Raw genomic sequence first — 57,671 nt, forward strand, 5'->3', positions numbered from 1 at the left:
TTTATCGTTACGACCATGGCCATTTTTAATAAAGTTGTAGGAGATAGCCATTTCCTTTGGTTGCCGGAAAGAAAAGATTGTTTGAATGATTTTTTAAAACACGATTTACCATGGCAAACCATACCTTATATGGAGAAAGAATTTGTAGAGCGACTTGGTGGCTTCGATTATTATTTGATCAGTTGCAAGATGTTGAATTGCACACCAGGGCATTGTTTGTAAAAGGTGTTCGCTATGTCTGTGTGAATACAGCTGCAGATTGTTATTTCAGAATTGATGAGGAACGCCTAAATTTTGATACGGAACGTTTTTTGGACAAATGGATAACCTCTTCAATCAAGTATTGCTTAAAATTTTATGAGTTTATATAGCTGAAAACCGTTCAAATTTGTTGATGGGAACCATTTTTTAAGGCATATTTACTATTCTTGTTCAATTTCGATTAAAAAGCATCAATAAAGAGCAATTTGATTCTTTAGAATCCAAATTATTTCAATCTCCCATTTTTTCTGATTATGCAAAGTCAAAAAAAGTGTACTTTTATATCACAAGATGGTTTAATTTGTTGCCTTTTAGAATTAAGGGAATTAATTGGTTTATAAATAAAGCACTTTTGTTTGCACTGAACTAAGAAATGACAATTAATACCACATCTTCTTTAAATAGAAATTTTGGCTTGGATTTAATTCGAGTCGTTGCAATTTCATTAGTTCTAATTGCACACGCAGGAATAACTTCTGTTTATGGTTTGAAAATTGGCGGACTAGGAGTCGAAATATTTTTTGTATTAAGTGGATTTCTAATTGGTCAGATTTTAATTCGTGATTTTTCAGGAGGAGTTAATTCAAGGTATCATGAACTTTTGGGTAAGAAGATGGTTTAGAACACTTCCGCTTTATTATGCTGTTATTATTCTCAAATTTATTTTTTTAGATTCTTCTTTAGGACCTAAAGTCTTAGTTTACTTCGTTTTCTGCAGAATAATTTTGTTTAGGCTTGACTTTTTGCCTGTATCATGGAGTTTGGTGATAGAAGAATGGTTTTATCTGACGATTCCAATATTGATGTTTTTGTTCTTACGAAAGAATATAACGAAAGAAAAGTTTCTGTTTTTTTTGATTGCGTTTATTCTCTTAGAGAATATAATAAAGTCTTTATACCTACTCAATTTATTTGATACATCCTGTTTTTCATGCAATTATTGAGTCAAAGGAAAGTTAACTTTTATGGGTTTTTCGAAGCCCTGTTGGCTGTTTTATTAACCATTATTTTTTCGGCTATTATTTATAAGTTTTACGAAAAACCGATGATGGATCTTCGTGACAAAATAAATTTTATTAATTATGAAATTTAGTAGAACGATTCCTAAAAATATCCCGGTAATTAATTCTTACAGGGCTATTGGTATTTTGATTGTTTGTTTTGCACATTACATCTGTAATATTACAGGTTTTTTTGAAAGTCCCATTCTTCCATATCTTCACAGTTTTGGATATGCTGCAGTAATTGTGTTTTTTACGATTTCGGGATTTGTAATCCCTTGGTGGTTGCATAATTGTAATTATAAAATCAACGATTACGGACGATTTGTTGCAAGGCGAATGCTGCGTATTGAGCCACCTTTTATTGTTGCTTTGGCTTTAGCAATTCTCTACACCTATGTTCGAACTACCAGTCCGTATTATAATGGGGTAGATACAATTCCTTCTATTAAAAGAATTTTGTTGCATTTGGGCTATTTAATTCCGTTTGTTGAAAACGAACGATGGATTCGAGATTCATATTGGACATTAGCGATAGAATGTCAATGGTATTTAGTAATGGGATTGGTTTATCCATTGTTTTTTAATAAAAATCAGATTGTGCGTTTCGCCTCTTATTTTGTAGCCCTGATTCCTTGTTATTTTATTAATAATTATTTATTTCAATACTTTCCAGTTCTACTTATGGGTTCTCTTTTGTGTTCATATGCTACCAACACAATTGAAAAACGCGAGTATTTAATCATTGCGATCGCTTATTTTATTTTTATATTTTTTAGGGCGAATCCTTTAACTGCAATCAGTGCATTGGTAATTATTCCATTGTTGTTATTGTTTGCAGGGTATAACAATCCAAAGTTGAATGTTATCGGAAATATGTCCTATTCGATTTATTTGATGCATAGTTTATCAGGCACCGCCTTGATTAATTATTTTTCACATACAGTTCATCATCCTTTTATGAAAATTATAGTGGTGATTGCCGGTGTTGTTTTTACACTTATAACGTCTTATATTTTTTATAGGTTAGTGGAAAAACCTGCTCATAAAATATCACTGAAAGTTGCAGTGAATGAGTATGAATTTAAGCAGAAACAAAAATAAAAAATGAAAATTGCATTACTTACCGATGGAATCAGTCCATATGTGATAGGTGGAATGCAAAAGCATTCATTTTATCTGGCAAAGTATCTTTCCAAAAACAAAATTTATGTGGATCTCTACCACATGAATCAAAGTAATTTGAATATTCATGATTTGGCTGTTTTTACTGAAGAGGAAAAGAAATTCATCACTTCCATCGTACTTCCATTTCCAAAGCTGGATCAATTTCCCGGTCATTATGTTCGTGAATCCTACCGTTATTCCGAGCTAATTTTTAATGAAATAAAGAAAAAGTTAAATACCTATGATTTTATCTATACAAAAGGGTTTAGTGGTTGGAAGTTAATTGAAGAAAAGCAGAAAGGTTTAGCATGTCCATCTATCGGGGTTAAATTTCACGGATATGAAATGTTTCAAGATGCTCCAGATTTTAAAACCAAGTTGCAGCATCTGTTATTGAGAAGATCTGTTAAATGGATAAATCAACATGCAGATTTTGTTTTTTCCTATGGTGGAAAAATTACGGAGATTATTAAAAGCTTGAATGTTTCTGTGGATAGAATTATTGAAATTCCTACAGGTATTGAACCCAGCTGGATGACAAACAATCCGGTTATCACCAATCCGGTAAAAAGATTTGTTTTTATTGGCCGGCAAGAGCGCAGAAAGGGTATTGAAGAGTTAACAACGGTACTTAGTAAGATTTTGAATACTCATAATTTTGTTTTTGAGTTTATCGGGCCTATTGATGCAAAAAAACGAATTGTAGCTTCCAACATTGTTTATCATGGTGAGTTAAGAGATATTCAACAGATAAAAAACATTTTGCAACATGCTGATGTTTTGGTTTGTCCGAGTCATTCCGAAGGAATGCCGAATGTAATTATGGAAGGAATGGCAAGCGGTTTGGCTGTTTTGGCAACAGATGTTGGTGCTGTTCGTGAAGAGCTTAAAGCAGGAAATGGTATTTTGATTCGTCCTTCCTCAATTGAAGCGCTTGAAAAGGCGATTGTAACGTTTATTGATATGTCACAAGAGGACCTTACCAAAATGAAAAGGTCTTCCATTGATAGTATAAAACTTAATTTTTTGTGGGATGACATTATTTTGGAGACAATTGACCGCATTAAAACAGCTATAAAATCCTAAAAAATCATTATTTTTGTGTTGAAACAACAATTCAACATATGAATGAAATAAAAGCATTTTTAGCAGATAATCTATCCGGATTTTCACCCAAGGCCATTCCCGGTTTTATTTTCAGTTTTTTAGTTTGTGCCTTATTATCCTTTTTGTTAGGAAGATTATACGTTAAGTATGGAAATTCACTGTCGAATAGGAAATCATTTTCCCGAAATTTTATTGTTTTAGCGATTACAACCATGTTTATTATATCGGTTGTAAAGTCGTCCTTGGCTTTGTCACTCGGTTTGGTGGGTGCCCTTTCAATTGTTCGTTTCCGTTCAGCTATAAAAGAACCTGAAGAGTTAACCTATTTGTTTTTAACAATTGCTATTGGGTTAGGTTGTGGTGCCGGTTTGACCATATTAACGTTAATTGCGTTTATTGGTTTTGTTATCGTTATCTGGTTTAATAACCGCTTTCAAAAGGAAACTGAAAATCAGAGTTTATACTTAACTGTTAACAGCAATAACCCTGCTTCAGTTGATTTATCAAAGATTGTTGCAGAGCTGAAAAAAACATGTTCTTCAATTAAGTTGAAACGAAGCGATGAAAATACGAATGCTGTTGAGGCTTCATTTTATGTTGAGTTTGATGATATTGAACAATTGGAAAAAACCAAGCAAGCATTAAAAAGTATCCATCCATCTGTTTCTGTTACTTTTATGGATAATACACGTGATTTTTAGTCGTACATGTCGCAATTAACCTCTAACCAAACAGAAGAGCTTCGTCATGAGCGGAAATTTTCCATCTCTGATTATTCGGCATTAGAAGTAGAACAAATTATAAAATATAATCCAGCTTGTTTTTCTGAAATTTATCATCCGCGGCAAATAAATAATATTTATTTTGATTCACTCGGCTATACCAGTTATTACGAGAATGTTGATGGAGAGCGGGATAGAGTGAAGGCACGCATTCGTTGGTATGGCGAATTGTTCGGACGCGTAGAAAAACCAATTTTAGAATTTAAAATTAAGAAAGGCTTATTGGGTAAAAAGGATTTTTTTGAACTAGCTCCTTTTCAGTTAGATGATTCATTTTCTAAACAAACGATTGTAGATGCATTAAAAAATGAGCGAGTTCCCCTTGATATTCGAAATACTTTGTTGGCAATGCAGCCATCCTTGTTGAATTCCTATTCTCGCAAGTATTTTATTTCAGCGGATAAAAACTTTAGATTAACAATCGATACTCAACTTCAGTTTTATCGCATTTCGTATCAGCAAAATCTTTTTGTGAATACCGTTGTTGATCACAAATCGGTTGTACTTGAACTAAAATATGATTCACAGTATGAAAATGAGGCTAAAGAAATTGGTAGTCGTTTCCCTTTTTCTTTAACGAAAAATTCAAAATATTTACAAGGTGTTGAAAAGGTGCTGTTTTAATACTACTCCAATTGAAATACATAAAAAAAATAAAGAACAGGTATTCAAATAAACTCAAATTAGTGACACTAATTTTTGTTTTAACGCTGATTTTTTCATTTTGGTATAGCTTAAAATATTCTGGTTCGAAAAAGAATGATAGCCCGGAGTTGATCTTCTCCAATGCTTTAATTGTGCCGGATTGCTCGGCACAAGGTGGGTTTTACAATGAGCCAATTACTTTAAGTTTATCCGCGGGTATTCCTAATTTAAAAATATATTTTACCACAGATGGATCTGAACCCACGTTGAAAAGTGAGGTTTATGATCGCCCGATTGTAATTCAAGATATTACAAGCAATAGGAATAATTTATCAGCCATTCCGACTTCTCCTAGATGGAAGCCACCGCTAGGTGATGTATTTAAAGGAACTATCATACGAGCTATAACGGTTGATGCCCTGAATCATAAAAGTGCAGAATTGAAAAGAAGCTTTTTTGTAATGTCCAACAAAAGTAATTATTCATTGCCGGTTATCTCAATGATCATTAATCAGAAAGATTTTTTTGGATACAACAAAGGGATTTATGTGCTAGGAAAAACCTATCTGGATAAAGATAATTATATCCGAAAACAGCTTCGTTTGGATTTGCCATGGTGGGAATATCCAGCAAATTATATGCTTCGAGGATCGGATGCTGAGCGAGATGCTTTTATAGAGCTATATGAACCAAATGGTAAATTAGGTTTTCAGTCCAATGTTGGTATTCGTATCAATGGAAATGCTACCCGAGGTTTTCCGCAAAAATCATTACGTGTTTGTTATAGAAGTAAATACGGACAGCCTGTTTTAGACTATAATTTGTTTTCGTCAAATCCTGTAAAACGCTTCAATTCATTTGTTTTAAGAAATTCTGGTAACGATGGTAATAAAACGATGTTTCGAGATGCGTTTATGCAATCCTTAATGAAAAATACACATGTGGATATTCAAGACAATCGTCAAGCAGTGGTTTTTATTAATGGTGAATATTGGGGTATTCATAATATTCGTGAACGTTTTGATGAGAATTACCTGGTAAATAAATATCATTTGACGGTTGATTCACTTTCAATTCTTGAGTTGAATGGGACAGTTGTTTATGGTGAGAAACATTCGGCAACACATTTTGAAGAGTTGATTGATTTTGTTAAAAAAAATGACCTCTCAAAACCTGAAAATTATCAATTTATCTCTGATCGAATAGATGTACAAAGCTTTCAAGATTTTATTATTTCCAATGTTTTCTTTTGTAATAGCGATTGGCCAAATAATAATGTTAAATTTTGGAGATATACAGGTGGGGATGATTCAGATACTATCTCGGTTCGTGATGGTCGATGGCGATGGATATTGTTTGATACCGATTGGGGATTTGGATATAATGAATCCGGGCAAGCAAATGCGAATTTATTAAAAAGAGCAACCCATATCGGGAATGTAGGCGTTTTGTTTGATGGCTTATTAAAAAATGAGACATTTAAAGCGCAATTTTTACAGCGGTTTCAAGAGCTTTTAAATACAACTTTTGAGTCAAACCATATGTTGGAAGTGATAAACGAATTTGAAACGACTTTGAAGCCTGAAATCCAAGAGCATATTAATCGTTGGAGAGCCATTGAGAGCCTCGATCAATGGAAGTTGAATGTTGCTGTAATGAAGGATTTTGCTCAAAAAAGGCCTAGATTTCAAGCCGAACAGTTAAATACGTTTTTTGAACTTCAAGGAAAACAACAAATTACGATAAAAAGCAGCTCAAAAGCCCATTAAAACGTATATTTGAAATTAAATTATACATTTAAGTGTTAACCTATTATAAAGAAAATATTCAACTTTTTGTTATCCTATTTATTTGGCTGGCAGTAGGGATGTATGGTGGTCCGATTATTTATCTTGTTTTGCCGTTAACACTCATCTTGATGAAGCAAAAGGAGATGTATGAGGAACTGCTTCTCGGATATCTTTTCATACTCATTCTTTCAGATAGTTTAGATTTTCATTTGGATTTTGCTAAAAATGTAAAAAACATTTACATCGTTCTTTTATCTGTCTTTGTTCTTTTCGATAAAGAAAATTTTAGACCTCTAAATGAATTGTATAAAATTTTTATTCCATTCTTTCTTTTTTCATCGTTTACAATGCTTTTTAGTGTCACAGATTCCTTCTTTTTTACGAGTGTCCAAAAAACATTATCCTATTTTCTTACTTTTCTAATCATTCCAACTCTAATTTCGAAATTGTACAGGCAACATGGTGAACAATTTTTGAGGCGATTTCTGTTTTTTTCGTTAACCTTTCTTTTTGCAGGCTTTATTTTGAAATTCTTGGCCCACGATGTTGCCTATTTGATCACAGGAAGATATAGAGGGGTATTAGGCAGTCCGAATGGACTTGGAACCTTTAGTTTTTTACTTTTTGTGGTGTTTTTTGTAGTGGACAATTTTTGGCCATTATTATTTTCAAAACGAGAAAAAATAATTGCTTATGCTGCGATATTACTTTCTGTATATATGGCCGGATCTAGAAACTCTATTCTATCGGTATTAATCTTCTTTATTTTTCAGCGCTTTTTCAGCATCTCTCCTTTTATTGGATTTTTGGTCTTTTCTGTTACCTTAGTCGTTTCTGAATTGATAACAACCAACATTACAGCGGTGGTTGTTTCATTAGGACTTGAAAATCTGTTCCGGATAAACACACTGGAAGATGGAAGTGGTAGATACATCGCATGGGATTTCGCCTGGAAACAGATTCAACATCATTTTTTTATTGGAAAAGGTTTTGCGTACAACGAATTTTATATGCGCCAATATTATCATGAATTGCAACGAATGGGACATCAAGGTGGTATCCATAATTCATTCCTTACATTTTGGATGGATCAAGGCTTGATCGGATTGCTAATTTATTTAAGGTCATACATTTTAATCTTCATGAAGGCCTCTAAGATTTCGAAATTTGCTTTTCCTATCATGTTTGCGATTGTTTTTTCTGCCATGTTTGAATCTTGGCTAGTCGGCTCTTTAAGTGCTTTTGCCTTTTTGGGCATCTTTATTTTTACAATTATATCAGAAGATTATCATAAAGTATCTACACCAGCTGTCGAACCAGCGTTAGAACTGAATTAAAAGTGGAATAAATTAATGGAAATTGAAAGTTCAAATAAACGGAGTAATTATTTTAAAAGGTTAACGATAAAAAAGTATTTCCTTTTGTTTACGTTGGTTGTTATTTTAGTTGGTGGCTATTTCGCTTCAAAAAAAGTACAAACGAAAGGTTATTCCGGTATTCTGGATTTTGTATCTACAGTAACATCAAATTATTTTGATGGCTTAAATGCGCATCCTGAAGAAATTTCCATTGAGATAAAAGAAGATGATTATAAGAAGCTAGAAAAAAACAGGAAACGAGCACTGGAGCGAGGCGTTATCATTAATGATATGGATGGTGAATATGTGTCAGCAACCATTTTTTATAATGGAAAGAAAATCGATGTGAAGCTTAGGCTAAAAGGACATATGACGGATCATTTGCAAAATGACAAATGGTCTTTCAGAATAAAAACAAAAGGGAATGATGATTTTATGGGAATGAAACGATTCTCCATTCAACATCCAGGTACACGTGGTTATATTTATGAATGGATTTATCATGAATTAATGAAGCAAGAAGATATCATTGCTTTGCGTTATAAATTTATAAATGTAAAAGTGAATGGTAACGATTGGGGCGTGTATGCAGTAGAAGAGAATTTTGAAAGTGAACTTGTTGAAAATAACAATCGTAAGACGGGCCCGATTTTACGATTTAATCCCGATTTGTATTGGATTAACAGATACAATATGATGATTAAGGAATCGGCAAGCGATGAATATGCCTCCTACTACTCCGCAAATCCGGAAGCGTATCGTGAGAATAAAGTGTTGGGGGACAGTATTCAGTATCGCTATTATTTGAAAGCTATTGGCTTGATAGAAGGGTTGCGAAGCAGAACCATTGCGGTTGAAGATGCGTTCGATATTCCTCGTTTAGCAAAGTTTCATGCTATTATAGATTTAGTGGGAGGGACACACAGTATCGATTGGAGTGACATAAAATATTATTATAATCCTGTTACATCACGACTTGAACCTGTTGCCTACGAAAGTTTCACAAATCTCGATTCACGAAATCTTTCGTGTTTGTATAAGTATAGCCAAATTGATAGCGGAGCTTATTATTCAGATTGGCATACGATGATTTTTAGCAATCCGATATTTTTTAAGGAATATTTGAAACAGCTGGAGCGTATTTCAACTTCGGAATATTTAGATTCTTTTTTTAATAAATCTAACATTACCTTGAACGAAAATTTAGCAATTATTCATAAAGAATTTCCTTATAAAAAATTTGAAAGTAGTGCTTATTACAAACGTCAAAAAATGATTTCCAAAATCATTGATTCTCCGAAACCATTACATGCGTATCTTAAGAAGATTGAAGGGAACACACTAAAGATCCAAATTGCTGCAATTGATGCACTTCCAGTGATCATTAAGTCGGTGTACATTCATCCGAATATTCTGGTAAATCTGAGAAGTCAATAATTCTTCCTGCTAAACAAGCGAAAACCTATGTAGATTATGTAGATTATACATTCGTTTTTCCTGCGGATTATACTTTGGATATCCAACTGATTGATTCACTGAAAATAGAATATTCGATTTTAGGTTCAGAGAAAATAAAGGTTTCAACTGTTTTCTCGTTTCCTCATACTGATAGTGAATTTATTGCAGAGGATTTACTTGTGAAAGAAAATACGTTGATTCGCTTTCCAATGTTGCACGTGGATGAGGAAAATAAATTAATCCACCTCGATGGAGAGAAATTAATCATTGATTCGGATTTGATTATTCCTTCCGGTTATAAATTACTTGTGAAAGCAGGATCCACAATTGATATTGTTAAAAATGCGAAAGTCATTTCTTATTCATCTTTTGTATTTAGTGGAGAGGAGGATAATCCAATTGTAGTGCAGTCCAGTGATTCTACTTCCCAAGGATTTCAGTTGATTGGTGCTTCTAAATCAATATTTAAAAATGTTGTATTTAAAAAAATGGTTAAAATAAATGATTCGAGATGGAAGCGAACGGGGGCAATTACATTTTATGAATCTCCTGTAGAATTTAATGGGTGTAATTTTTATGGCTGTCAATCTGAGGATGCCATTCATTTAATTAGATCTGAATTTATTTTTAATACTTGCATGTTTCAAAACATGAAAAATGATGCATTGGATGTCGATTATTCAAGCGGCACAATAACTGATTGCGTATTTGAAAAATGTGATGAAAATGCAATTGACATTACCATGAGTAAAGTTCAATTGACAAATGTTTCGATGAGCGAAATCGGTAATAAAGCACTGAATGTGAAAGAGGGAGGGCAGCTAACAGGAATGGATGTAAAAATCGAAAAATCTTACATTGCCATTTCTGCTGAAGATTTTTCATCGATAGATTTACAATCTGTTTCAGTTAAAGATTCTAAGAAAGGTGTTGTTGGATATAAAAATAAAAACGGTGCTGGTTATCCAGTAATTAAAATTAATAAGTTACATCAAACACATGTTGAGTCCTCTTATCTAAAAGAGAAAAAGGCAACCATTGTTATAAATGGAAAACAAATGGAAGAAGAGACCAAAGACGTTGAATTAATTTTGAAAAATGATAAAAAAGCAAAAAAATAAGCGATTACTGTTTTTTGTTTATCTGCTGATACCTTTTCAAATTGTATCGGCTCAAATCGTTTCGCCTTTTAACAAACAGGTGCTTTCTGACTCAAGTGAAAATTATTCTTTTATAGTTAGTGGTCATTTTCATGGTCAATCCAACAGCCGATCTACTTTCCCGGCATCCACTATTTTAGCCGGAATCGATACATTAAATTCGTTACACCCATTATTTTTAATGAGTTTGGGGGATGTTTTTTTGGATGTAAATGATACCTATTTTAATCACTACCACACGAGTTTGTTTGCTAAATTGAAAATGCCACTTTTTAATGCAGTTGGTAATCACGACTTATCAAATGGAAATATTTATGAAAAAGTGTATGGGAAAACCTTTTTTACTTTTACGGTTCATTCTGAATTGTATGTTGTTCTAAATACAGAAATAGCTGACGGAAGTATAAAAGATGAACAATTGGTTCTTTTGAAAAAGGCCCTCGCTGATGCTAAGTCCGATAAAATTAAAAATATATTTATTTTTTCTCATCGTCCAATTTGGTCTGAAAATAATGCTGTTTACGAGCATTTATTTAAAGGTAATACCAGAACTGCATTAGGTAGCAACAATTATGAAAGTGAATTAAAGCCGATCTTGAAGGATTTGTCTAAGTCTAAATCAGTCTTTTGGTTGTCTGGTTCAATGGCAGATGCTCCTGTTTCTTTTTTTTATCAGAAAGATGATGAAACAGGAATCGTTTATATTCAAACCGCAATAAGAGATTTGCCAAGAGATGCTGTGCTTCAAGTAAAGGTGGAAAGCGGAAAGGTGGAGTTGAAGGGAATATCACTTACAGGTCAAACGCTTGAGCCAATTGAGAAGTATAATTTGGAATATTGGAAAAACTCAAATTCACCGGAGGAATCGTTTTCATTAAGGTTGTTACCGTATTTATTCAAAAAGATAATCCTGCATACTTACTTTTGGATTGGTTTCATTTCAAGCCTTGCACTTATTTTTCTTTTTAGATTAGTTATTCAATGGAGAAGAAGAAAATAGTTTTTCTATATACAGAAATTGCAGAATACTTTTTGGCATCTTGCAAAGCTTTGATTTCATTGGGTGTTGAAGTTTATGTTGTTCGTTTTCCTTTAAATAAAGAAGCGCCTTTTCAGTTTTCTTTTCCGGAAGGCATGCAAGTATACGAGCGTTCCGATTTTGATAATCAGCAGCTTATTAATCTTATTTCAGAATTAAAACCAAGTATAATTATTTGTAGTGGTTGGACGGACAAAGGATATTTGAAAGTTTGTAAGGTTTTTAAAAGTAAAATTCCTACAGTTTTAACACTTGATAATCACTGGCGTGGTGATCTGAAGCAACAAATTTTAAAATTATTGAGCCCGTTTTATTTGCATACACGTTTCTCACATTGTTGGGTGCCGGGTAGTTTACAAGAAAAGTATGCACAGCAACTTGGATTTAAAAAGAATCAAATTTTATCTGGATTTTATAGTTGTGACTTTCATTTCTTTTACAATCAATTTCTCATTAATAAAGAAAAAAAGAGCCAGTCTTTTCCTAAACGTTTTATATATGTTGGCAGATACTATGAGTTTAAGGGAATTCGCAATCTTTGGAAAGCATTTGCAGAACTTCAGGAGGAAGCGCCTAATGAATGGGAGTTGTGGTGCTTGGGTACAGGAGATGTAGAGCCAATAGAACATCCTAAAATCAAACATTTTGGATTTGTGCAGCCTTCGGATTTGCATGAATACATTGAAAAAACAGGTGTTTTTGTGCTTCCAAGTTTTTTTGAACCATGGGGAGTGGTGGTGCATGAATACGCTGCTGCAGGCTTTCCTATTGTTTGTTCAGGTGAAGTGGGTGCCGCTACTGCGTTTGTTGAAAATGATTATAATGGTTATATTTACGAGTCGAAAGATTTATCAGCCCTAAAGGTGGTTCTGAAGAAAATTATGCTCACAGAAAGCAAGGGTTTGTTTACGCTGTCGGAAAATAGTGTTAAAAAGCAATGATGATTACTCCCGATATATGGGCAAGACAACTAATATCTTTAATACAATGAACAAAATTTTAGTAACTGGAGGTGCCGGAAACGTTGGAAGCGCCTTAATAGAAAAATTAGTTTTAAACACAAACAATTACATAGTTATTGTTGATGATCTTTCCACCGGTTTTTTATCAAAATTACCTAAGGAAGTCAATGGCAGATGGGAGTTTATTAAGGCTGATGTGAACAATTATTCGGATATATCGTCTATCATGAACTCTCATAAATTTGATTATGTGTTCCATTTTGCTGCTGTTGTTGGTGTTATTCGGACTCAAGAAAATCCAATTAAGGTATTAAATGATATTGACGGGATTCGTAATGTTTTAAATCTTTCTAAGAATACTTCCGTTAAGAGAGTGTTTTTCTCTTCGTCTTCTGAAGTGTATGGTGAGCCGGTTGTTTTGCCACAGCATGAACATACCACTCCTTTAAACTCACGTGTTCCGTATGCTGTAGTAAAAAATGTTGGAGAATCGTTTTGTAAGAGTTATTACCAAGAGTATAAATTGAATTACACCATTTTCAGATTTTTTAATACATATGGTCCAAATCAAAGTACAGACTTTGTTGTTGCACGATTTTTAGCAGCCGCATTAAAAAATCAAGATATCACTATTTATGGCGATGGATTGCAAACCCGCACATTCACCTATGTTGATGATACAGTTGATACCTGCTTAAATTGCTTTTATCATGATAAGCAAGTGAACGATGTTATTAATATTGGCAATGATAAACTTTGTACAGTATTAGAATTGGCTCAACTTATTATTAAAATGACAAAGTCGAAATCTAAGATTATTCACTTGCCTCCTTTGAAAGAAGGGGATATGACCAGAAGACAACCTGATAATTCAAAAATGATAGAAATACTAGGACGCCCATTGGTTAGTCTTGAAGATGGCATCTCAAAAATGATTGCATCAAAACACTTTTTATCTTCAATCGGATTATAAATGATTCCGTTTAATAAGCCATATTATTCCGGAAAGGAGAAACGTTACATTTCCAAAGCAATGGAAACAAAAACGCTTACCGGTGATATGAAAATGATTCGCGATTGTGAAGAATTGCTTGAAAATCAATATGGTTTCGAAAAAGTTTTTTTAACGAATTCCTGCACAATGGCACTTGAAATGGCAGCACTGATTGCTGACATTCAACCCGGTGATGAAGTTATTTTACCCTCTTATACGTTCGTATCAACAGCAAATGCTTTTGCCTTAAGAGGTGCAAAGCTTTTGTTTTTAGATAGTAAGCAGAATCATCCCAATATGGATGAAACAGAATTGGAAAGTTTGATTTCTGATAAAACGAAAGCCATTGTTGTTGTTCATTATGCAGGTGTAGCGAATGATTTTGAAGTGATTCAGAAAATCGCTCAAAAACATAACTTAACGATTATAGAAGATGCAGCTCAGTGCATTGATTCCTTTTATAAGGATAAGCCTTTAGGAACATTGGGTGATATTTCTTGCTTTTCATTTCATGAAACAAAAAATATTCATTGCGGAGAAGGTGGTTTTATTGCCATTAATAATCCAAAATTAATCACGAAAGCTGAAGTTGTTCGAAATAAAGGGACGAATAGGGCTGCTTTTACAAAAGGTGAAATTGCGAAGTATGAATGGGTGGATTTAGGTTATTCTTCCATACCAAGTTCAATTACAGCAGCCTTTCTGTTTTCGCAATTAGAAAAAATTGACAAAGTCCAAAAGAGGCGATTGAAACTTTGGAAAAATTATTTTAAAAAGTTAAAGCATCTGCAGAAGTCCAAACAGATTGAGTTGCCAGTAATTCCAAAATATGCTTCAAATAATGCTCACATTTTTTATTTTGTTTGTGCATCAAACGATGAACGGAATAGATTGATTTCATTTTTAAATCAGGAAGGGGTTCAAGCCGTTTTTCATTACCAATCATTACATTCAAGTCCTTTTTACAAATTAAAGCATGATGGTAGAAGCTTAAGAAATTCTGATAAATACAGCGAAAGGCTTGTCCGATTGCCACTTTTTTTTGATTTAATGACAGAAGAACAGGAATTGATTATTTCTAAAGTTATAGAGTTTTATTCGAAATAAATATGTGTGGGATTAATGGCATCCTTGGTTTAAATGATTCTAATCTTGCAAAACAAAAAGTGCAAGAGATGAACAATGCTATGAAGCATCGTGGCCCAGATGATGAAGGGATTTTTGTTGATGAACATATTGCTCTAGGACACCGTAGACTTTCGATTATTGATTTGTCGCCTGCGGGACATCAGCCCATGGCATCACACGATGGTAGATATCAAATTGTTTATAATGGTGAATTATATAATTACAAAGAGCTGAAGTTCGAACTTCAGCGTGTTGTAAGTGGCTCAAAAGAAGGAGCTTATTTTTTTCAAACGAATACGGATACAGAAGTTATTATTGCTGCTTACGCTCGTTGGGGAGAAGAGTGTGTCAATCACTTTAATGGGATGTATGCTTTTGCCATCTGGGATAGTTTAAAGCAAGAATTGTTTATCGCTCGTGACCGACTTGGAATTAAACCGTTGTATTATATATACACTAAAGGCGTTTTAGCATTTTCTTCAGAAATACGCTCGTTGTTGTCGAGTAATCTGATTCCTCGTCAGTTGGATGAAAATAGTTTAGTCGATTATTTGAGGTATCAAATTGTGCATGCTCCTAATACCATTGCCAAAGGCGTAAAAATGTTAATGCCTGGTCATTTCATAAAAAATAGTTCTGGCAAAATTACAATTCACAGTTATTGGAATCTCAACAAAAATAGAAGCAAAGCATCCGATGGAAAATCTTATGGAGAAGTTTGTAAGGATGTAAATACATTGTTGACCAAATCGGTAGAAAGACGATTGGTTGCAGATGTTCCTTTTGGTGCTTTTCTTTCAGGTGGAATTGATTCTAGCGCAATTGTTGGATTGATGAGCAAGGTATCTTCTGAAAAAGTGAAAACATTCTCTGTAACATTTGATGAAAGTGAGTTTTCAGAAGCAAGATATGCACATCAAATCGCCAAAAAATTCAATACAGATCATCATGAAATAAAATTAAAGCCGACAGATTTTTTGGAACAACTTCCAAATGCCTTAAAAGCAATGGATCATCCCAGCGGTGATGGGCCCAATACATACATTGTTTCAAAGGCTACTAAGGAAGCCGGAATAACAATGGCATTGTCAGGATTAGGCGGGGATGAGTTGTTTGCAGGATATGATGTTTTTAAACGTTCGTTGGCATTGAATAAAAAGGCTTGGCTGAATGCTGTTCCTCAGATGATGAGGAGTGCCGGTGGTTCAGTTCTTACAAAAGTAAAACCGGGGGTTGCCTCCGAAAAAATTGCAGCCTTTTTAAAACAAGATGCAATCAACTTTAAGAATTTTTATCCTTTATCTCGTCAAGTATTGATGGATAAAGAAATTATATCAATTCTGAATAAATCAGAATTGGCTGGGAATCGTGTTGCTGAAATAATAAGTGAATCTTTACTGCTCGATTCTAAATTTCAAGTTTCTCAAACGTCTATTGCGGAAATTTCAACCTATATGCAAAATGTATTGCTGGGTGATGCCGATCAAATGAGCATGGCGCTGGCGCTTGAAATTCGTGTTCCTTTTATTGATTACACCCTAGTGGAATACGTATTAGGTATTCCGGATAAATACAAAAGCACTAGTTCACCAAAGAAATTACTAGTTGACTCACTGGGAGATTTGCTTCCATCAGAAATTGTTAATCGTCCGAAAATGGGCTTTACCTTTCCTTGGAAAGATTGGATGAAAAATGAGTTAAAATTGTTTTGTGAGCAACAGATGGTTTCTTTATCAAAACGAAAGTTGTTTCGCGAGGAAGCAGTAATGAAATTATGGAACGATTTCTTAAGAAATAATCCTGCCGTAACATGGTCGCGGATTTGGTATTTAGTTGTTCTTGAAAATTGGTTGAATGAGAATAATATTGAAGATTGATGCAAAAAAAACGAATCCTCATATTCATTGACTGGTATCTTCCGGGATATAAAGCAGGTGGACCCATTCAATCTGTTGCTAATATCGTGGCACATTTGAGAGAGGAGTTTGATTTTTATATTGTTACGAGTGATACTGATTATTGTGAGACAATGCCGTATTCATCCATAAAAAGCGATGAATGGAATGTCCTTCCTTCCGGAGAAAACGTTTATTATATTTCTAAAAATGCATTGAACCGTTCCACAATTAAAAAGCTCATCCGGAAAACAGAGGCAGACGTTGTATATTTGAATAGTGTATTTTCGATTTACTTTACGTTGTATCCATTGTATTACCTGCGTAAAAAAAAGAATCGAAAGATTGTTATTGCTTCCAGAGGAATGTTAGCTAAAAGCGCATTAGGAGTGAAGAAAACAAAAAAACAAATTTTTTTATTATCTGTTAAAGTTTTGAAGTTGTTTGATAAAGTTGTTTTTCATGCTTCAACAGAAAATGAACGCAAAGATATCCATTTGGCCTTAGGTAGCACTTTTCAAGTTGTTGTTGCCGGCAATCTGCCGCAAAAGGTGGATATAGCATTACTCCCTAAGCGGACAAAAAATGAAGGTGAAGTAAAGTTTATAAATGTTGCAAGGGTTGCACCCGAAAAAAATTTACTTTTTGCGCTGCGAATTTTGAAAGAAGTAAAAGCGAATGTTGTTTTTGATTTTTACGGACCCATTTATGATAATGCATATTGGGAAGAATGTAAGAAAGAGCTTTCTGAATTACCTCCGAATATCACTGCTGAATACAAAGGAAGCTTAGAGCCAGAAAATGTTTTGAAAGAATTAGCGCTTTGTCATTTTATGTTCATGCCAACACAAGGAGAAAATTTCGGACATATTATTTTACAATCATTTTCAGTAGGTTGCCCCGTAATTATCAGTAATCAAACACCATGGAAAGAATTGAATAAAAAAGGCATTGGTTGGGATATTGAATTGTCTAGCAGTTTAAAGTTTGTTCGAGCCATTGAAGATGCCGCAAAAATGAATCAGTCGGAATTTCAAGCCTATTCTGCAGCAGCATTTAATTTTTCAAAAGCATACATTAATAATGCTGAAATTGTTCAGCAAAACAAAGAATTGTTTATAGTTTAATATCTTTGCCTAAATGAACAAAACGAATTTAGCTCAATTTAACAATACTTGGTATACTCCAGGTGGAAATCCTTTGAAACGCATACTTTGGTATTTTACCAATATTATATGGTTTAAATCGGGTTTTCCTTTTAATGGTTTTAAAGTGTTTTTATTGCGTTTGTTTGGTGCCCAAGTTGGTTCTGGAGTTGTTATTAAACCTTCTGTCAATATTAAATATCCTTGGAGTTAACAATTGGAAACAACGTTTGGATTGGGGAAGAGGTTTGGATTGATAATTTAGGGAAAGTAACCATCGGAGATAATTCGTGTTTATCGCAAGGTGCATTTTTGCTATGCGGCAATCACGATTATAAAAAACAAACATTTGATTTAATCGTTGGAGATATTCATTTGCAAGAGGGAGTATGGATTGGTGCAAAAGCAATTGTTTGTCCGGGTATTACTTGTTTTTCTCATTCGGTATTAGCGGTTGGTTCCGTTGCGACCTCCAATTTAGAGGCATATAAAATTTATCAGGGCAATCCTGCTCAGGTAATTAGAGAGCGAGTAATACAATAATGTTGAAAGTTTCCATCATAACAGTTTGTTTCAATAGCTCGGAAACGATTGAAAGCACAATTCAATCGGTTGTTTCTCAAAATTATTCCAACATCGAATACATAATTGTCGATGGCTTGTCAAAGGATCAAACAATGGAAATTATTCACCGATATCAGGATAATATTTCGAAGGTGATTTCTGAAAAAGATAATGGTATTTACGATGCTCTTAATAAAGGTATTGGCTTGGCAAGTGGAGATATCATTGCAATCCTTCATGCAGACGATTTTTATGCGAACGAAAATGTAATTTCAACGATTGTTGATACATTTGAAAAGGAGCAAGTGGACACCGTCTACGGTGATTTGCAATACATTGATCGATTCGATGTGCAAAAAGTAAAACGAAACTGGATTTCAGGAAAGTACAACAAGCAAAACTTTCTAAAAGGATGGATGCCACCTCATCCTTCATTTTTTGCTAGAAAAAAATGTTATGATTCTTTTGGTGTTTTTAATCTAATTCTCAAATCTGCAGCCGACTATGAATTGATGCTTCGTTTTTTATTCAAAAACAATGTTTCAGTAGCTTATATTCCTTCTGTATTAGTAAAAATGAGAGTAGGAGGAAAGAGTAATATGTCACTAATGAATAGAATAAAGGCAAATAGGGAAGATAAGAAGGCTTGGATATTAAACGGGTTAACCCCCGGTTTCTTTACATTTATAAGAAAACCATTGTCGAAGCTAGGGCAATTTTTTAATAATAAATAAGCATTTCGTAATGGTTTTCAGTAGCACCCTTTTTATATTTTATTTTCTTCCGATTTTCTTGTTGCTTTATTATTTAACTCCCTCAAAATATAAAAATTATACCATTCTTCTTGCCAGCGTATTGTTCTATTCTTGGGGCGGGCCTGTATTCATATTTGTGATTCTATTGACGACAACTATGGATTTTATTTTGGTAAAGCAAATAGAAAAAAGCGACTCTAAAAAACGGAAAAAAATATTTTTGTATGTTTCATTAATTATGAATCTCGGGTTATTGTTTGTTTTTAAATATTTGTTTTTTTTTACAGGTATTATAGATTCGATTCTTCTTTATTCAGGAGTGAATCCGATCGGTATGAATAAACTCATTCTCCCAATAGGACTTTCCTTTTTTACATTCGAATCGTTAACGTATGTTATTGATGTATATCGTGGAGAATACAAATCTTTAAAAAGCTTTAGTAATTATTTGACGTATATACTTTTGTTTCCTAAATTAATTGCAGGACCAATTATTCCATATAATAAGATTGGTTGGCAGATTGAAGGCGAAAGAAAAGCCACAGCCGAGATGCGTTTATCCGGTATGTTACGTTTCATTTTCGGACTTTCTAAAAAAGTATTAATTGCGAATGTGATAGGTGAAACGGTTGAAGAGTTGTATAAGTTGGACGCTGAAAATATCGACACATTAACTGCTTGGGCAATGTCAATCGGCTATACGATGCAATTATATTTTGATTTTTCAGGATATTCAGATATGGCAATTGGAATCTGTAAGATGATTGGCTTTACGATTCCTGAAAATTTCAACTTTCCTTATATCTCAAAATCAATCACTGAATTTTGGAGGCGCTGGCATATTTCTCTTGGAAATTGGATGCGCAATTATCTATATATCCCTTTAGGTGGGAGTAAAGGAAGTGTTTATCGTACGTATTTAAATCTTTGGTTCGTTTTTATAATTTCAGGATTTTGGCATGGGGCAGGTTGGAACTTTATTTTTTGGGGAGCATACAATGGCTTTTTTTTAATGCTAGAACGATTGTTTTTAGGACGATATTTAAAAAATGGGTTAGCAGTCATCTATACCTTTTTTATTGCGAACATTGGATGGGTGTTGTTCCGAAATGATGACATGCATGTGTCGTGGCTTGTTTATAAAAAAATGTTTTCATTTGAATTTCATGATAACATGAACGTGCTTGATATTCGATTTGGCATTGCTCTTACTTTAGCTTTGTTACTTTCTTTCAGTGGACTAATTCATTCTTATTATAAGATTGTACAGAATGATGATGCACTTTTTGTTCACAATAAATGGCGTCTCAATAGTTTATTTGTATTAAGTTTGATTTTACTAATATTGAGCTCTTCTTATATTCTTGGACAAGATTTTAATCCCTTTATTTATTTTAGATTTTAATGCAGAAAAGAAAATACAATATATTGTTTGGCTTTTTGATTTTATGTTTGTTATTCCATTTGGCATTTAAGCCATTTAATTGGATAAAAGATTTAGATCTGTCTGGATATTTTACTGAACCGGAATTTATTGGTTTGACTGCAGAGAATTACTTCTCTTCACAATTTCAGGACACAACAGAAAAATCGTTAAATTTTAACTTCGGTTTATTTCCCGGATTTACTAGGATTCATCATCAGATAGAATATAGTTTCTTTAACCGGATGCATGTGAAAGATGTGCATAGTGGAAAGAAAGGATATTTATTCAGGTATTGTGATATTTGTATGTCTGATAGAGATTTTGGACCTGATTATATTGAATCTTTTTTAAATAAATACAAAGTATTTCAAGATTCACTAAAAGCCGCAGGGAAAAATATTGTATGGGTTATCGCGCCTGATAAAAATTTCACTTTTAGTGAATATCTCCCTGAAGAAAAGCATGTTGAACAAATTTATCCCTTCTATTGGACGTTAAGAAAAGGTTTTATAGAAAAAGGAATAAACTTTATAGATTTTAATGAATTGGCGTTTCGTGAAAAAAATAAATTTCAGTTCGAAGTATTCAATAAAGGTGGTGTTCATTGGACAAATGCCTACGCGAATCGATGTTTCGATTCTATTTGCTCTTATTTGAGTCAAAATACCGATATTAAAATTAAAAATACAATCACACTCAAAAAAATAAATCGTCCATGGTCTTATGATATTGATATGGAAATTGCTGGAAACTTATTATTGCCATTGAAGCAAGATAATTTCTATTCATCGGAAATTGAATCGGAGTCAAATGCTCATAATAAAAAGCTTTTGTTGATTGGTGATAGTTTTACGCATGCTTGGGTTTGGAAAAAGGTGTATTCTTCTTGTTTTCATCCTGAGTCGGAATTTTGGTATTATAATAGAGATTTAAATACTTTAGAGAATAAGTACATCGGACCTGTTTCCAGAAAGGATACACGCAAAAATATTTCAAAGTTTGATACATTTATTATTGTCTTTACTGCTTTAAATGCAGAACAACTTACATATGGTTTTATTGAGGATGTTTACCAATAGAAATATTGGTACTTCTGTTTAAAAATAGTGGGATAATAGCATAAAAAAAACCGAGTATTACTCGGTTTTTTTATTTTAGAACTTAGCACGTATCTTACGTTTCTTGTATTTCTTATGTTTGAAGATACTGCCATATTTAGAACGGTAGAAAGAACTTTTACCTCTAATGATATAGCTGTAATTGATTGACGTTGTCATATAGGAGTCATTGTGAGAAGGGTCTCCTCGTTTAGATCCTACTGTGTAATTTTCTCTGTCAGGAACTCCTGCCATATTCCCTAATTCATCTCTTCTGTTTGCTAATGCAACCGCCTCTGCACTTGTCAAATCTGAAGGGTCAGCATAAACTGTGCTCACATCATCTAAATAATCAGTGAAGGTCGTTCTCCAGCTAAATTCCCATCCAATACGGTGTTTCTTATCAATTGTAAAGTATAATCCTAATCCTAATGGCACGGCTGCTCCAATAGGAGAGTAAGTTACACCTTCTGTTTTAAGCGGACGCAAAGGTGTCCAAGCACCATTGTAATAGGTTTTTGGACTGTGATAAAATGCAGAGATACCAACAAACGCATACATTCTGAAATCGTTTCTGTAACGGTAAGTATGTCCTAAATCAGGAACATCCACGAAGAAAAACTGACCAGTTAATTCTAAATCTATGATGTCGTTCCTGAAAGACAAATTACGCCCCATACGACCAGGGTTTGTTGAAAGGTAATCCGCTCCTGCAATTCTGCTCCAATTCAATCCAAGTTTTGCGGAGATGATAGGGTTGACTTTATAACGAGCAAAACCGCCCACAGCAAATTGGGTTTTTGATAATTTTAAATCAGCAATAAAATCTTTACGTGTCTCAGACTTTCCGCCCATTTCACCCAAATAGTTGGAAGCTCCGGCATGAACACCAAAATCCCATAGGTATTGTCCGAACCCCATAAACGGCAAACCGGACAATGATAATATAACTAATAGTTTACGCATCTTGCAAATTTATAAAAATTATCGAGAAAAAAACCAAATAATATTTTTTTACCTTCGTGACTTAACTATAGCAAAAATAAAAAACTTAATTCAAATGGGCAACAGCATTACAGAACTATTTAAGATAAAATACCCTATTGTTCAGGCAGGTATGATTTGGTGCAGCGGATGGGAATTGGCGGCAGCTGTTACTAATGCAGGTGGTTTGGGCGTCATCGGTAGTGGAAGTATGTACCCGGAAGTTCTTCGAGAACATATTCAGAAATGTAAAAAAGCGACTAATAATGGCATTTTTGCGGTGAATGTTCCTATGCTGTATCCGGATTTGGATAAACACATGGATGTTATTGTTAATGAGGGCGTTAGGGTGGTAATCACTTCGGCTGGAAATCCGAAAACCTGGACCTCGAAATTGAAAGAAAAAGGAATTATTGTGGTTCATGTTATTGCGAATGCCAAATTTGCTAAAAAAGCAGAAGAAGCAGGTGTGGATGCGATAGTTGCTGAAGGGTTTGAGGCTGGTGGACATAATGGAAGAGAGGAAACAACAACCCTTTGTTTGATTCCAATTATTAAACAAACTGTTAAAATTCCTGTTATAGCAGCAGGTGGTATCGCCACCGGAAGAGCCATGTTGGCCATGATGGCTTTGGGAGCAGATGGTGTGCAGATTGGTAGTCGATTTGTTGCCTCTGAAGAGTCATCTGCTAATATTCACTTTAAGAATGCTGTCATCACCTCTCATGAAGGGGATACGAAGTTGATGTTGAAACAATTGACTCCAGTACGTTTATTAAAAAATAAGTTTGCCGAAGATGTACAACTTGCAGAGCAAAATTCAGCTTCAGTTGATGAATTGTCAAAATTACTTGGCCGTGGTCGCGCTAAAAAAGGTATGTTTGAAGGAGATATGGTGGAAGGGGAGTTAGAAATCGGACAAGTTGCTGCGCTTATCAGAGAAATAAAATCAGCAAAAGAAATTATTGATGAAATTGTTGCTGAATACAATCAAGCAAAAGCGACTTTAAAAAATATATAATTTGAGGATGAATTTTAAAATCAGCATATGATAAAATACGAAAAGTTTGAATTAGAGAATGGATTGAAAGTGATTTACCATGAAGATAAATCTACTCCAATTGCTTGTATCAATATTTTATATAATGTAGGTGCTCGCGATGAGAATCCGAATCAAACCGGTTTCGCCCATTTATTTGAACATCTGATGTTTGGCGGATCTGTAAATATTCCAAATTATGATGAACCGCTTCAACGCGTAGGTGGCGAAAACAATGCCTACACCACCAATGATATTACCAATTATTATCTAACTCTTCCTTCTGAAAATTTAGAAACCGGTTTCTGGTTGGAGAGTGATCGTATGTTAAGCCTTGCCTTTTCTGATAAAAGTTTGGAAGTACAACGCAACGTAGTTATTGAAGAGTTTAAACAACGCTACTTAAATCAACCATATGGTGATGTATGGTTGCTGATGCGTCCGATGATTTATAAAGTGCATCCCTACCAATGGGATACAATCGGGAAAGAAATTTCACACATCGAAAATGCACAAATGCAGGATGTAAAAAATTTCTTTAAAAAGTTCTATTGTCCAAATAATGCAATCATGGTGGTTGCCGGAAATGTTAAATTGGAGGATGTAAAAAAACTTTCTGAAAAATGGTTCGGGCCAATACCAAAAGGCCCTGAAAATAAACGCAATTTACCGGCTGAACCGCCACAAACAGAAGCTCGTAGTTTAACGGTTGAACGCGATGTTCCTGCCGATGCAATCTACAAAGCGTATCACATGTGCTCACGTTTCGACAAAGAATATTATGCAACGGATTTGATTTCAGATATTCTTTCGCGTGGAAATTCATCCCGTATGCACAATACGTTGATAAAGGATAAAAAATTATTCAGCGATTTACATGCTTATGTAATGGGCGACTTTGATAAAGGTTTGTTTGTTGTTTCCGGTAAGCTTTCGAAAGGTGTTACGATGGAGCAAGCTGAACAAGGTATTAATGAAGAATTAGATAAAATGAAATCCGAATTCGTTGCGAAAGATGAGCTTCAGAAAGTGAAAAATAAAATGGAAGCTTCTCATGTTTTTGGTGAAATTGAAGTATTGAATAAAGCTGCAAACCTTGCTGTGTCGGAACTACTCGGTGATGCAAATATGGTAAACCTCGAAGTTGAAAAATACTTGGCGGTAACCGCAGAACAAATTAAAGAGCAAGCAAACATTATTTTCAGAAAAGAAAATTGCTCTACATTGTATTATAAAGCGAAGATATAAGAGATATGCAAACATTAGACAGAACAACATCGCCTTCCTTTAAAACGGTTGATAAAATCGAAATGATTCGTGCGACAGAAAAACGGTTGAAGAATAATATTCCCGTGTATTCAATTAATGCCGGATCTCAGGAGTTAATTAAAATTGAATTTTTGTTTGGAGCAGGAATGTTTCAGCAACAAATGCCCTTGCAAGCGGCTACCGTAAACTCAATGCTCGAAGAAGGAACGTCTAAAATGTCGGCTGCGCAAATTGCTGATGCCGTAGATTTTTATGGTGCTTTTTTAGAAGTAGGGGTTTCACAAGACAATGCTTCTGTTGTTTTGTATACCTTAAATAAACATTTAAAAGCTACTTTACCGGTTGTGGAAGATGTTATTAAAAATGCAACTTTTCCGGAAGATGAATTGCAAACTCATCTTATAAATAAAAAACAAAAATTTCATGTCAACAATCAAAAGGTAGCGAATGTTGCTCGAAAACGGTTCACCGAGTTGATTTTTGGATCCAAGCATCCTTATGGAATCAACGTGCAAGAGCCTGATTTTGATAAAATCAATCGAAATTATCTGAACGAATTTTATAAACTATATTATCGCTCTAACAATTGTAAAATTATTTTAGCAGGGAAAATTGATGAAGAAGTATTTCACTTGTTAAATGACTTTTTTGGCGGAACCGATTGGTCAACTGACAGCCAACCGAAAGTGAATACGATTCAAATTGTTTCTGAAAAACAACGCGAACAATTGATTTACAAAGAAGAAGCTTTGCAATCAGCTATTCGAATAGGAAAGGTAATGTTTAATAAAACCCATCCTGACTTTCAATCGCTGCAAATACTCAATACTGTTTTTGGAGGATATTTCGGCTCACGACTGATGTCAAATATTCGTGAAGACAAAGGTTATACTTATGGAATTGGTTCGGGTATTGCTTCACTTCAAAACTCGGGATACTTTTTTATTTCTACCGAAGTTGGAGTAGATGTTTGCAAAAATGCCATTGACGAAATATACTTTGAAATGAATCGTTTAAGAACCGAGCTGATTCCTGAAGATGAACTCCAATTGGTGAAGAATTACCTATTGGGAACGTTCTTACGATCCGTGGATGGTCCGTTTGCCATGGCTGAGCGCTTTAAAGGTATTCTAGAGTATAACCTTTCGTATGATTATTTTGATAAATACATTGCAACTATTAAGAGCGTTTCCGCATCTCAATTGTGTGATTTAGCCACTACTTATTTCGATAAGGAGAGCATGATTGAACTGGTTGTAGGTAAAAAATAGTTGGCAAAACACACAGATTTTAAGTAAATTTGCCTTACAGGTCCCCTCGGGGTAGTAGACCAATTTCAATGTTCAAGAAAATTTCTTTTCTGATTGTTTTTATTGCTTTGTTTTCATTCAAAACAAATGCATCGCATTTGATGGGTGGTGAAATCACTTGGGATTGTGTGGGTGGAGGACAATATGTTTTCACCATGAAACTTTACCGCGATTGTAATGGTATCGCAACTACTTCTGTTGTTTCTTTATCGGTATTCAATCATCCTACCGTTACTTCTATTCCTTTAAATTTAATTTCTCAATCGGATATTTCTCCTGCCTGCAATGGAGCCGGACCATCAATTTCCTGTTTGGGTGCAGAGTCTGCTCCGGGTTGGCCGGGTAGTACAACACCGGTTTTGGGGGCAGTGCAGGAGTCAGTTTTTCAATCTGCACCAATTGCCTTACCTGGTGTTCCGGGGTCGTTAGGTTGGACATTTGCTTATTATGATTGCTGTAGGAACAATTCAATTTCAAACATAAGCACTGCTTCTGCTTATGGCTTTACTTTAAGAGCGGTTATGTATGCGTATAACGGACAAAATGCAAACCCCTGTTTCGATTCTTCTCCGCGATTTTTGGAAAGTCCGAGCACCGTTATTTGTGTTGGATATCCCTTTACCTATAACCACAATGCTACGGATCCCGATTTGGATTCTTTGTTCTATTCTTGGGCGGAACCGTTGACACATTATGCCCCCCTTTCTGGTCCATATAATCCACCAACAAATCCTTCTCCAATTCCCTTATCTGCTGGCTATAGTTTTAATAGTCCGTTACCCGGAGTTTTACAAAACCCTGCAAACATTCCGGCAACAATTAATCCTGCAACAGGCGAAATTTCATTTACATCCTATACCATTGGAAACTTTGTGACGGTTGTGAAAGTGGAGGCATGGAAATGCGGGCAACTTGTGGCTGAAATTTATCGTGAAATACAAATTGTTTTGTTGCCTTGTGCTACCAACAGTCCGCCTACAGTTGCTACTACCACCTACCAAGACACCGTGTTGGCAGGAACAGCAGTGAACTTTACCATTTCAGGAAATGATTTAGATTTATTAGCGGATGGAATTACACCTCAAACGATTACCATCTCTGCTACCGGAACACAATTTGGTGCAGGGTTTACCAGCACTTCCACCGGTTGTTTAAATCCTCCATGTGCCACACTTACGCCTGCATCGCCTGTTTCCGGCTCCGTAAATGCCGCAACAACATTTAATTGGCAAACCAGCTGCAATCATATCTCTGACCACACGGCTTGCAACACACTTTCAAATACCTATACATTTGTTTTTAAAACGAAAGATGATTTTTGTCCGGCTCCGGCCGAAAAAATTACAACAGTTTCTATAACGATTCTTGCTTTGCCAATTGTGGAGTCGCCTCAACCTCGCTGTGTATCGGTATTGCCGAATGGTGATGTTACACTCACTTGGTCAACTCCTATCGATACCGGCTTAACATTTAATAGCTACCATATTTTTACCACAGCAAGTGCCGCTGGACCATTTACTTTGTTGGATAGTATTTTTGTGTATGGACAAACTACATACACACACGTTGGCGCAAATGCGAATATTGCACCTGTTTATTATTATATGCAAACGCGCTCAGGATGTGGCGGACAAGTGTATGATGCTCCGAAGGATACCATTGCATCCATCCATCTTTCTGTTGTGAATCCGAGTAACGGAACCGCCATTTTATCCTGGAACCCAATTGCAACACCAAACATTGTAACATCAACAGGGGTGTACAATGTGTATCAGGAATTTCCTGCAGGCGTTTGGACAATGATTGGTTCAACATCAGGCTTGAGTATGATTGATACGATTATGGTATGTAACCAAACAATCAATTACCGTGTTGAAATTGCAGATGCGACCGGTTGTACTTCTGTTTCTTCTATTGATGGTGGGCTGTTTCAAAATATCATTGTTCCAATTATTCCGGTTCTTGATACCGTGAGTGTGGACGATAGTAACAATGCATTAATGAATTGGAATATCAATCCTTCTTCAGATGTAGAAGCGTATATCATTTATCGTTTTGATGGAACTGCTTGGATTGCGATTGATACGGTGTTTGGAATTACCAATACCAGTTACAATTATTTATTGTCGGATGCCGACTTGGATTCTGAACAATATCGAATTGCAGCCTACGATACCTGTGGTAATTTAAGTCCGATGAGTGGTGCATTAAATACCATTTACCTCACAGCTGTTGCAGATATTTGTGCAAGAAGTGCTACATTGAGTTGGACACCCTACAATGTTATTGGAACAGGTTTGGCTGGATATCGCATTTATCGCTCAACCGTTGGATTAACTGGTCCGTATACCCTTGATGGGACTGTTGCTGCAGGAACTACAACATACACATCTACAGGTTTGGCTGCGAGTACGAATTATTATTTTAAAGTCGAAGCTTTTGATGTTTCCGGAGGTAAAACTTCTTCTTCGAATCGTATTAATTTTTATTCTGCAATTCCTGTTCCTCCTGTATTTTCTTATCTGCGTAAAGTAAGTGTGGTTGATCCGGATCAAGTGGATGTTTCTTGTCACGTTGATATCGCTGCTTCCACCTTGAATTATAAAATTATGCGATCTCTGGATAATACTTCGTTCACGTTAGCTGGAACGGTTCCTGCAACTGGATCAACGCCTGTTTTGTTTAGCGACATAAATGTTTCAACCGACAAAAACAGTTATTATTATAAAATTATCAATGTGGATAGCTGTGGATTTGATGGCTTGGAAACGAACATCGGAAGAACGATTCTTTTAACTGCAATAGGGAATAGCACAGATTTGTTAAATTACCTGAGTTGGAATGATTACGAAGATTGGTCAGGCAATGTAATGTCGTATAACATCTATAGAGGAGTGGATGGAGTGATGGATCCAACACCGATTGCGAATGTTCCATTTACTGGTTCAGGAGTAAATACCTATACCGATGATGTATCTATGATATTGCAAGGTGAAGGAGTTTTTAATTATTATGTGGAAGCAATAGAAGGAATGGGTAACATCTATGGTTTTAATGAGAACAGTCTTTCTAATATTGCAGAAGCCTATCAAGATCCGATTATTTATATTCCGAATGCTTTCCGCCCGAATGGATTCAATAGCGTGTTTATTCCCGTAACTACATTTGTTGATTTTACTGAATATGAATTTTCTGTTTTTAATCGCTGGGGGTTAAAAGTGTTTTCTACAACAAATATTAATGAAGGATGGGATGGCACCAATCGTGGTGTGAAACAAGAATTAGGAGTATATGTGTACCTTGTAAGATTTAAAAATTCAAAAGGAGAATACTTGGATTTTAAAGGATCGGTAACATTGATTCGATAAATAAAAAACAAAAATAGATGACAACAAAAAACTACTTCAAACTTTTATTATTTGTATTTATAGCTTTCTCAATGGAAGCAAATGCGCAATGCACTTCTTGCACAACAACCATTTCGGGACCCGATGCAACGAATTATGTTGTCGGATCTGGACAAACAATTTGTGTTTCTCCAACCGGAAACCTAAGCGGATTAATTACGGTGAATGCCGGTGGAACGGTTTGTAATCAAGGAACAATCAGCTCCCCTTATTTTTGGGTGAATGGTGGACTGCTAAACAATTACGGGTCAGTGAATGTGAGTAATTTGATGGTGAGTGCAGGCGGTGATTTTAATAATTATTTAAATGCAACTCACGATAGTATTTTAATTACGGATGCTTCTTCGGTTTTGAATAATATAGGAACAATGACCGCAATTCGCATGGGAAATACAACCGGCTCAACGATTACAAATTCCAGGTTCTATCACGGCTGACTATGTTGGGGATTCTGTTGCTACATTTAACAACAATGCAAACTCATCTTTAAAAATCAATTTCGATTTTTACAATGCTTACAATAGCACATTTACGAATTCCGGGTATATGGATGTAGATCGTGATTTTTTAAATTCAAATACTGCTACTTTCACTACGTCATGTATGATTTCTATTGGTAGAGATTGGTACAACACCGCAACTGTTTTAGGGCCGGGAGTTTCTAGTTGTGGTGGTTTTAACATTGTTGGAGCGTCTTACAATACCGGTACGTTAGGTAGTGGAAGTACACATGTTGATATTTGCGATGCCGGTAGCCCTCCGTTAGGATTAGATGGACCATTGGGAACAATTGCTAGTACTACAACATATTGTGCTTGCTCAAATGTTTGTGTTATGCCGGTTGGTATCTATGAACCACTTGCGCAGAGCTCCGTCCTGATCCAAAACGTTTATCCCAATCCTGCTTCTTCCTCATTAACAATCGAATTGCAAAATAAACAATCGGAAGACTTGGTTGTTGAAATAATTGACATGATGTGAAGAAAACAATCAATGGTTGTAATGCAATCGATTGCAGGATTAAGTATATCTACAGTTGATGTTTCTAAATTGGCAGAAGGAACCTATATATTGAGTATTACAGATTCTAAAAAAATGCAATCAAAACAGTTGTTTAGTGTTGTGAAGTAATCCTTATTCGTTAATTAGTATTTAGTTATAATTTGTAATTCGCTGGAATGAAAATTGGAATTGTTTGTTATCCTACCTTTGGTGGGAGTGGTGTTGTGGCAACAGAATTAGGCAAAGCCTTGGCCGATAAAGGGCATCAGGTGCATTTTATTACGTACAGTCAGCCTGTTCGTTTGGATTTTTTTTCAGGTAATTTATATTATCATGAAGTTTCTGTTTCGGATTATCCTTTGTTTGAATATCAACCCTACGAATTGGTATTGTCGAGTAAATTAGTGGATGTTGTAAAATATGAACAACTCGACTTGTTGCATGTGCATTATGCTATTCCACATGCCTCCGCAGCATATATGGCAAAACAAATATTAGCTTCTCAAGGTATTAATATTCCTTTTATTACAACATTGCATGGTACAGACATTACCCTCGTTGGAAAAGATCCTTCGTTTGAGCCGGTGATTACCTTTGCCATCAACCAAAGTGATGCTGTAACCTCTGTTTCAGAAAGTTTGAAAGCGGATACCTACGCAAATTTCCCAAGTGTAAAAAAGGAAATTACTGTAATCCCCAACTTTATATGTTTGGATGATTACAAACCCAACGAAGCTGTATGTACAAAAAAAATGTATGCACCCAATGGTGAACGTTTGCTGATTCATGTTTCTAATTTCAGAAAGGTGAAACGTGTGGATGATGTGTTAAGGGTGTTTGATAAAATCAGAAAAGTAATTCCTTCAAAATTAATTTTAGTAGGTGATGGTCCTGAACGACCGGCAATCGAGAAACTTTGTAGAGAGCTAGATACATGTCATGACATTCGATCGTTAGGAAAAATTGTGAACCCTGAGCAGGTGTTAGCCATTGCTGATTTGTTTTTATTGACTTCTGAAACGGAGAGTTTTGGTTTGGCAGCATTGGAAGCTATGGCGGCAAAAGTACCGGTTATTTCAACAAATTCAGGTGGTATCCCGGAAGTAAATGTAGATGGCTTTTCAGGCTATATGAGTAATGTGGGAGATATAGATGATATGGCAAAGAATGCAATTCGTATTTTGAAAGACGATGCTACCTTAAATCAATTTAAACTAAATGCTTACGAGCAAGCAAAGAAGTTTGATATTGATAAAATATTGCCAATGTATGAAGCGCTATATGCGAAGGTATTACAGAAGAAATAAGTTTCAATCACTTTCCCATTTACGAGTAGGTCTGCCGGTTTGTTGATCAACAATGTAATTTTTTTCTTCCGCTAATTTGAACATTCGTTTTCTTAGTTTCTTGGGATAGAAAGTGGTGTAGATCGTATTCAAACGTTTTTTCTTTTTCACAATTCCAATTTGGCTTAAAATATCTTGCGTTGCAGCTGCACAACGCATTCCAAAGAATGCATAATCATAGGGCGGTTTTGCTAAATAATCAGAATGAATTTTATTTAATTGGTTGTATTGCTCCTCTGAAATGGGAATGGTAAAAGAAACCACTTTGTACCCTTTCGGGTAAGGAGGTTGGTTATGGGTATGTTTGCCGTTATATTGGCTATGGCAATTGCGATGATGGGAGATCATATGCACTCTTCCTGTTGGAGAAAAGCCATAGTCAATACTGTCAATTTCAATGGTAACATGTCCGCCATGAATTCCACCAAAGTATTTCATTTCAGTTTTGTTTTTGTATTTTTTTAGAGGTTTTGAACCATAAAGGAAATGTACTTTAATGCGGTGCGTTGAATCTGTTTGGCTTTGAGAAAAACCGAAAGAGAAGAGGAGCAAAAAGGTAAAAAGTAATTTCATGACCAGCTGCTAGTTGAAAATCAATAACATTCCCATTATAAATATAAATCCTGCAACACAGCATAGAACGGCAACCATGACAGATCTGGAAATATAATTTTCGCTCATTTCTTGCATTCCTTCGTAAATCCGTTCAAAAAAATCTCTCATAAATAGATTGTTTATTTATTATCGTCCGATTACAATCTTTATCCACCTGCTTTTTTCGCTTTGTAGTTCATATCGGTGAGCAATTTTAATACTTTGTCGCGGTGATCACCTTGAAGCAATATTTCCAAGTTTTTAACACTTCCACCTACACCACATTTTTGTTTTAATGTTTTGCCAAGGTTTTCCAAATCAACCATGTTTCCAACATGACCGCTAACTCTTGTTACTAATTTTCCTCCACCCATCCGGTCGAGGTAAATTTTTAAATTTTGTTGCTGGGGAGGAAGTGATTGCATGGGTGTTTCATCTTCGTTATTAAATTGGAAGTCTTTGTTGGTTGAAAAGACAAACCCATCTTCGTTATTTTTTTTACTCATTGTATTCGTTCTTCGTAATGACGTTATTACTATTGCTTGGTTTTTATTAAGGCACAATCACTTTCAAAGATAATGGATTCACTTTTATTTTTAATTCATTTCCGATTTCAATCGGCTTTTCATCGATATGTGCAATCATTCCTTTTTGCTTAACAATCACCTCTTGTGCTTTTATAATTTCGAGGAAAGAGGATTTGTCGAGCGACCTTTTAAACAATCTATAGCCGATTGACAGTGCATTTGTAAATTTAAAATCTTTTAAAATGGCAATGTCCATCATTCCATCACTAATATCAGCAGTTGGAGCAATAAAAGCATTGTTTCCCCATTGTGACCCGTTTGCAAAACTGATTAAATAGGCATTTTTAACGGAGGTTTTTCCGGCTACCGTGAGCTCGAAATCTTGTGCTTTGTATCGAGGGAATTCACGGGTAATAACTTTTAGATAGGAGGAAAATCCTCTTTTGCCGAATTTGGCAAATTCCCATCCGATATGAGCATCAAAACCGATTCCGGCTACATTCACAAATGTTTCATCATTCATTTGGATGGTATCAATCGTTGTTTCTTTGCAAGCATTGATGACGAGCATTGCTTTTTTTAGTTGGAGTGGAATATTCAAATGTCGTGCTAATCCATTTCCGGAACCGGTAGGAATAATTGCCATTGCTGTTGATGTGTGGATTAAACTTTTGCCGACTTCATTCACAGAGCCGTCTCCACCAACTGCAACTACAATATCAACATTACGTGAAGCAGCATCTTTTGCAAGTTCGATGGCATGCTTAGCGGCTTTTGTATAAGCAATTTCATATTCAAAGCGTGAACGATCCAATTGCTCATCAATTAGTTTTTCGATTACTTTTTGACGACCAATTCCTGAAATAGGGTTAACGATAAAACAGATGGTTTTTTTAGACATTCGAATGCTAAATAACGGTTAATGTTTTCAATTTGCAAATATGCAATGCATCATCATGGGCAGGCAAGTATGGATGCAACGTAATTTTTGCAACTTTTTAATGCATCTTATTCTGAATTAAACTTTGCTGGTAGGTTTGAACAATGGCCTTTGTTTTTTTCTCTAACCTTTTCACCATTTCCGGATGTTTTGCTACTTCATTATTTTGTAAAGCGCTATCCTTAGGGAAATAGTAAAGCTCGGTTGTTTCTTTGCCATTGAATTCCAAATAATAATTATTTTCAATTATTTGATAAATATTATTGCCAGCATACATAAAAGCATAATGTTGACCTGTGGTCTCAAAAACACTATTTCCAAACGAAAAGTAGTTGGAAGGGTAATTGATGTAATCTAATATAGATGGTTGAATATCAATTTGTTGTGTTGTGGTGGAGTCGATTCCCCTTAAGTTGCTTCCCTGCATAAAATAGAGGATGGGGATCGTGCTATTTCCGACTTTATTTTGGAAAAAGAGGTCTTGGGTAACCCCGGTATGATCTGCAACTAAAACAAATAATGTATTGTTGAACCAGGGCATTTTTTTTGCAGTTTCAAAAAATCGTTGCAGGGCAAAATCGCTGTAAGCAATTGTTTTTTCTATAGGTAGTTTGCCTTCTTTGAAGCGCTTCGCATATTTTTCTGGAACATGATAGGGGTGGTGGGAGGTAAGTGTAAATAGCGTTGCGAAAAAAGGTTGTTTTTGCTGATTGATGGTTTTTGCGGTATATTGTAAAAACTCTTCATCCCATATGCCCCAACTTCCGTCATAATCCTTTTCGTTGTTGTATTCCGTTCTTCCGAAATAAGCATCATATTCCGCTACTTTTGAGAATCCGTCAAATCCCATTGTTCCATTTGTACCTCCGTGAAAAAAAGCAGTATAATAGCCTTGTTTTTTTAATAAACCTGCTAACCCTGAAATTTGATTGCTACCATAAGATGAAGAGATGTAGGGTTCGTTCATCCAAGTTGGAGTGCTGGCAACAATTGCTGGAATTCCCTGAATAGACGTTTTTCCATTTGAAAAAGCATTTACAAAGGTGCGACTTTCACCAATCAAAGAATCTAGAAATGGGGAACACCCGGATGTTTTGCCATTAATGGCTCCTACATATTCCTTCGAGAAACTTTCTAAAGCAATGATAAAGACATTCAGTTTTTTAAATTCACCCGTTTCGGCTTTATGATAGGGGTTGAATTGGCTGAGTAACTCTGCTTCGTTGGTATAATAAGTTGTGGGTTGTATGGACTGTAAATCCAAAGATTTAAGGATGCTGAAAGGGGTGCTGATGACCAAGGGGATGTTTTTAGCACTTGTATGCTCAGCGGCATCTACTGCATTGATTGGGACCAACTGAAAGCCTCCCCGATATCCGAGAATGCTGAATGCGATAGATAAAATATAAATTCCTGCTTGGTTAAAGTATGTTTTTTTGTTCCATTCGAGTAAAGATGCTTTTTCCGATTTTTTATAGAAATACACAACAGCAACAGATAGTAGGATCCAAATAAGAAACATATACCAATATTCTTTAAGGAATAATGGCAAAAGTCGCCCTAGGTCATTCCCAATTTGGCCACCAAAAAAGTTAAATACATCCGCTGTTGTTCGTTTTAAGGTAAATTGAAAGTAAATCAAATCAACACAATTGGCCAATATTGCTGCACTGTTGATTGCAATAAAGAGGAAAATTAAGAGTTTTCGATAGGGCATTCTCTCCCGGAAGGGGAAAGGAATAAGGTAAAGAAGAATAAAAATGCTGTTGGAAAGGATAATAACCGAAAGGTCGAATCGTATACCTGAAAAAAGGATTGTGACCAGCTGGCCAAAGTTTAAGTCGGAGAAATAGAAATGATTAAACCAGTAAAAAAGTAGCCGGCAAACGCTATATACCAATAGCAATAGCCCTATTTTTTTTAATAACGAAAGTAAATTGGCACCGCCTGTTCGCATAGCTTGCAAAGCTAATAAATAATAGTAAGATTCATTTTTTCAAATTGTTTTTTAGAGGAATTCAGCCGAAAGAATGACCTTGGGTGGGGGGAGGAACGAAAAAAAATTAAAAAAATTTGTTTCGTGTGAAAAATTTAATATATATTTGCCGAAATTTTAATTAAAATCACAAACAAAACAAAATGAAAAAATTATTTACATTAGTTGCCGTAGCAAGTATGTTTACATTCGTTGCTTGCGGACCAAGTGCAGAAGAATTAGCTGCTAAAGCTAAAGCTACTGCTGATTCAATCGCTGCTGTAGAATCTGCTAAAGCTGCTGAAGAAGCTGCTAAAATGCAAGCTGCTGCTGATTCAACTGCTGCTTTCGCAGAAGCTGAAGCTGCTAAAGCTCAAGCTACAGCTGATTCAATCGCTGCTGCAGGTGCAAAAGGAAAAAAGAAATAATTTTCTTTTACCGATCACTTAAAGAAGAGTTCCATCCCTGGAGCTCTTTTTTTTTGCCATTCTTCCTCAAAATACCCCAATCCTAACAATTATTATTGTTAATCACTTGTTAAAGATTGTTATTTGTATCTTATTATACAAATTGCGTTATTACATTTGGTCAATATTCAAACAAACATGCGTAGCTTTCTCTTTTCTTTATTTATAATCGTTTCCTTGTCCTCATTTGCCCAAAAGATGTCAATCTCCGGTAATGTTCAAGATACAGTCTCCAAAACTCCTTTGAAAAATACAGTGGCAATGGCCATTCGAATTAAGGATTCCGTTTTGGTAGCTCATACTCGCACCGATGAAAATGGGTACTTTAAATTAGCGAATCTACCCATTGATACCGTTCAAGTGATTATTTCCAACTCCAGATTTGCCGAACAATCTTATTACGTGTTTGGTAGCAAAACGAATTTTGAATTTGACTTCGGAAAAATAATACTTCCTCCTAAAAGCCAGCAACTGGGAGAAGTAATCATTTATGCGTTTAAAGATCCTGTTTACTACAAGGGCGATACGTTGATTTATACCGCAGATTCTTTTAAAGTCAAGCCAAATGCAACTGTTGAAGACTTATTACGAAAGCTTCCGGGAATTAAAGTAGATGCCCAAGGGAAAATTACCTCACAAGGAAAAGAAGTCAGCCAGGTATTGGTGGATGGTGACGAATTTTTTGGAAGCGATCCAACTGTTGCTACCAAGAACTTAGCAGCTACTGGTGTTGAGTCTGTTCAGGTTTATGAGAAAAGAATGAAAATGCCGGGGATGGTGAAGAAGAAACTACTCAGGTGATGAATCTGAAATTGAAAGAGGATGCCAAGAAAGGTTATTTTGGAAAAGTATCAGCAGCTAGCGATTTCCAGAATTTTCATGAAGGTGAAGTCTTGGCCAATAAATTTAAAGGTTCTCAAAAAGTCTCGGTATTTGCTTTGGCGAGCAACACCCCTAAATCTACTTTTGGGTGGGGAGATATGTATAAATACGGTCTCGACAATGAATCGAATATGATTGAAGGTGAGGACGGAGAACGCTATTGGTATCAGAATAATAACCAAAATCAAGGGGTTCCTAAAACGTTAAAAAGTGGTTTCTATTTCAACGATCGGATTTCAAAGAAATCAAAGTTGGGTGTTAACTATACTTATAATAACAATCAGTTACAAGCGAACGGTTCTACTCGTTCACAATTTTTCCTCGCTGATACAAATTATGTAACTGATAACGTGAACGAAAATCTTCAACGAAATGAGAGTCATTCCATTAATTTAAAATTAATACAAACTCTGGATTCACTTACGGAACTCGAATTGGAGCCAAAGTTTAAGTTGAATTCAGGGAAACAAAACAATAATCAAATTACCCGATTTTTAACAGATGAAGATTCCTTGATGCGTCAGACAAATGTTTCGAATAATAATGCAGCGAAGGGGTATAATCTGAATGCAAAAGCCAAACTTACTCGGAAATTTAAAAATCGCGATCGCTTGTTCCGCATCAATTATAACATCACATTGGATGATAATAAGTCAGATGGTTTTTTGAAATCCTACAACTCTACTTATGATTCTATTCCTACAAACGACAGCATTGATCAGAAAAAAAACAATTACAGTTATTCGCAAATGCATAATGGAACCATCATTTACACAGAACCATTAACAAAGAAAATAAAACTTGAATTTGATTATTTGTTCAACTATAACCTGTCTAAACAAAACAAAAAAGCTTTAAACTTTTACAATGGCGAATATTCTGCTTATGATTCTCTTTTGACGAACGATTTTGAAAATATAAAGATGACCAACCGGTTTGGAATTAAATTCATTCATGAAACCAAGAAACAATCGTTTAACTTCGGTGCCCGTATTAGAAATGTTGAAATCAGCAATTCTAATTTAATTACCAATCAAGTCTATAAACAATCGGTGAACAATATTTTGCCGTTTTTAGGATATAATTACCGCTTCAGTCAGAGTACCCGTTTTAATTTTAGATACACCACCAACTCCGCACAGCCGAGTGTTAATCAATTGCAACCCGTGCCTGACAACACAAATCCGAATCAAGTGATTGTTGGTAATCCAAATTTGCTTCCGACTTTTAGCAATAATTTTAATATGTCTTTTAATTCTTACAAGCCTATCAGCGGGAAATACATTTGGGCAAATGCTAATTATTCCCTTACAGATAATGCTTTTGCTAATTCAGTTACGTATGATAGTTTAGGTAGAACGGTTTCCCAAACGGTAAATGTGGATGGAAATTATAGTGCAAATGCATACATCGGAGGAGGTATTCCTTTCTTTTCTCGCGCTTTGAATATTCAACCAAGTGGGAATATAACATATGATAATTATTCCAGTTATATTAACTCTAAAAAAAATACAGTTAATTCATTCAATTGGAACCTCGGATTGGGCATTGATTTAGACATTGATACCTTGGCTTTTTCTGTCAGTTATAATTACGATCGCACAACCCCTTCCAATTCGCTTAGTTCTGCAGCAAATAAACCTTTTTCAGAGCATCAGTTTCGTGCAGATTTCAGATTGAAGCTGCCATGGAAAATGCTTATTGAGTCGGAAGCGACTTATACCATCAACAATCAGCGTGCTGATGGATATAACCTGAATTACATTGTGTGGGGTGCAGCAGTGCAAAAGTCTTTCCTGAAGAATGAAAATCTAATTCTCCGTGTTGAAGGAAATGACCTTTTGAATCAGAACATCAGCAATACTCGTACCGTGCAGGATAACGTCATAACAGATACAAAAACCAATGTCATCTCTCGTTATTTTTTATTACGCCTGACTTATAAGTTTAACAGTACAAAAACAAAAGACAATGAAGAAGATTATTGGTAGAACGATTCTGTTACTCTTGCTTGTGGTTTTTATTGCGGGTTCTTCTTTGGCGCAAATCACCGCAGGGAAAATTGTGTTTGAACGTAAAACAAATTTGTATAAAAAATTTAAAGATGACGATGTAAAAGAATGGTTAAAAGAAGAAGATAAAAGTAAGGTAGATATGTTTGAGCTTTATTTTAACGATTCGTTATCTGTTTTTATGCCACAGGAAAGCGATTTAAAAGAACGCATGAGTTGGGCAACAAGTAAAAATACTACGTATCAAAATTTTAAAACGAACACAACTTTATCAATCAAAAGTGTATGGGGAGAACAGTTGTCGGTTCAAGATTCAATTCAGAAACGCACCTGGAAAATTACAGAGAGTAAACGCGTAATCAGTGGCTACAATTGTCGAAAAGCAATCTGGAATATGAATGATAGTACCCGTATTTATGTTTGGTATACCGATGATATAATGCCGAATGTTGGTCCAGAGAGTTTTTGTGGATTGCCCGGAGCAATCTTAGGCCTAGCAACAGAAGATGGTGGTGTTATTTATTTTGCAAAGAGTGTTGAAATAACGAAACCGGCTTTGGAATTATTAGTACCTAAAAAAGGGAAAGGCAAAGTGTATGGTACTGCCGAATTGAAAACCAAGTTGGAAAAAGATTTTGGGAAAAATCCTTGGGGAAAAGCGATGATTCGAGAGTTGTTTAGCTGGTAAAGTCCTTACTATTTGTTTTTCAAAAAGTCACCATCCACAATCATTAGTTTAACACCATTTTCAGAAACAGAGCGATGAGAACTAAGCTCATCCGAAACAATATAGGATTGGCCTTTCGATAACTTTGTTTTTTCTCCGGTGCTTAATTCGGTGATGAATTCTCCTTCCAAACAATGAACGATATGTCCTTTCTCACACCAGTGATCTGCTAAATAACCTTTTGTGTATTCTACTAATCGTATTCGGAGTCCATTAAATTCGATGGTTTGCCAATAAGCAATTCCGGTTTCTCCTTTGTATTCAACTTTGTTGATTGAAGTCCAATCGATGGTTTGAAATGGAATATTATTCATTTTGATTTTTAGGATTATAAAAAGAAAAAATGAAAAATTAAATTTAGTTGCGTGGTAAGTTTTTCTTTGCTTCTTCCATCAATACACATTTTCCGCATGCTTGTTTTTTTCTGATGCTGCCATAAATGCGATAGCCAACATAACTAGTTGCCAATGCTAAAAGGATATATATGATTAGTTGTTGAATCATAGTGCAAATTTACGATAAATTAACCCCATTCGGTATGCTTATTTTTGATAATTTTACGAAAGAATTTTAGAACGATACATTTACCATTTTACATCATACATCATCCATTTAAAATATGATTACTGCAGAATCCCCCATCCGTTACGATCGGAAAAAATACAAAGACGATACCTTAATTGCACTCTATAAAGGTGTATTAAAGCCTCGAATGATTGAGGAAAAGATGTTGGTTTTACTCCGTCAAGGACGAATTGCAAAGTGGTTTAGCGGAATCGGGCAAGAGGCCGGTTCAGTTGGTGCAGCCATGGCTTTGGAGAAAGAAGAGTATATTTTGCCGATGCACCGTAATTTGGGTGTCTTTACTTCTCGTGGTATTCCTTTAAATCGATTGTTTTGCCAGTTTCAAGGAAAACCAAGTGGCTTTACCAAAGGGCGCGACCGTTCATTTCACTTCGGTACCCAAGAGTATAAAATTGTAGGGATGATTTCGCACTTAGGTCCACAATTGGGATTGGCTGATGGCATTGCACTTGCCAACGTGTTAAAAAAGAATGAAAAAGTAACATTGGTGTATTCTGGTGATGGTGGTGCAAGTGAAGGCGATTTTCATGAATCATTAAATGTAGCTGCCGTTTGGAGTTTGCCCGTAATTTTCGCGATTGAAAACAATGGTTACGGTTTATCAACGCCTAGCAACGAACAGTTTAAGTGTAAACAATTTATCGACAAAGGAATTGGTTATGGAATGGAAGCGGTGCAAGTAGATGGGAACAACGTGTTGGAAGTATATGATACCGTAAAACGATTAGCTGAATCTATTCGTAAAAACCCTCGCCCAGTTTTGTTGGAATTAATTACTTTCCGTATGCGCGGCCATGAGGAAGCTTCGGGGACGAAATATGTTCCAAAGGAACTATTGGACATTTGGGGCAAAAAAGATCCGTTGAATAATTTTGAAAAATACTTGTTGGAAGAAGGTGTGTTGGATGAAAAGATGATTGAGGACTTCCGCTCCGAAATTAAAACAGAAATTGAAGAAGGATTAGAATTGGCCTATGCGGAAACATTGCCTCCTCCCAATACGGAATTGGAATTGAAGGACATGTATAAGCCTTTTGAATTCAATGAAACACTTCCTGCCGGGAATAAAACAAATAAACGCTTTATCGATGCGATTTCAGATGGACTAAGATTGGCCATGGAGAAGCATGAGAATTTAGTGTTGATGGGGCAGGACATTGCCGAATACGGTGGTGTATTTAAAATCACCGAAGGATTTGTAGAAAAATTTGGAAAAGGGAGAGTAAGAAATACACCATTGTGTGAAGCCGCGATTGTTGGAAGTGGATTCGGTTTATCCATCAATGGAATGAAAGCAATGGTGGAAATGCAGTTTGCTGATTTTGTAACAGAAGGATTTAATCAGATTGTAAACAACTTGGCGAAATCACATTACCGTTGGGGACAAAATGCTGACGTTGTTGTACGAATGCCTACAGGTGCTGCTGTTGCAGCCGGGCCATTTCACTCACAAAGTAACGAAGCATGGTTCTTCCATACTCCCGGATTAAAAATTGCATATCCAGCATTCGCAAGTGATGCTAAGGGCCTTTTGTTAACAGCGTTTGAAGATCCGAATCCCGTAATGTTTTTTGAACACAAAGCATTGTATAGAAGCATAACGGAAGATATTTCAGACGATTATTATACCATTCCTTTTGGGAAAGCACGTTTGGTTAGAGAAGGAAGCGATTTAACAATTGTTACGTATGGTTTAGGTGTGCATTGGGCAATGGAAATTTTAGACAATCATCCCGAAATAAAAGCGGATTTAATCGACTTAAGAACACTCGTGCCATTGGATCGTGAAACAATAATAAATTCTGTTCTTAAAACAGGAAAAGCAATTGTTTTGCATGAAGATACATTAACCGGTGGAATCGGAGGCGAATTATCATCCATCATTAATGAAAATTGTTTCCAAAACTTGGACGCACCTGTTGTGCGCGTGGGTAGCTTGGATACACCAGTGCCAATGAATGCCGATTTAGAATGGAATTTTTTACCGAAAGCTCGATTCGAAGACGCTTTGATGGACTTATTCAAATACTAAAATTTCCTTCAACATCTTTCAAGTATTTCCTATATTTGAAAGATGCTAAGAAGTCTATTTACAATTGTTTTTGTTACATCAATCAGTTCGCTGTTTTCACAGATTGACTCATTGAAGACTGTTGCTATCTCCTCGAAGTCAGACACTTCTAAAGCTGCTATTTATATTAAAATAGCAAAGCTTTACTATAACAATGAAGGGCTTTTGGATTCTTCACTTGCCTACTACGATAAAGCGGCAATTATCTATAAAAAAAACAACCTTCCAGCTAAACTATCCAAAGCGCTTAATGGAAAATCATTGATGTACCGTGAGAAAGGTGCATATAAAGATGGTTTAGATAATTGTTTGCAAGCACTTTCATTGGCAGAAAGTGTAAAAGATACTGTTCAGATTTCTACCTCCTTAAATGGGATTGCTATTCTAAATCAAATTCAAAAGGATTACGACAAAGCATATGAGTATTATAAAAAATGCGAAGCCATTCATCTAAAAACAAACAATACCGGTGGATTAGCCTCTGTTTATAATAATCTTGGGTTGCTTTTTTCGGAAAAAAATGAACCTGCAAAATCGTTGAGTTATTTTCAGAAAGCATTGTTGTACAATGAAGAAAATAAGAATGAACGAGGTATTGCCACCGCTTGTGAGAATATTGGTCTACATTATTTGAATTATGAAAACAATGCAACAAAAGCATTAGAACATTTTCAAAGGAGTATTGCACTTTGGAGAAGCATGAACGATATTAATAGTGTCGCTATCACCTTGGATTATATAGCAACCGCTTTGCTAAGTCAGAAAAAAATAAAACAGTCGCTGGATACCGCAAATTTATCATTGACCTTAGCTACGCAAGCGGGTAGTATTTTTTCAATTAAACAAGCACACGAAAAATTATACTTGATTTTTGAGCAACTGAAAGATATTCCCAATGCTCATCTTCATTACAAACGATTCATTACACTCAGAGATAGCTTGAGCAGTGATGAGCAGTTGCGTGAGATTACTGCAATGCAAATGACCTATGAGTTTGAGAAACAAAGAGAGGTTGAAAAATTAAAGCAAGAGTTGAAGGAAAGTGAACTGGCTGATCAAATTAGTCGGCAAAATAATATTATTCTGGTCTTTCTCATCAGTTTGATTTTTGTTGTCATTTGTGCTATTGTTATTTGGCGAAGCTATAAAATCAATAAAAATGCCCGAGAGAAAATCGCATTTCAAAATTTACTTTTGGAAGAACAAAATAAAAACATTCTTGACAGTATTAAATATGCAAAACACATTCAGGAGGCGATACTTCCTCCTTCCGAATTGATTGAAAGCCTGTTGCCTGAACATTTTGTAATGTATAAACCCAAGGACATTGTGAGCGGTGATTTTTATTGGGTTGAAGAACGAAATAATAAAACATATCTGGCAGTGGTGGATTGCACCGGTCATGGAGTTCCTGGAGCATTTATGAGTATTGTTGGACGGAATGGCTTAAATGAAGCAATGAATAATTTAAAGAATCCAACTGCTGCGGAAGTCTTAGATTTTTTAAATAGTTATGTAAACAAAACACTTAATCAAACGGTTGATAATAGTTCCATTAAGGATGGGATGGACATCGCTCTCTGTGTAATAGACCGAAAGTTAAATACTGTTCAATATTCTGGAGCAAACAACCCATTGTGGATGGTGCGTTCCTCCGAAACGATTGATGTAGGGAAAGATAAAATCAGTTATTTCGGAACAGATAACAGAGGTGTTGAATACAAAGCGGATAAACAACCGATTGGTAATTTTATCGATGATATCTCACGGCCTTTTACATTTTCAGAAATAAAGCTGCAAAAAGGCGACATGTTGTATCTTTTTAGTGATGGTTATTCGGATCAGTTTGGTGGACCTAAAAAGAAAAAGTTTAAACGTTCCCAGTTAAAAATGTTGTTTCATTCCGTGTCATCTTATACGCTGCAAAAACAAAAACAATTGGTAGAAAAAGCATTTGAAGAATGGAAAGGAGAATTGGAGCAAATAGATGATGTATGTATACTCGGTGTAAGAATGTAAAAAAATGAAAAAGATTGGAATAATACTGACGATACTAGGGATTATTGTTTTTCCTATTGTGTCGTATGATTTGTTTGCTGATAAAAAAGTTGCAGTTGAGTTAACTGTTCCTGTCATGATACTAAGTTTGTCCTTTATTTTTTTAGGACCGGCATTTAGTTTATTTCCTTTATCCATCGAGAAGCTTAAAAAAATATCCAAACGATCATTTGTATTTTCTATATTTCTTATATTAATTGGTATAATTTCAAAATTTATGCGCTGGCCAGGTGCTGGAATTGAGTTCATTATTGGTGTGCTGATTTTTTCGCTGTTCTATGGTACGCTTTCTCTGAAAATAAAATATGAAAAGTGGAAAGTATATGCACGTTCAAATTTTGACGCGCTTTTTTTGAGTTTGTTTGATTTTGTAGGGATTGGTTCTTTGTTTTTAGGTTTTTTATTTAAACTTCAACATTGGCCAATGGCTCAGCAATTAATAATCGTTGGAATAATTGTATTGGCTGTTGGTGTATTGGCTTGGAATCAAAAGTTTAAGAAAGAAGTAGTTTATCGAAAAGAAACAGAAGATAAATTAAAGGACTCGCTTGAACAAATTGAATTACAGCATCAAAAGCTGGAAGAAAAGCAAAAGGAAATTATTGATAGCATCAATTATGCGAAGCGAATACAGAATTCGTTAATGTCAGATGAAAAATACATTAATAGTCACCTGACGCGTTTAAAGAAATAAATGTAGAAATGAAATACATCTTAAAATATCTTTTGTGTTGTTTCTTTCTATTTGTTTTAAATGTTAGCTACAGTCAGCATGCGAAAATCGATTCTTTAAAGAAAGCAATCACGTTATGTGAAATCGATTCAGTGAAAGCTGAGCTGTATTTCGAACTGGGCCGTCAATTCGAATATTTTAAATCAAAGGAGCGTATTGAATATTTTATGGATGCTGCGAAGCTCGCCAAGAGAATAAATTATTCTTCAGGTATTCTTAAAATGTATCCTGTTTTAATTACCAATTTATACCATCGCGGAATGAATGATGTTGCGATGAGTTACGCAATAGAATATATTCAGTTTTTGGAAAAGTATCATTATCAAGAGGATTTATATGAGTTTTATAATACCTATGCTAATTTGTTGTGTCGTCAAAAAAAATACAAGGTAGCCCGCTATTATTATGATAAATCATACAACTTTAATAAATCGCAAAAAGACTATAAACAATGTGCCAACATATTTAATAATATCAGTATTTTATTACTGAATACAGCACAATATGATAGTGCATTGATATATAATTCATTGGCTGCGCAGATTTATAAGGCAAATAATGATTATTCTGCCTATGCAAATTCAATTTTAGGTTTTGCTGAAATCACTATGAAAAAAGGTGATTTGCAATTAGCACTTCAAAAAGCGATGGAAGCGTATCGTATTTATGAAGATGCTAAAATTGATTTGGGAATGGCAAATTCGTCAATAGTTTTAGGTGAAATTAATTATCAGTTAAAAGACTATAAACAGGCATTGATAAACTATAAAACTGCATTAGATTATGCTGAGAAACTAAACTTTCAAACGATAAAACGTGATGTTTATCTAGGGGTTTCTAAAACATATAGTGGATTGAACCAATTTGAAAATGCTTATCAAAACCAATTGTTATACAAAGTGATGGATGATAGTATTTCCGCTGAAATGTTGGAAGGGAAAATGTTGGAAATGGAAGTGAAATACGATATCAGCAAAAAGGAAAGCCAGATAAAAGAATCGGAATATCAATTGGAATTGAAATCGAAACAACAAAATCAGCTGCTTTTGTTGGTTTTAGCCGGCTTTATTGTTTTGGTTTTTTTACTTTTTGCATATCGTCAAAAGCGAAAATCAAATAAAGAAATATCTGAACAAAAGCGATTGGTGGATGAAAAACAAAAAGAGATCATTGATAGTATCAATTATGCAAGAAGAATCCAGCAATCCAATATGTCTTCTGAAAAGTATATTGATAAAACCTTAAAAAGATTAATGAAATAATTCGTTTATGAAAAGGAGTAGGGTCGTCATATTATTTTTCCTTTTATTGCAGATTTCATTTCGGTCTTTTGGGCAAGACAAAGATTTGGATTCCCTTTTGCGAATTATTAAAACATCTGTTTATGATACCTTGAAAGTAGATGTGATGAATTCGCTTTTTCTAAGGTATGAATATGATGATGATTTGAAAGCTCAAGAATACTTGATCAACGCTTTAGATTTGTCAAAAAAGTCAGGTTATAAAAAAGGTGAGGCGATGACTTACGCGTATAAAGGCTTTTTTGCAGAAGACAAAGGGAATTATCCTGAAGCACTTAAGTATTATTTTGAATCTTTAAGAATTAGGGAAAAGATAAAGGATAAGCCTGGAGCAGCAGATGCTTATTTTTATGTTGGGAATGTTTATTATGCTCAGGAAAACTATGAAGAGGCTTTAAAGAAGTTTTCTTCCTCACTAAAAATTTATGAGCAGCTGGGAGTAAAGAAAAGTATTGCGATTGCACATAACAATATTGGAGGGATTTATTTTCATCAAAAAAAGTATAATGAAGCATTGCACCAATATGCGTTGGCGTTAGAAATGAGAATAAAACTGCAGGATGAGAGAGGGGTTGCTGAATCGAATCTGAGTATTGGAAATGTGTATTCGGAGCAAGGTGATTATTCTATGGCACTTACAAAATATTTGGTGGCCAAAGAAATTATGGAAAAAATTGGAATTAAGTATTTGCTAGCAGGTGTTTATTCCAATATCGGAATCGTGCATACGCGTCAGAAGAACTACAAAGAAGCTGCAATTTTTCTTAAAAAAGCCGAGCAATTATCGCTTGAGATTGGGTTTAAAGAGTGTCTAAGTAATACGTATGATGGTCTTTCAGAATTAGACAGTGCTACCGGAAATTATAAAGGAGCCTTTGAAAATCATAAATTACATATTCTATATAGCGATAGCTTAGATAATGAAGAAACGCGCAAAAAAACTATTCAGAATCAAATGAATTATGATTTTGAAAAGAAAGAAGCCATCGCTGTCGCTGAACATCAAAAGGAATTAGAAAATCAAGAGTTGATTGCAGAAGAAAAAAGTCGTAAACAAAAAATTGTATTAGTGCTTGTTTCCTGTTTTTGATTCTTGTAATAATTTTTGCTGTTTATGTTTTCAGGTCGTTGCGTATTACTCGAAAACAAAAAGATATTATTGAAAATCAAAAACTACTTGTCGAACAACAAAAGTCGGAAGTAGAAGAGCAAAAGAATAAAGTGGAGGAGCACCAAAAGGCTATTGTTGATAGTATTAAGTATGCAAGAAGAATTCAACGCTCATTATTGCCCACTGAAAAATATATTGAAAAGTCTGTAAACCGTTTGAGAAAGACGTAAGGAATGACTAAAAAGGAACGTTTCGAAAAGGTAATCGATTACTTCAGTAAAAATCATCCGATTGCTGAAACAGAATTGAACTATGATAACCCCTACCAATTATTGGTGGCGGTTATCTTGTCTGCTCAATGCACCGATAAGCGAGTAAATATAGTTACGCCAGCATTATTTAATGCTTTTCCTGTCCCCGAAGTGATGGCTGTAGCAAGCAGTGATGAAGTGTTTGAATACATTAAAAGCATCAGTTATCCGAATAATAAAGCCAAGCATTTGGTAGGAATGGCTAAAATGCTAGTAACTGAATTTAAAGGTGTGGTTCCTTCGGAAATAAATGAATTGATAAAAATGCCAGGGGTAGGGCGTAAAACCGCCAATGTTATTGCTTCTGTGGTGTATGATAAACCTGCTATGGCAGTTGATACACATGTATTTAGAGTTTCCAACCGTTTGGGTTTAACTACGAATTCAAAAACCCCTTTAGAAACGGAAAAACAACTGATAAAATACATTCCCGAAAATAAAGTAGCAGTTGCTCATCATTGGTTAATCTTGCATGGTCGCTATGTTTGTATAGCCCGAAATCCGAAATGTATGGAGTGTGAAATCAAGATGTATTGCAAATATTTCGAAGCCCTTTCGAAAAAAATAGCCAGATAAAATCCTGCTAAATATATTGGTAATTTAAATTTAGCTCAATACTGTAGGGTATTTTACAGGTTTTTGGTTGGTTTTTGTTTTGCTACGTTTTTTAGTATTCTTAAATTTTTCTTTTTTCTTGTTCATAAATAGCAGAACTTTGTTTTATAAATAAGTGATAATTCATTTAATTTTATAGAAAGAATTTATGAAAAATCACACAACAAGGCTGAAAGCAGGGGACAAGGCTCCTACTTTTAGTGGAAAAGATCAGAACGGAAAAAAAGTTTCTTTGAAAGACTTTGCAGGAAAAAAATTGGTGTTGTACTTCTATCCGAAAGACAATACACCTACTTGTACTGTTGAAGCGTGTAATTTGAGAGATAATTTTGCGCAATTAAAAAAGAAAGGATATTCTGTTTTAGGAGTCAGTGCCGATGAAGAGAAAAAACATTTAAAGTTCGTTGAGAAATTTGATTTGCCTTTCCAATTGTTGGCTGATGTGAATATGGAAGCAATAAAAGCTTACGATATTTGGGGGAAGAAACAGTTTATGGGAAAAGTTTTTGACGGAATTAATCGCACTACCTTTATAATAGATGAAAAAGGCAAAATTGAAAAAGTAATAACTGATGTGAAAAGTAAAAATCACACGGAGCAAATCTTAGGTGACTAAGTGACTAGGTGATTAAGTAGCTAGGCGAAAAAGAAAAGAGTGATAATATAATAAAGTAATAAAGTGATCAAGTGGATATTTAAAGTATAAAGGGAAATTGGAATAAAGTAGTAGTGAAACTACTCAATCACCTGATCACTCGTCCACCTAGTCATCCAAAATTGTAACTATAAAATCTATATAACCATGAGCAAAGAAACCAAAGAATCAAAAGGCGCGAAAGAAGCAAAAGAATCCGTTAACAGAGAAAAATTAAAAGCATTGCAACTCACCATCGATAAGTTAGAAAAAACCTATGGTAAAGGTGCTATTATGAAAATGGGAGATGCTCCTGCAGATAATGTGGAAGTGATTCCTACAGGTTCTTTGGGTGTTGATATTGCCCTAGGAATAGGCGGATTACCAAAAGGTAGAGTTATTGAAATTTATGGACCTGAATCGTCCGGTAAAACGACATTGACATTACATGCAATTGCTGAAGTGCAACGTGCCGGTGGAATTGCAGCATTCATTGATGCAGAACATGCATTCGACCGTACCTAGCTGAAAAATTGGGTATTGATACAGAAAATTTATTAATCTCTCAGCCTGACAATGGCGAACAAGCCTTAGAGATTGCTGAGAATTTAATCCGTTCCGGAGCAATTGATATTATTGTTATCGACTCCGTTGCCGCATTGGTTCCTAAAAGTGAAATCGAAGGTGAAATGGGGGATTCAAAAATGGGCTTACATGCACGATTAATGTCACAGGCTTTACGTAAACTTACCGGTACAATCAATAAAACAGGTTGGCTGTATCTTCATCAACCAAATGGCGGAGAAAATTGGTGTGATGTTCGGTAATCCTGAAACAACAACAGGTGGAAATGCGTTGAAATTCTATGCTTCTGTACGTATTGATATCCGTAGAATTGGACAAATTAAAGAAGGAGATGCTGTTGTTGGTAACCGTACACGTGTAAAAATCGTAAAAAACAAAGTAGCTCCTCCTTTCCGTCAGGCGGAATTTGATATCATGTATGGAGAAGGAATATCTAAAATTGGCGAAATCGTTGATTTGGGTGTTGAACATAACATCATTAAAAAGAGTGGTTCTTGGTTTAGTTACGGTGATACCAAATTAGGTCAAGGTAGAGATGCTGTTAAAGCATTGTTCCATGACAACATCGAATTGTGTGAAGAAATTGAAATGAAAATTCGTGTTGCTTTAAGCAATGCTACCTTAGTGGCTCCGGAAGTTCCGGAATTAGCAACAGCTAAAAGTTAATACCCGTTTATAGGCAGATTGCCCATTTATTTGAATGTCATCCCCAACATTCGGTTTCCTTTGGAAGCCTTATGAATACGGGATGACATTTTTTATTTACTTTTGTTTAACTTTAATCGAATCGATATGAATTTTAAAACTCTTTTTTCTTCTTTCTTTTTTGCAAGTGTAATACTGTTTTCTTCTTGTGGAAATGAACCCGTTTCGAATGAAACTCCTAAAACAGATTCGTTAAAGTCTAAATTACCTGAAGCACTTGTTAAGTTGAATGCTGATATTGCAGCAAATCCTGATAATCCGGATTTCTATCATAACCGAGCAAAATATTACTTGAATGAACAGAAGTACGATAAGGGGTTTGAGGATATGAAAAAAGTAATGATTCTGGACAGTACAAAAGCGCCTTATTTTATTACACTTTCTGATTTATATTTCCTTACCAATCAAACAGGAAATTCTAAAGCTGCATTGGAAAAATGTCTTTCATTAGACAATAAAAATGTGGATGCCATGCTCAAGTTAGCAGAGCTCTATTTTTATGTCAAAAAACACGATAAATGTTTTGAATACATTAATATGGCTTTGAAAATTGACAAGTATAATACGAAAGGGTATTTTATGAAGGGGATGAATTATAAGGAGTTAAAGGATACCGCCAAAGCCATTTCAAGTATGCAAACAGCTGTAGAAATTGACCAAACATTCTATAGCGCATACATGCAATTAGGTATTTTAAATGCCGGACAGAGAAATCCGATTGCTATTGATTATTATAAGAATGCATTGCGCATTCAACCGCAAAGTAAAGATACATGGTATGATATCGGAATGTTTTATCAAGATGCTAAAAACTGGGATAAGGCCATCGAAGCATACAATGTATTATTGAAAATAGATCCGATGCATAAAAATGCGAATTACAATTTAGGCGGAATTTATATGGTTGGAAAAAATGATTATAAATCTTCTTTAACTTATTTTTCCAAAGCATTGTCGATCGATCCGGCCTATGTGGAAGCATATTATGGAAGAGGCGTTTGTTATCAAACGATGGGAGATAAAAAAAATGCAGCAACCGATTTCAAAGCTTGTCTTTCTATTAATCCTAATTTTGAAGAAGCTGCAAATGCTTTAAAAGGATTAAACTAGGTTTATAGTTTTATTTTTTTACTTACCAATTTTTTTCCGTCACTGGCTTTGATTAAATAAATTCCTTTCGAAAGGTTGTCTGTTGGGATTGAAATTTTTGAATTTTCAGCTATAGACACATTCGTTTTTGATACAACCTTTTTTCCCATTAAATCAAACAAGTCGAATGAGACGATGCACGTAGATTCGCAATTAAAAAACAGTGTTAACTCGCTTTCAGATGCAAATGTGTAAACTAAATCAAAATCAGAACTGCTTTTTTCTACTGAAATAATTTGACTATAGGTTACAGCTCCGTCAAAATCTGCCTGCTTCAACCGATAATAGGAAACACCGGAAAGTGGAGCGTAATCAATCGTTGAATAGTTAATTGTTACGGTACTATTTCCAGCTCCGTCAATTACATCGATTTCCTCAAAAGAAAATCCATCTGCCGATCGTTCAATGGTAAAATAATCGTTGTTGGTTTCTGAGGATGTCACCCATTTAATTTCCACGTTGTTTTTAGAATTAAATGCTGCAGTAAAGTTTAACAATTCAATTGGTAGAGGGTTAACTCCGGCTAATCTAGAGGCAAGGGTAAACGGACTAAAGGAAGTAACTGCTCCACTTGTGATGATTGTACCATTTGTGGTTGTTCCTGTAGTGCCTCCATTTCCATGGTCTTTCCACATGGAACCATCCCATCTTGCAATTGCTAAATCTGGCAAGGAGGTTACACCACAACTATATGTATCCCAGCTTAAGGTTACATTTGCATCAATACTTCCCAATCTATTTAAAATCCAATATTCACATCTCCCAATATCATCTAAGGTGGCATCTTTTAATGTGACATCATAGGGAGCTAAATCCGGATCCGCATGAAAATATTCTGCAGTAAATGTTTCAGAGCCGCTTAAAGATGTTACCGAAATTGGACGATAGGCTGCATCTTTTCCTACAGGAAAAATAAAATCAGTGGCTCCATTTTTTGCAACCGGACCTGTAACAAAGCTTGTGTTGTTTGCTCCAGTGGTTGAGGAGCTTGAACTCATATTTAGAATATTTGTTGCTGTGGAGGCTACCAATCCATTTGTGAATGTTGCTAATCCATTAATAGTAGTGGCTCCATTGAGTGTTTTCATGCCACCGCCATTAAAAAGAATATTGGAGTAGGTGAGTTGACTCTCCACATTTTGAGCAGCTGTTCCGGAATACTCTACTGCTGAGCCAACGTTTAAGTTGTAAATGTTGTTGGTCGTACTAAAAGATGAAAAGGCGTTGGAAGATGCATCCGCTCCTGATAAAGTAAGCTTTCCACCACTTTCAATAGTCAATATTGCTGTTGCAACACCAGACGCACTTGTTGTGATGTAAGCACATTTTACAATACCCCCATTTTTAATAGTTAAGGAGACAGGACGAGATAAATTAACATTATTAGTAGTGATATATATTGTCCCGTCAATATCGATAGTTCCGTATACTGTAAATGATCCACCACATGCTGTTGCATCAACACCAGCCACACCATCTATTGAAATGTTGTTTGATACCGCACCGGCAGTAATTCCTCTTAATGTTTTTCCTGCATTCACAATTACATCAAACATCGCATCACTCGACCCATCATTGAATAATATCGTTGCTGACCCTGTGCTCCAAAACAAAAAGATGTTCATATCGATGGTTAATGTGGTATTGGAGGAATTGTTTATTGCATCATCTTTTCTGATTCGTGTCGCGTAAAATGAACCACTTCCAGAAATTGTACACGTAATTCCTCCAGCTAGGTCGAAGCAGATATCATCACCAGTCACCGTGCCTATTGTTCCGTTGCAAGTGATGTTGCCGTATATCTGCACATAAGCATTTGCACCCGTAAAATGATTAGTCCATAAAATTCCTCCGGTTTGAACTACTAAATTTTTACAATCAAACGGAGGTGTACCGCTTCCGTCTAAATCGATTGTATGTGTTCTTATTTCTACATTGGATGTTCCTGCATCTGGAAAATCTCCTGCTGTGCAAGCTACCCAAGCGGAACCATTCCATTTTTCCCAGGTGGTGTTTGTTCCCCAGTTCCCGTTTGCTCTGCTGCGATAATCTCCTACACTTGTGGTTACGATGCTAAGCGAAGCCACATTTGAAGTAATCGTTGGAGGAGCGCATACACCTGTTACAATGCATTGGTATTGCCAGGTATCCATCGCCAAAGTAACACCGGATAATGTCAAGCTGCTTGTTCCTGTGCCGCTATAAATACCACCATCCGAGAGATTAACAAAGCCTCCACCTTGATCTTCCTGCCATTGATAGGTCAAGCCACCTCCAGCTGCAGTTACTGTGAAAGTAGCATTGCTACCAACAGAAACCGTTGTATTGCTCGGGTGGCTCGAGATAGTAGGCGATGCATTTATTGTCATGGCAATACTTGCACTCACAGTTGACCAGCATAAAGTAGTATTGTTCTGTGCTCTTACATGATAGGTTCCTGAAACACTTACAGGATAAGTGGATGAAGTAGGGTTGGTAGTGCTTGTTCCTGAAGCATTTGTTCCTTGCCAGTACCAAGTTTCTCCAGCTGAAGGAGTCATTGTATTTAAAGTAGTTGCTCCGCAAGATGGATTTGAAGCAGCAGTGGGCGATGATGGAGTAGAAGGTGGTGTGCAGGCAGGAGCTGTTATGGATACTTCATCAAGTGTAATGTTTCCAGTTACTTTTGTTATAAAGTTGAATTTTACTTTTGAGGTGCCAGCATTTAATGTATGCGTATGAACAGTACAAGAACCGGGCATGTCTGTACTATTTGAATAGGTAATAATATTCTGATAACTTCCACCATAAAATTCTTGAACCGTAAATGTTCCGGAAGTATAACCTTGTCCTTTAAGCGTGTATATTAATTGATCGGGTACACCAGTAAAAGATACTTCAAAGTAATCTCCAGTTGAATTCAATTGTCCGGAATTCACTCCTGTGCATTGAGATGAAGTATAACTTCCAGTTCCATTGTCAATCCAACCTAAAGGAGTTGTTGTCCATGCCTCTGTTCTGGATACTGGTAATGACGTTTGGCCAATAATTACATTTGACAAAACACTTAATAAAATGATATGTATCCCTTTTAATCTCATGCTAATAATTAAATTTATTATCAGTGGTTTCGGAGACTTGTAATTGAACTTACAATTCCTATAGGGTGTTCACCGGGAGCTTTTATTGTGCAAATATCTTCTGAATAAGTGTATTCTGTATGAAGATAGTTTTATAAAAATGTTAAATGCACAATATGTTGATTCAAAAATAGATAGATTGGATGTTATGGTCAAAAATATTGCCTGAATAATTATGAACAAATTGTTAAGAATTATGCTTTTCACTTACTGCCAATTTGTATATTTGCGCGCATGCAAGAAACGATATTAATTTTAGACTTTGGTTCCCAGTATACACAGCTTATCGCCCGCAGAGTGCGCGAATTAAACGTGTATTGCGAAATTCATCCCTACAATAAAATTCCAGATATTTCAAAAGATATAAAAGGTGTTATCCTTTCGGGAAGCCCTTTCTCTGTTCGTGCCAAAGACGCACCCAATCCTTCTTTGGATGCTTTTAAGGCAAAACTGCCTTTGTTGGGTGTTTGTTATGGAGCACAATTAATGGCTCATAAATTTGGTGGAGAGGTACAAGCTTCTGAACATCGTGAATATGGTCGCGCTAATCTTTCTTTTGTAAAAGCGGATAATCTTTTGTTTAAAGGAGTTAGTGATAATTCCCAAGTATGGATGAGTCATGCAGATACCATTACCAAAATTCCTGATAATTACGAAATTATTTCTAGTACAAAGGATGTGAAGTTTGCAGGCTATCAAGTGAAAGGTGAACAAACATTTGGTATTCAGTTTCATCCGGAGGTATATCATTCAACCGAAGGTGCTCTTTTATTGAAAAATTTTGTAGTTGATATTTGCGGTTGTAAGCAAAACTGGACACCTGATTCTTTTGTAGAAACAACAGTTGCAGAGTTAAAACAAAAAATAGGAAACGATAAAGTCGTATTAGGTTTAAGTGGCGGAGTAGATTCGAGTGTTGCTGCTGTGTTGCTTCATAAAGCAATCGGAAAAAATTTGTATTGCATTTTTGTGGATAATGGTCTGCTTCGCAAAAATGAATTTGAACATGTGCTGGAGTCATACAAACACATGGGCCTAAATGTGGTTGGAGTAAATGCAAAAGATCGCTTTTATGCTGAATTATCAGGTGTTTCTGATCCTGAAAAAAAACGGAAGGCAATCGGTAAAGTATTTATTGATGTTTTTGATGATGAGTCCAAACGCATTGAAGATGTTAAATGGTTGGCGCAAGGCACCATTTATCCGGATGTGATTGAATCAATTTCGGTTAAAGGACCATCAGCAACCATCAAATCACATCACAATGTAGGCGGATTGCCTGACTATATGAAATTGCAGGTGGTTGAGCCACTAAAAACCTTATTTAAAGACGAAGTGAGAAGAGTGGGGAAGACATTAAATATTGATGATGCAATTCTAAATCGTCACCCGTTCCCTGGTCCGGGGCTTGCCATTCGTATTCTTGGAGACATTACTCCAGAAAAGGTACGGATTTTGCAAGAAGTAGATGCCATCTTTATTGATAACTTGAAATCATCCGGTTTATACAAAGAAGTTTGGCAAGCTGGTGCTATATTTTTGCCAGTTCAATCAGTTGGCGTTATGGGCGATGAACGTACATATGAAAATGCTGTGGCATTAAGAGCAGTTACAAGCACCGATGGAATGACCGCTGATTGGTGTCATTTGCCATACGAGTTTTTAGGGAAAGTATCGAATGAAATTATTAATAAAGTAAAAGGAATTAATCGTGTAGTATACGATATTAGTTCAAAACCACCAGCAACCATCGAGTGGGAGTAATGCTAATTTGAAAATTGTGTAATTTGAAAATTTCGAAATTGTATATTAAATCCTTGTTTCCTTTGGTGCTTTTTGTACTATTGGCGTTCTCTTCGTATGCTCAAGAAAAAGAATCTACTGAGATTCATAAAACCAGAAGTTCAGCAACCATTAATGGTTTAAAGTACTATTTGCATACAGTTGAAAAAGGACAAACACTTTTTGCTATTGCAAAATTCTATAAACGGGATGTGAATGATATCGTGATTGATAATCCGGAAGCAATTGATGGAATAAAGCCAGGACAGATTCTGAAAATTCAAATGGTTAAGAAAAAACCTACTGAATTGACAGCAAACGATACCTCTAGTTTTATTTTACATAAAGTAGAAAAATCCCAAACACTTTACTCAATTAGTAAACAATATGGAATTTCAATTGATAAATTACGTGCGCTTAATCCCGAACTTTCTGATGGATTGAAAACAGGGCAGATGCTTAAAATCCCTTCTGCTAAAGTAAAATCGGATAATGTGGATGTAGCTACTACAAACACTTCTACAACAACAACGAATACAACCACAACGGTTGTCACCACTACCAATACCAGCACGGAAGCAGCGGATAGAAATTCTTTAGGCTATTCCAATTATAAAGGAGAAAAAAAGGAGGAATACAATATTGCTTTTTTCTTACCATTCAATGCTGATGAAGCAAATTCGATTGATATGGAGAA

47 protein-coding genes and 3 pseudogenes (1 of these 50 running past the window's edge) are annotated in these 57,671 nt (G+C 35.4%); 42 read left to right on the forward strand and 8 right to left on the reverse strand.

Annotation, left to right across the window (positions count from 1 at the left end; all coding sequences use genetic code 11):
* The 20 genes and pseudogenes from IPP64_05315 to IPP64_05410 all read left to right on the forward strand — a co-directional run.
* Positions 1-222 (forward strand): hypothetical protein (locus IPP64_05315; GenBank protein MBL0328836.1); only part of this gene is annotated, 222 nt, incomplete at its 5' end.
* Positions 223-634: 412 nt separating this feature from the next.
* Positions 635-883, forward strand: a complete 249-nt coding sequence (locus IPP64_05320; GenBank protein ID MBL0328837.1) for a hypothetical protein — start codon at positions 635-637, stop codon at positions 881-883.
* 460 nt (positions 884-1,343) lie between these two features.
* Complete coding sequence (locus IPP64_05325; protein ID MBL0328838.1) at positions 1,344-2,366, forward strand: acyltransferase; 1,023 nt, start codon at positions 1,344-1,346, stop codon at positions 2,364-2,366.
* Between the two features lie 3 nt (positions 2,367-2,369).
* Complete coding sequence (locus IPP64_05330; protein MBL0328839.1) at positions 2,370-3,515, forward strand: glycosyltransferase family 4 protein; 1,146 nt, start codon at positions 2,370-2,372, stop codon at positions 3,513-3,515.
* A 38-nt stretch (positions 3,516-3,553) separates the two neighbouring features.
* Positions 3,554-4,237, forward strand: coding sequence for a DUF4956 domain-containing protein (locus IPP64_05335; GenBank protein ID MBL0328840.1), 684 nt, complete (start codon positions 3,554-3,556; stop codon positions 4,235-4,237).
* 6 nt (positions 4,238-4,243) lie between these two features.
* Positions 4,244-4,942, forward strand: coding sequence for a VTC domain-containing protein (locus IPP64_05340; protein MBL0328841.1), 699 nt, complete (start codon positions 4,244-4,246; stop codon positions 4,940-4,942).
* A gap of 62 nt (positions 4,943-5,004) precedes the next feature.
* Positions 5,005-6,732, forward strand: coding sequence for a CotH kinase family protein (locus IPP64_05345; protein MBL0328842.1), 1,728 nt, complete (start codon positions 5,005-5,007; stop codon positions 6,730-6,732).
* A 32-nt stretch (positions 6,733-6,764) separates the two neighbouring features.
* Entirely contained in the window at positions 6,765-8,090 is a 1,326-nt protein-coding gene (locus tag IPP64_05350; GenBank protein ID MBL0328843.1) for an O-antigen ligase family protein, read from the forward strand.
* A gap of 15 nt (positions 8,091-8,105) precedes the next feature.
* Positions 8,106-9,548 carry a CotH kinase family protein gene (locus tag IPP64_05355; GenBank protein ID MBL0328844.1) on the forward strand — a complete coding sequence of 481 codons (1,443 nt, stop codon included), beginning with the start codon at positions 8,106-8,108 and terminating at the stop codon, positions 9,546-9,548.
* Between the two features lie 74 nt (positions 9,549-9,622).
* Positions 9,623-10,690, forward strand: a complete 1,068-nt coding sequence (locus IPP64_05360) for a hypothetical protein (GenBank protein MBL0328845.1) — start codon at positions 9,623-9,625, stop codon at positions 10,688-10,690.
* On the forward strand, positions 10,668-11,729 hold the full coding sequence (locus IPP64_05365) for a hypothetical protein (GenBank protein ID MBL0328846.1): 1,062 nt from the start codon (positions 10,668-10,670) through the stop codon (positions 11,727-11,729). The genes IPP64_05360 and IPP64_05365 overlap by 23 nt, the downstream gene beginning before the upstream one ends.
* Positions 11,711-12,759: pseudogene (locus IPP64_05370) on the forward strand (glycosyltransferase family 4 protein). Before IPP64_05365 ends, IPP64_05370 begins: the two are co-directional and overlap by 19 nt.
* Entirely contained in the window at positions 12,756-13,703 is a 948-nt protein-coding gene (locus tag IPP64_05375; GenBank protein ID MBL0328847.1) for an NAD-dependent epimerase/dehydratase family protein, read from the forward strand. Before IPP64_05370 ends, IPP64_05375 begins: the two are co-directional and overlap by 4 nt.
* Complete coding sequence (rffA, locus tag IPP64_05380; protein MBL0328848.1) at positions 13,704-14,831, forward strand: dTDP-4-amino-4,6-dideoxygalactose transaminase; 1,128 nt, start codon at positions 13,704-13,706, stop codon at positions 14,829-14,831.
* Between the two features lie 2 nt (positions 14,832-14,833).
* Positions 14,834-16,729, forward strand: a complete 1,896-nt coding sequence (gene asnB, locus IPP64_05385; GenBank protein ID MBL0328849.1) for an asparagine synthase (glutamine-hydrolyzing) — start codon at positions 14,834-14,836, stop codon at positions 16,727-16,729.
* The gene (locus tag IPP64_05390; protein ID MBL0328850.1) at positions 16,729-17,874 is read left to right on the forward strand and encodes a glycosyltransferase; all 1,146 of its coding nucleotides are present in this window, start codon (positions 16,729-16,731) and stop codon (positions 17,872-17,874) included. Before asnB ends, IPP64_05390 begins: the two co-directional genes overlap by 1 nt.
* Positions 17,875-17,887: 13 nt before the next feature.
* A pseudogene (gene wcaF / locus IPP64_05395) lies at positions 17,888-18,435 on the forward strand (colanic acid biosynthesis acetyltransferase WcaF).
* Positions 18,435-19,190, forward strand: a complete 756-nt coding sequence (locus IPP64_05400; GenBank protein MBL0328851.1) for a glycosyltransferase — start codon at positions 18,435-18,437, stop codon at positions 19,188-19,190. The pseudogene wcaF and the gene IPP64_05400 overlap by 1 nt, the downstream one beginning before the upstream one ends.
* A gap of 10 nt (positions 19,191-19,200) precedes the next feature.
* Entirely contained in the window at positions 19,201-20,616 is a 1,416-nt protein-coding gene (locus IPP64_05405; GenBank protein MBL0328852.1) for an MBOAT family protein, read from the forward strand.
* The gene (locus tag IPP64_05410; GenBank protein ID MBL0328853.1) at positions 20,616-21,716 is read left to right on the forward strand and encodes a hypothetical protein; all 1,101 of its coding nucleotides are present in this window, start codon (positions 20,616-20,618) and stop codon (positions 21,714-21,716) included. Before IPP64_05405 ends, IPP64_05410 begins: the two co-directional genes overlap by 1 nt.
* A gap of 75 nt (positions 21,717-21,791) precedes the next feature.
* Here the strand turns inward: IPP64_05410 and IPP64_05415 are convergent, their stop codons facing one another.
* Entirely contained in the window at positions 21,792-22,700 is a 909-nt protein-coding gene (locus IPP64_05415) for a hypothetical protein (protein ID MBL0328854.1), read from the reverse strand.
* Positions 22,701-22,794: 94 nt separating this feature from the next.
* On the opposite strand from IPP64_05415, the gene IPP64_05420 reads away from it, so the two are divergent.
* The 7 genes from IPP64_05420 (at position 22,795) to bshA (ending at position 32,052) form a co-directional block, all read left to right on the forward strand.
* Positions 22,795-23,739, forward strand: a complete 945-nt coding sequence (locus tag IPP64_05420) for a DUF561 domain-containing protein (GenBank protein ID MBL0328855.1) — start codon at positions 22,795-22,797, stop codon at positions 23,737-23,739.
* A gap of 27 nt (positions 23,740-23,766) precedes the next feature.
* Positions 23,767-25,005: an insulinase family protein gene (locus tag IPP64_05425; GenBank protein MBL0328856.1), complete on the forward strand. Its 1,239-nt coding sequence runs from the start codon at positions 23,767-23,769 to the stop codon at positions 25,003-25,005.
* A gap of 5 nt (positions 25,006-25,010) precedes the next feature.
* Positions 25,011-26,297: an insulinase family protein gene (locus IPP64_05430; protein ID MBL0328857.1), complete on the forward strand. Its 1,287-nt coding sequence runs from the start codon at positions 25,011-25,013 to the stop codon at positions 26,295-26,297.
* 68 nt (positions 26,298-26,365) lie between these two features.
* On the forward strand, positions 26,366-29,704 hold the full coding sequence (locus IPP64_05435; GenBank protein MBL0328858.1) for a gliding motility-associated C-terminal domain-containing protein: 3,339 nt from the start codon (positions 26,366-26,368) through the stop codon (positions 29,702-29,704).
* 17 nt (positions 29,705-29,721) lie between these two features.
* Positions 29,722-30,180 (forward strand): hypothetical protein, encoded by a 459-nt coding sequence (locus tag IPP64_05440; protein MBL0328859.1) that lies wholly within the window; start codon positions 29,722-29,724, stop codon positions 30,178-30,180.
* Between the two features lie 109 nt (positions 30,181-30,289).
* Positions 30,290-30,724, forward strand: coding sequence for a hypothetical protein (locus IPP64_05445; protein ID MBL0328860.1), 435 nt, complete (start codon positions 30,290-30,292; stop codon positions 30,722-30,724).
* Positions 30,725-30,921: 197 nt separating this feature from the next.
* The gene (gene bshA / locus IPP64_05450; protein ID MBL0328861.1) at positions 30,922-32,052 is read left to right on the forward strand and encodes an N-acetyl-alpha-D-glucosaminyl L-malate synthase BshA; all 1,131 of its coding nucleotides are present in this window, start codon (positions 30,922-30,924) and stop codon (positions 32,050-32,052) included.
* 3 nt (positions 32,053-32,055) lie between these two features.
* On the opposite strand, the gene IPP64_05455 is transcribed toward bshA, so the two are convergent.
* From IPP64_05455 to IPP64_05470, 4 genes are all read right to left on the reverse strand, one after another.
* Complete coding sequence (locus IPP64_05455) at positions 32,056-32,664, reverse strand: hypothetical protein (protein ID MBL0328862.1); 609 nt, start codon at positions 32,662-32,664, stop codon at positions 32,056-32,058.
* 188 nt (positions 32,665-32,852) lie between these two features.
* A complete protein-coding gene (locus tag IPP64_05460; protein ID MBL0328863.1) occupies positions 32,853-33,191 on the reverse strand; it encodes a translation initiation factor in 339 nt (112 codons plus the stop codon).
* A gap of 46 nt (positions 33,192-33,237) precedes the next feature.
* Positions 33,238-34,113 (reverse strand): YegS/Rv2252/BmrU family lipid kinase, encoded by an 876-nt coding sequence (locus tag IPP64_05465; protein MBL0328864.1) that lies wholly within the window; start codon positions 34,111-34,113, stop codon positions 33,238-33,240.
* A 97-nt stretch (positions 34,114-34,210) separates the two neighbouring features.
* Entirely contained in the window at positions 34,211-35,869 is a 1,659-nt protein-coding gene (locus tag IPP64_05470; protein MBL0328865.1) for an LTA synthase family protein, read from the reverse strand.
* A 422-nt stretch (positions 35,870-36,291) separates the two neighbouring features.
* Here IPP64_05470 and IPP64_05475 point away from each other — a divergent pair, with 422 nt between their 5' ends.
* From IPP64_05475 to IPP64_05490, 4 genes are all read left to right on the forward strand, one after another.
* On the forward strand, positions 36,292-36,555 hold the full coding sequence (locus IPP64_05475; protein ID MBL0328866.1) for a hypothetical protein: 264 nt from the start codon (positions 36,292-36,294) through the stop codon (positions 36,553-36,555).
* Positions 36,556-36,792: 237 nt separating this feature from the next.
* Positions 36,793-37,395 (forward strand): carboxypeptidase regulatory-like domain-containing protein, encoded by a 603-nt coding sequence (locus IPP64_05480; GenBank protein ID MBL0328867.1) that lies wholly within the window; start codon positions 36,793-36,795, stop codon positions 37,393-37,395.
* On the forward strand, positions 37,395-39,467 hold the full coding sequence (locus tag IPP64_05485; GenBank protein ID MBL0328868.1) for a TonB-dependent receptor: 2,073 nt from the start codon (positions 37,395-37,397) through the stop codon (positions 39,465-39,467). The genes IPP64_05480 and IPP64_05485 overlap by 1 nt, the downstream gene beginning before the upstream one ends.
* Positions 39,448-40,176, forward strand: coding sequence for a GLPGLI family protein (locus tag IPP64_05490; protein MBL0328869.1), 729 nt, complete (start codon positions 39,448-39,450; stop codon positions 40,174-40,176). The genes IPP64_05485 and IPP64_05490 overlap by 20 nt, the downstream gene beginning before the upstream one ends.
* Before the next feature lie 8 nt (positions 40,177-40,184).
* Here the strand turns inward: IPP64_05490 and IPP64_05495 are convergent, their stop codons facing one another.
* Both IPP64_05495 and IPP64_05500 read right to left on the reverse strand, forming a co-directional pair.
* On the reverse strand, positions 40,185-40,529 hold the full coding sequence (locus IPP64_05495; protein ID MBL0328870.1) for a DHCW motif cupin fold protein: 345 nt from the start codon (positions 40,527-40,529) through the stop codon (positions 40,185-40,187).
* Between the two features lie 43 nt (positions 40,530-40,572).
* Positions 40,573-40,719 carry a hypothetical protein gene (locus tag IPP64_05500; protein MBL0328871.1) on the reverse strand — a complete coding sequence of 49 codons (147 nt, stop codon included), beginning with the start codon at positions 40,717-40,719 and terminating at the stop codon, positions 40,573-40,575.
* 115 nt (positions 40,720-40,834) lie between these two features.
* Here IPP64_05500 and IPP64_05505 point away from each other — a divergent pair, with 115 nt between their 5' ends.
* The 9 genes and pseudogenes from IPP64_05505 (at position 40,835) to IPP64_05545 (ending at position 52,034) form a co-directional block, all read left to right on the forward strand.
* Positions 40,835-42,832: a dehydrogenase E1 component subunit alpha/beta gene (locus IPP64_05505; protein ID MBL0328872.1), complete on the forward strand. Its 1,998-nt coding sequence runs from the start codon at positions 40,835-40,837 to the stop codon at positions 42,830-42,832.
* A 42-nt stretch (positions 42,833-42,874) separates the two neighbouring features.
* Positions 42,875-44,890, forward strand: coding sequence for a tetratricopeptide repeat protein (locus tag IPP64_05510; protein ID MBL0328873.1), 2,016 nt, complete (start codon positions 42,875-42,877; stop codon positions 44,888-44,890).
* Between the two features lie 4 nt (positions 44,891-44,894).
* Positions 44,895-45,623 (forward strand): hypothetical protein, encoded by a 729-nt coding sequence (locus IPP64_05515; protein ID MBL0328874.1) that lies wholly within the window; start codon positions 44,895-44,897, stop codon positions 45,621-45,623.
* A gap of 8 nt (positions 45,624-45,631) precedes the next feature.
* Positions 45,632-46,924, forward strand: coding sequence for a tetratricopeptide repeat protein (locus tag IPP64_05520; protein MBL0328875.1), 1,293 nt, complete (start codon positions 45,632-45,634; stop codon positions 46,922-46,924).
* A 145-nt stretch (positions 46,925-47,069) separates the two neighbouring features.
* Positions 47,070-48,053 carry a tetratricopeptide repeat protein gene (locus tag IPP64_05525; protein ID MBL0328876.1) on the forward strand — a complete coding sequence of 328 codons (984 nt, stop codon included), beginning with the start codon at positions 47,070-47,072 and terminating at the stop codon, positions 48,051-48,053.
* Positions 48,054-48,307: 254 nt separating this feature from the next.
* Positions 48,308-48,961, forward strand: a complete 654-nt coding sequence (nth, locus tag IPP64_05530) for an endonuclease III (protein ID MBL0328877.1) — start codon at positions 48,308-48,310, stop codon at positions 48,959-48,961.
* Positions 48,962-49,148: 187 nt separating this feature from the next.
* Positions 49,149-49,616 carry a thioredoxin-dependent thiol peroxidase gene (bcp, locus tag IPP64_05535; protein MBL0328878.1) on the forward strand — a complete coding sequence of 156 codons (468 nt, stop codon included), beginning with the start codon at positions 49,149-49,151 and terminating at the stop codon, positions 49,614-49,616.
* 186 nt (positions 49,617-49,802) lie between these two features.
* Positions 49,803-50,885, forward strand: a pseudogene (gene recA / locus IPP64_05540) (recombinase RecA).
* A 126-nt stretch (positions 50,886-51,011) separates the two neighbouring features.
* Positions 51,012-52,034, forward strand: coding sequence for a tetratricopeptide repeat protein (locus tag IPP64_05545; GenBank protein MBL0328879.1), 1,023 nt, complete (start codon positions 51,012-51,014; stop codon positions 52,032-52,034).
* Between the two features lie 2 nt (positions 52,035-52,036).
* Here IPP64_05545 and IPP64_05550 read toward each other — a convergent pair whose 3' ends face one another.
* Positions 52,037-55,153 (reverse strand): immunoglobulin domain-containing protein, encoded by a 3,117-nt coding sequence (locus IPP64_05550; GenBank protein MBL0328880.1) that lies wholly within the window; start codon positions 55,151-55,153, stop codon positions 52,037-52,039.
* A gap of 273 nt (positions 55,154-55,426) precedes the next feature.
* Between IPP64_05550 and guaA the strand changes: the two genes are divergently transcribed.
* The gene (gene guaA, locus IPP64_05555; protein MBL0328881.1) at positions 55,427-56,956 is read left to right on the forward strand and encodes a glutamine-hydrolyzing GMP synthase; all 1,530 of its coding nucleotides are present in this window, start codon (positions 55,427-55,429) and stop codon (positions 56,954-56,956) included.
* Between the two features lie 23 nt (positions 56,957-56,979).
* Positions 56,980-57,671 carry the start of a LysM peptidoglycan-binding domain-containing protein gene (locus IPP64_05560; GenBank protein MBL0328882.1) on the forward strand. 1,027 nt of this gene lie beyond the right edge of the window, so the window shows 692 of its 1,719 coding nt (coding positions 1-692); its start codon is at positions 56,980-56,982; its stop codon lies off the right edge, out of view.

Source organism: Bacteroidota bacterium (genome assembly GCA_016722565.1).
Taxonomy (GTDB): Bacteria; Bacteroidota; Bacteroidia; order 2-12-FULL-35-15; family 2-12-FULL-35-15; genus 2-12-FULL-35-15.

What these genes read in the sequence shown, in the direction of transcription:
- IPP64_05320 (MBL0328837.1), top strand. Translation starts at nt 635, where the DNA reads ATGACAATTAATACCACATCTTCTTTAAATAGAAATTTTGGCTTGGAT.
- IPP64_05325 (MBL0328838.1), top strand. Translation starts at nt 1,344, where the DNA reads ATGAAATTTAGTAGAACGATTCCTAAAAATATCCCGGTAATTAATTCT.
- IPP64_05330 (MBL0328839.1), top strand. Translation starts at nt 2,370, where the DNA reads ATGAAAATTGCATTACTTACCGATGGAATCAGTCCATATGTGATAGGT.
- IPP64_05335 (MBL0328840.1), top strand. Translation starts at nt 3,554, where the DNA reads ATGAATGAAATAAAAGCATTTTTAGCAGATAATCTATCCGGATTTTCA.
- IPP64_05340 (MBL0328841.1), top strand. Translation starts at nt 4,244, where the DNA reads ATGTCGCAATTAACCTCTAACCAAACAGAAGAGCTTCGTCATGAGCGG.
- IPP64_05355 (MBL0328844.1), top strand. Translation starts at nt 8,106, where the DNA reads ATGGAAATTGAAAGTTCAAATAAACGGAGTAATTATTTTAAAAGGTTA.
- IPP64_05365 (MBL0328846.1), top strand. Translation starts at nt 10,668, where the DNA reads ATGATAAAAAAGCAAAAAAATAAGCGATTACTGTTTTTTGTTTATCTG.
- IPP64_05375 (MBL0328847.1), top strand. Translation starts at nt 12,756, where the DNA reads ATGAACAAAATTTTAGTAACTGGAGGTGCCGGAAACGTTGGAAGCGCC.
- rffA (MBL0328848.1), top strand. Translation starts at nt 13,704, where the DNA reads ATGATTCCGTTTAATAAGCCATATTATTCCGGAAAGGAGAAACGTTAC.
- asnB (MBL0328849.1), top strand. Translation starts at nt 14,834, where the DNA reads ATGTGTGGGATTAATGGCATCCTTGGTTTAAATGATTCTAATCTTGCA.
- IPP64_05390 (MBL0328850.1), top strand. Translation starts at nt 16,729, where the DNA reads ATGCAAAAAAAACGAATCCTCATATTCATTGACTGGTATCTTCCGGGA.
- IPP64_05400 (MBL0328851.1), top strand. Translation starts at nt 18,435, where the DNA reads ATGTTGAAAGTTTCCATCATAACAGTTTGTTTCAATAGCTCGGAAACG.
- IPP64_05405 (MBL0328852.1), top strand. Translation starts at nt 19,201, where the DNA reads ATGGTTTTCAGTAGCACCCTTTTTATATTTTATTTTCTTCCGATTTTC.
- IPP64_05410 (MBL0328853.1), top strand. Translation starts at nt 20,616, where the DNA reads ATGCAGAAAAGAAAATACAATATATTGTTTGGCTTTTTGATTTTATGT.
- IPP64_05415 (MBL0328854.1), bottom strand. Translation starts at nt 22,700, where the DNA reads ATGCGTAAACTATTAGTTATATTATCATTGTCCGGTTTGCCGTTTATG.
- IPP64_05420 (MBL0328855.1), top strand. Translation starts at nt 22,795, where the DNA reads ATGGGCAACAGCATTACAGAACTATTTAAGATAAAATACCCTATTGTT.
- IPP64_05425 (MBL0328856.1), top strand. Translation starts at nt 23,767, where the DNA reads ATGATAAAATACGAAAAGTTTGAATTAGAGAATGGATTGAAAGTGATT.
- IPP64_05430 (MBL0328857.1), top strand. Translation starts at nt 25,011, where the DNA reads ATGCAAACATTAGACAGAACAACATCGCCTTCCTTTAAAACGGTTGAT.
- IPP64_05435 (MBL0328858.1), top strand. Translation starts at nt 26,366, where the DNA reads ATGTTCAAGAAAATTTCTTTTCTGATTGTTTTTATTGCTTTGTTTTCA.
- IPP64_05440 (MBL0328859.1), top strand. Translation starts at nt 29,722, where the DNA reads ATGACAACAAAAAACTACTTCAAACTTTTATTATTTGTATTTATAGCT.
- IPP64_05445 (MBL0328860.1), top strand. Translation starts at nt 30,290, where the DNA reads ATGGATGTAGATCGTGATTTTTTAAATTCAAATACTGCTACTTTCACT.
- bshA (MBL0328861.1), top strand. Translation starts at nt 30,922, where the DNA reads ATGAAAATTGGAATTGTTTGTTATCCTACCTTTGGTGGGAGTGGTGTT.
- IPP64_05455 (MBL0328862.1), bottom strand. Translation starts at nt 32,664, where the DNA reads ATGAAATTACTTTTTACCTTTTTGCTCCTCTTCTCTTTCGGTTTTTCT.
- IPP64_05460 (MBL0328863.1), bottom strand. Translation starts at nt 33,191, where the DNA reads ATGAGTAAAAAAAATAACGAAGATGGGTTTGTCTTTTCAACCAACAAA.
- IPP64_05465 (MBL0328864.1), bottom strand. Translation starts at nt 34,113, where the DNA reads ATGTCTAAAAAAACCATCTGTTTTATCGTTAACCCTATTTCAGGAATT.
- IPP64_05470 (MBL0328865.1), bottom strand. Translation starts at nt 35,869, where the DNA reads ATGCCCTATCGAAAACTCTTAATTTTCCTCTTTATTGCAATCAACAGT.
- IPP64_05475 (MBL0328866.1), top strand. Translation starts at nt 36,292, where the DNA reads ATGAAAAAATTATTTACATTAGTTGCCGTAGCAAGTATGTTTACATTC.
- IPP64_05480 (MBL0328867.1), top strand. Translation starts at nt 36,793, where the DNA reads ATGTCAATCTCCGGTAATGTTCAAGATACAGTCTCCAAAACTCCTTTG.
- IPP64_05485 (MBL0328868.1), top strand. Translation starts at nt 37,395, where the DNA reads ATGAATCTGAAATTGAAAGAGGATGCCAAGAAAGGTTATTTTGGAAAA.
- IPP64_05490 (MBL0328869.1), top strand. Translation starts at nt 39,448, where the DNA reads ATGAAGAAGATTATTGGTAGAACGATTCTGTTACTCTTGCTTGTGGTT.
- IPP64_05495 (MBL0328870.1), bottom strand. Translation starts at nt 40,529, where the DNA reads ATGAATAATATTCCATTTCAAACCATCGATTGGACTTCAATCAACAAA.
- IPP64_05500 (MBL0328871.1), bottom strand. Translation starts at nt 40,719, where the DNA reads ATGATTCAACAACTAATCATATATATCCTTTTAGCATTGGCAACTAGT.
- IPP64_05505 (MBL0328872.1), top strand. Translation starts at nt 40,835, where the DNA reads ATGATTACTGCAGAATCCCCCATCCGTTACGATCGGAAAAAATACAAA.
- IPP64_05510 (MBL0328873.1), top strand. Translation starts at nt 42,875, where the DNA reads ATGCTAAGAAGTCTATTTACAATTGTTTTTGTTACATCAATCAGTTCG.
- IPP64_05515 (MBL0328874.1), top strand. Translation starts at nt 44,895, where the DNA reads ATGAAAAAGATTGGAATAATACTGACGATACTAGGGATTATTGTTTTT.
- IPP64_05520 (MBL0328875.1), top strand. Translation starts at nt 45,632, where the DNA reads ATGAAATACATCTTAAAATATCTTTTGTGTTGTTTCTTTCTATTTGTT.
- IPP64_05525 (MBL0328876.1), top strand. Translation starts at nt 47,070, where the DNA reads ATGAATTCGCTTTTTCTAAGGTATGAATATGATGATGATTTGAAAGCT.
- nth (MBL0328877.1), top strand. Translation starts at nt 48,308, where the DNA reads ATGACTAAAAAGGAACGTTTCGAAAAGGTAATCGATTACTTCAGTAAA.
- bcp (MBL0328878.1), top strand. Translation starts at nt 49,149, where the DNA reads ATGAAAAATCACACAACAAGGCTGAAAGCAGGGGACAAGGCTCCTACT.
- IPP64_05545 (MBL0328879.1), top strand. Translation starts at nt 51,012, where the DNA reads ATGAATTTTAAAACTCTTTTTTCTTCTTTCTTTTTTGCAAGTGTAATA.
- IPP64_05550 (MBL0328880.1), bottom strand. Translation starts at nt 55,153, where the DNA reads ATGAGATTAAAAGGGATACATATCATTTTATTAAGTGTTTTGTCAAAT.
- guaA (MBL0328881.1), top strand. Translation starts at nt 55,427, where the DNA reads ATGCAAGAAACGATATTAATTTTAGACTTTGGTTCCCAGTATACACAG.